This window comes from Paenirhizobium naphthalenivorans (assembly GCF_007992095.1).
Taxonomy (GTDB): domain Bacteria; phylum Pseudomonadota; class Alphaproteobacteria; order Rhizobiales; family Rhizobiaceae; genus Allorhizobium; species Allorhizobium naphthalenivorans.
In genome coordinates this window covers 1-55617 of record NZ_BJZP01000017.1, presented here as the reverse complement: position 1 = coordinate 55617, position 55617 = coordinate 1, and the positions used below count along the sequence as shown (strand labels likewise).

The following is a 55617-nucleotide window of genomic DNA, read 5'->3' as shown; positions in this document are numbered from 1 at the left end:
AGCACGTCTCGATCCTCGAGATTGAGGTCGAGATCCCTCTCGACGGCGCACGACTGGCCGCCTGATAACAAACGCAATCGCCCCTGCACGCGAGGCTGTGGGGGCGTTCAACGCACTGCGCTGGATCACGCTGCTGGATGGGCCGACTTGCGATCCGATTTGGCGATGCCCATGGCGCTTGGCCGTTTCCGGAAACGACTGTCCGTTACAGTTGAGGCATGGCACGTGTCGAACGTGCCATGGATCAGGGCTTCCGCCTCGGCCCTCGGCATCGGCTTGCCAAGCAGGAACCCCTGGACCTCGCCGAAGCCCTCGTCCCTGACCAATCGCAATTGCTCTTCCGTTTCGATTCCTTCCGCCAGTGTCGTGGCATTGAACCCCGACCCGATGCCGATCACGGCGCGGACGATGGCGAGGTTTCCCGGGTCGGTCTCCAGGCCGCTGACGAAGCTTCGGTCCAGCTTGATCTTGTCGAAGGCGAAGGCACGCAGATAGCTGAAAGACGAATAGCCCGTACCGAAATCATCGATCGCGATGCGAATGCCAAGCGCCTTCAAAGCCCGCAACAGTGGCAGGCTTTGCTCCACATCGGCGAGGAAGACGGATTCGGTGACCTCGATCTCCAGCCGCTTGGGATTGAGGCCAGTCTTGTTGAGCGCTGCGATGATGCTCGACAGCAACCCGCTGTGACGGAACTGGCAGACGGACAGGTTGACGGCGATCTTCAGTTGTGTCGGCCAGGTCGCCGCCGTGCGGCAGGCCTGCTGCAATACCCATTCGCCGATCGGCACAATCAGTCCTGTCTCTTCGGCGATCGGAATGAATTCCGCCGGAGCGATCGGGCCGCGGAGGGGATGATGCCAGCGGATCAGCGCCTCGAACCCCGCCAGGCCGTCGCCCCTGAGCTCGACGATGGGCTGGTAATATAGCTCGAACTGGCCTTTTTCCAGCGCGTCGCGCAACTCAACAGTCAATTGGCGGCGGCGCTCGGCTTCGCGACGCATGTCAGGATGATAAAAGCGAAAGGTCGAGCGCCCGCTCTCCTTGGCGGCGTAGAGCGCCAGATCGGCCTGGCGCATCAGCACGCTCTCGTCGGCAGCATGCTCCGGCGCCAAGGCGATACCGATGCTGCATGTGACATGTTCCTTCGAACCCTCCAGATCGAAGGGTATGGCCAATGCCTTCAGCAGGCGTTCGGCGAAATCCCCGATACCGGCATGGCTGGAGAGCCGAAGAACGACGGCGAATTCATCGCCGCCGAGGCGGGCGACCAGATCGCCGTTCTTGGTCAGTTGTGTCAGGCGCGCGGCCACTTGGCACAGCAACGCGTCGCCCGCCGCATGCCCCTTGCTGTCATTGACGTTCTTGAAATGATCGACGTCGACATAGAGCAGGGCAAGAGGGTGGTCGGCGGTTGCAATCGGTGTTTCCCGCTGGATGTGGTCAGTGAAGAAGGCGCGGTTCGGCAAGCCGGTCAAGGCATCATGCATCGCCATATGGGAGAGCCTCGACTCGACTGATCGTTCCTCGGTCACGTCCTGGCAAAGCCCAACGATGTATCGCGGCGCCGAGCCGTCAGGCGCAGGCAGGGCGCGCTTCATCGTCTTGAATATCCTCTGCTGCCCGTCGGGGCGAAGCATGGTTTCCTCGAAGCTGATTGTGGAACTCTGGCCAAGCGCCAGCACGTCCTGGTCGCGGAAGCGGGCGATCTGCGTTTGGTGGTAGAGGGCCTGGTCGTTTCGTCCGAGAACTTCCACCGGATCGAGGCCGATATTGAGAGCGCTCGCCTCGTTGAACAGGACATAGGCGCCGTCCGCCTGCATGTCCTTGACGAAGACCCCGATCGGCAGATTGTCGACGATGCTGTCGAGCAGCGACCGCGTGGCGATAACCTGTCTCTGCGCGGCGTTGACCTCTGTCCGGTCCTGCACGATGGCAAGGATCGCATCGCGCCCTTCAAAGCGCACAGCCCGCCCATAGGTGAGGACTTCAAGCGTCTCGCCATTCGCCTTGATATGCGTCCAGCGTTCGGCCCGTTCCATGTCGGTGCGACGCTGTACGGCCTCTAGCATGCGCTTGCGTTCCGGCGCGGGGCGGATGTCGAGGACTGTCATCCGGTCATAGTCCACGCGGCTGTAGCCATAGAGGTCGATCGCGGCATTATTGACGATCAAGAAGCGCAACGTCTCCGGATCGTAGACCCACATCGGTGAGGGATGGGTGACGAACAGCGACTGAAAATCGCTGTTCGCTGCTCCGATGGAACCGTTCGTCGGGTACGGGCCGGTCATGACAGTCTCTCGTGAAAAGGTGCGAAACAAAGGAATTATAGGAAAAATATAAATAAAAACAGAATCTTACGCTGTTCAAATTTACAGCGAAAGCCCAAAAAATGTGCAGCCAGGTGAATACATGGCAACGAAAGGTGCTGCTTGAGGTTGGCGTTTTTTGGATGAGGCCCCGGGAAGGGGCAGTCGCCACTGCCCGCCCGTTCTCACGGGGAGCACCGTGCTTTGGCGGCCATCAGTCCGCGCGATCTGCCCCGAGACCCCGGCTGCAAGGTAGGGCGGTATGGCGCATCACTGGTCCGATAGCGGTTTCTTCGGACCCGGACCCGGGCGCCTCCACCCGTCGCGCTCGCTCACAAGCCTCCGGATCGCTCCGGAGGCCTGCCCGTCTGTCCGGTTCCTGTCGGCGCGCCGCTGTATGGGCCGCGCCGTAGAGATTATCTCAGACCTTGCGTTTCTTCTGCCGGTAGACGTCGGCGACCACGGCCGTGACGATGATCATACCTTTGATGATCTCCTGGTAGTAGGCATCCACCCTGAGGAAGGTGAAGCCGGAGGTCATCACGCCAAGAATTATCGTGCCGATCACCGTGCCGGTAATCCTGCCGGCGCCTCCAGCCAGCGAGGTGCCGCCGATAACGGCTGCGGCGATCGCGTCGAGTTCATACATGACCCCCATGCCGGCCTGTGCGGTCTGGGCGCGCGCTGCGGTGACGACGCCGGCGAGGCCGGCCAGCATGCCGGCAATGGCATAGACCTTGATCAGGTGGGCTTCGACATTGATGCCCGAGACCCGTGCGGCCTGGACGTTCGCGCCGATTGCATAGGTGAACTTGCCATAGCGGGTGTAGCGCAGGGCGATGTGGAAAATCAGCGCGACAATGAGGAAGACGATAACCGGGGCGATTCCAGTGCCGATGAAGATGAAGTCGTCGCTCAGGCCCGAGACCGGCTGACCCTTGGTGTACCATTTCGAGATACCACGGGCTGTCACCATCATGCCGAGGGTTGCGATGAAGGGTGGGATCTTGGTGCGGGCGATCAGCTGGCCGTTGATGAAACCGGCAAGCAGGCCGACCAAGATGCCGACGGTGATCGGCACGAAGAAGGGCATGTCGGTGAGGCTCGGATAGAGCGCGCGCGGCCAGGTGGAGGCCTGGGCAAAGCTCGCCGAGAACATCGCCGTCATGCCGACGACCGAGCCGGACGAGAGGTCGATGCCGCCGGTGATGATGACCTGCGTTACGCCGACCGCGATAATGCCGATCACCGAGACTTGCAGGATCATGATCGTCAGACGCTGCGGATTCATCAGGAAGCTCTGTCCGATGAAGATCCAGCCCAGCAGTTCGAATATCAGTGCGATGCCGATCAGGACGAATAGGATATTCGCCTCCGGCGGAATGCGGCGGTGTTGCAGTTTTCCGGTCCTCAGGTCAACCTCACCCTTGGCCATGGTTTTGCTGTTCATTGTGTCCTCCCTCGCAGGTTCATGGCCGGCGCCAGCTCAGCGTGCCGCCAAGTCCATGACCTTGATCTGTGTGGCTTCCGCGCAGTCGAGGAAGCCCGTGACGCGGCCCTCGTGCATGACCATGATCCGGTCGCTCATGCCGAGCACCTCCGGCATTTCCGAGGAGATCATGATCACGGCGACGCCGTTCTTCGCCATCTCCGTCACCAGCCGGTGGATCTCCGCCTTGGCGCCGACATCAATACCGCGCGTCGGCTCGTCGAGGATCAGGATGCGCGGATTGGTCAGCATCCAGCGGCCGATCAGCACCTTCTGCTGGTTGCCGCCCGACAGGTTTTCGATACGCTCGTTCATATTAGGCGTCTTGACGCGCAGCTTGCGGCACATCTCCTCGCATTCGGCCGACAGTGCTGCCTGTTCAACGAAGCCGATCCTGACGAACTTGTCCTGAAGCACGGCGATCTGCATGTTTTCAAGCACGTTGAGGATCAGCAGGCAGCCGGTCTCCTTGCGGTCCTCGGTCAGGAAAGCCATGCGATGGCCGATCGCCTCGGTCGGGCTGTCGATGTCGACTGGTCTGCCATCGATCTCGATCGTCCCGGACGAGGCCGGCGTCACACCGAAGATCGTTTCCGCAACATTGGAGCGACCCGAACCCACGAGGCCGGCGACGCCGAGGATCTCGCCGGCGCGCACGTCGAAGGAAACGTCCTTGAAGATTCCGTCGAGCGTCAGGTTCTTGACCGACAGCACGGTGTCGCCGAGCGGTACGACCTCCTTTGGGAACATCTGGGTGATCTCGCGGCCGACCATCATGCGGATGATGTCGTCGCGCGTCACATCGGTCGATGCGTGGGTGCCGATATACTTGCCGTCACGGAAGACCGAGAATTCGTCGGCGATCTCGAATAGCTCGTTCATCTTGTGCGTGATGTAAACGATACCTATGCCCTGGTCGCGCAGGCCGCGGATGATATGGAAAAGATGTTCCACCTCGCGTTCGGTCAGCGCCGAGGTCGGCTCGTCCATGATCAGGACGTCGGATTCATAGGAAACCGCCTTGGCGATCTCGACCATCTGCCGGTTGGCGACGGAGAGTTCCCCTACCGTGGTCTGCGGATGGATGGCAATGTTCAGTCGATTGAAGAGTTCCGCCGTCTTGCGGTTCATCTCCTTGTGATCGACGAAACCTAAGCGGTTCAGCGGCTCTCGGCGGATCCAGATGTTCTCCGCTACCGTCATCGACGCCATCAGGTTGAGTTCCTGATGGATCATGGCGATGCCGTTTTCCAGTGCGTCGAGCGGTGATTCCAGCCGGATGTTGATGCCTTTCAGCTGCACTGTACCCTTGTCTGGATGGTAGATGCCGGCGAGGATCTTCATCAGCGTTGATTTCCCTGCGCCGTTTTCGCCCATCAGCGCATGTACGCTGCCGCGCTTCAGGCGGAAGGTCACGTCATCGAGGGCGACGACGCCGGGAAATTCCTTGCGCACGCCTTCGGCGGCCAGAAGGTATTCGGCATTGGGCACGACGCCGCTCTTGCGGACGGCGGCCATCGTTGTCGGGCTGACCATGGCAATTCTCCTCACGCGTCATACGGTTGGAATGCGGGCGTAAGCCCGCATTCCTCTAGTTCCGAAGTGGGATCAGTTCTTGCTCTGGTAGTCCTTGAGGTTCTCCGTCGTGACGAGTTCGAAGGGGATGTAGACCTTCTTTTCGACGCTCTCGCCCTTGGCGATCTTTAGCGCCGCGTCGAGAGCGCCCTTGCCCTGACCGGCGGCGTTCTGGAACACCGTAACGTCAAGGTCGCCCGCCTCCATGGCGGCGAGCGCGTCCTGGGTGGCGTCGACACCGGCCACGACATAGTCCTTCATGTCCTTGCCGGCAGCCTTCAACGCCTGCGCAGCGCCGATCGCCATCTCGTCATTATTGGCGATGACGGCGTTGAACTCGAGCCCGCTCGACAGCCAGTTGGTCACCAGGTCGGCGCCCTGGGTGCGCTGCCAGTTGGCGGTTTGCTCTTCGACGATCTCAATGCCCTTGCAGCCGTCGGTGGCCATCACGTCATGAACCGCCTTGGTGCGCATGCGGGCGCCCTGGTTGGACAGTTCGCCCATCATGACGACGGCCTTGCCCTTGCCGCCGAGCAACCGGCAGACTTCCTGGGCCTCGAGCGTGCCGGCGACGATTTCCTCCGAAGCGACGAAGGACTGTTTGTCGGGCAGTTCGTTGACATTGACCGGCTCGCGGTTGACATAAACCAGCGGAATACCCGCATCGGCGGCGATCTTCGACATGGCCACGGTCGCATCGGTGTCGACCGGGTTGACGACGATCGCGTCGACCCCGGCGGCGATGAAGTTCTGGATCTGGCTCTGCTGCTTGGCGACGTCGTTTTGCGCGTCCTCAATCTGCAGCGTCACGCCGTCCAGGGTCTTGGCATAGTCCTGCATGCCGTTGCGCAGGACGGTCAGGAAGTTGTCGTCGAACAGCGCCATCGACACGCCGACGGTTTCCGCATGGGCGGCCGTGCTCAAAAGAACGGACATGGCGGCGCCCAGAATGAGCTTCTTCATGATATTTCCTCCTCAGATGGTGTCCGGCTCACCTTCTCCTGCCGGAGGCCGGCCTTTGACCGACCTGCACTCGCTCCGCGCTCCCGACGCGTCAGATAAACGGAATAAATAGACCGCTAATCCTTAAATGCGGATAATTTATTCCATTTTTTGATGAGCCCGTCAACGGACAGATGACCGCATCACGCAGATTTCGGCTATATGGCGGGAAGAGCGGGAGAAAATGGCGGGAGGCGGTGGAGGTGAAATGGAATTTCCATTCCATTGATTGTGTGTCGCCTCCCGAAGGAATGGGGCGCCAGAGCGCTTACAGCATGGCAGGCGGAGAGGATGGCATCCGGTTTGCAATGCTGCTTTGCGCCCTAAGCGGTCGCCCGGATATGGTCGATGCTCGTCCTCAGCGCGGCACCCGGATCAGTGAGAGTATGAACGCTACGGGCAAAGGGTTCGAAGGACAGGTGGCCCGCATACCCGGCGGCGCGGAGCGCGCCGATCTGACCGATAGTGCCGAGCCGGTCCAAAGCGTCGACCAGCGTCCGGTGGCTGTCCTGCATGGCGGCGGGCGACACATCCGGATCGGTGACACCGGATATGTGCACCAGCCCGGTGTGGTCGGGGAAGATCTGGCTCTCGCCGGCCAGATGATGGTGGAAAGTGTCGTGCACCAGCTTGAAGACGTTGCCGCCGACGGATTCGATCGCATCCACTGCCTCCCGCTTGGAACGCAGCGAGCAAATCTCGAAGCCGAGCGGCTCCACCAGGCCAGTGATCCCTGCGTCCTCAAAAAGTGGTTTCAGTTCCGTGAGCGCCAGCCGCAGGCTCTCCTGCCGCACGCCATTTTCGCGGCCGGATCCGTCGTTCGTTGGTACGAGCACCAGCGCATTGGCGCCGCAATCACGGGCATAGGCAAGCAGCGAGCGCGCCTCCCGGGCACGTGCCTCGCTCCAGGCGTTGAAACGTTGTAGCGCATTGATCGAGATGATCTCGATGTCGCGCTCTTCGGTCAGTCTCCTGATTGTCGTGGCCGGTGTGCCGTCGAGAATGGCGTTGTCCGCCAGATCGTTGCGGATCTCGACGGCCTTGATGCCGAGCGAGAGTGCAAGGTCGAGAAAGTCTGCGACTGGCATGGCCGGCGCGGTCATGTAATTAAGTGCGAATTTCATCGGCTTTTGTTTCCTCCCGGCAGCGCCTGATCGTGCTGCCCTCGCACGCGTGAGCGTAGGCCGGTGTCGTCGCCGGGTCAAAGCGTCAGCGCTGGCTAACCAGCGCAGACGCGCAACGAACCAGCCCGACGCCGCCCGGTCGGCGCCTTTGCATCTGTGGCGGCGTTAGCCGCCCTTCGCCAGCCAGGTTTCAATGCCGTGGGCCACGCTCCTCCCGCTCGCCAGGCAGGCTGTCAGCAGGTAGCCTCCGGTCGGTGCCTCCCAATCCAGCATCTCGCCGGCGACGAAGGTGCCGGGCAAGGCCTTCAGCATCAGGTTTTCGTCGACGCTGTCGAAAGTGATTCCGCCGGCCGACGAAATCGCCTCGGCGATCGGCCGAGGGGCGACGACGGGCAGGGGCAGCGCCTTGATGGCTTCGGCAAGACGCGGGGCATCAAGCTGGCTGGCGTCCGAAACCTGCTCCCTCAACAGAGCCGCTTTCACGCCGTCGAGGCTAGCGCCTTTTCTCAAGCGGTTGGAAAAGCTCGCCTTGGCATCCTGCCGTTCGAGATCCCGCGTCAGCCTGTCGATGGTTCGGCCGGGTGCGAGGTCGAGAACGAGGTTGGCCGTACCGTCCTTTTGCAGCGCGTCCCGCAAGGCGCTGGCATGGGCGTAGATCAGACTGCCCTCAATGCCGTTGCGGCTGATGACGAACTCGCCTTGGGTGGTGCCAGCGGCGCTGGTTGCCGTCACCGACTTGACCGGCTCTCCGGCAAAACGTTCGGTGAAGGCTTCGGAGAAAGCGCAGTCGAAGCCGCAATTGGCGGGTCGGAACTGGGCGACATCGACGCCCTGCGCCTGAAGCCAGGGAACCCAGACCGCGTCCGACCCGAGCTTCGGCCAGCTCGCCCCGCCAAGTGCCAGCAGCACGGCGTCGGCCTGAACCGTCTCTTGCCCGTGCGGTGTGTCGATCCGGCAGGCATTGCCGTCGAAGCCGATCCAGCGGTGGCGGGTGAGGATTCTCACACCCTGCGCCTCCAGTCGTTTCAGCCAGGCGCGCAGCAGCGGCGAAGCCTTCATGGCCTTCGGAAAAACCCGTCCCGAGGTGCCGGTGAAGGTTTCGGTGCCAAGACCGTCGGCCCAGTCGCGCACGTCCTGCGGAGTGAAGCCGTCGAGCATCGGGCGGAGCCACCGGGCTGCCGCCCCAAAGCGTGCGACGAAGCGCTCATAGGGCTCGGAATGGGTGATGTTGAGCCCGGACTTGCCCGCCAGCAAAAACTTGCGGGCAACGGTCGGCATGGCCTCGTAGACTGTGACAGCATGGCCGGCATGTGACAGCTGTTCGGCGGCCATCAGGCCCGCCGGTCCTCCACCGATGATCGCTATGCGCCGTGCGGTCATATGCATCCTGCTCCCCGTCGTGCCGGTTCAGCTGAGCGTGAAGCCGGCTAGCCGCCCGCGCAGCGAGGCGATGGTCGCGCTGTCGGCATTGGCGAAGGCGAACCGCAGGTAATTCTCCTGCCCCTCGCCGAAATAGGCGCCCGGAATGCAGACGACGCCCGCCTGCTTTGCCAGTCTTTCCGCCACTTCCGCCGAAAGCGTGCCGGCGAACGGGTGGCGGATGAAGGCGAAATAGGCGCCGATGGAATCCATCTTCCAGTCCGGAAGCTCGGCCATGACGGCGCGCAAGGTATCGGCGCGTCTGGCGATCTCCGCGCGGTTGGCGTTGCGCCAGTCTTTCAGCGCCGGAATGGCGCGGGCAATCGCCGCTTGCGGTGCGCGCGGCGCGCAGATCTGCAAGTTGTCCATCACCTTGGCGATCTCGGCGACGGCCTTCGGACCGGCGGTCACTGCGCCCAGGCGATGGCCGGGGATGCAGAAGGACTTGGAGAAGGAATAGAGCAGGATCAGGTTGTCCTCCCAGCCCGGCACCGACAGCAGGTCATGCGGGCGCTCGCCTTCCGGCAGGAAGTCGCGATAGGTCTCGTCCAGCATCAGCCAGGCGCCGGCGTCACGGCAAGCCGCGAAGATCTCGCCGAGCAGGCCGGCCGGATAGACCGCGCCGGTCGGATTGTTCGGCGAAACCAGCCCGAGCGCCTTGACGCCCGTTGCGAGGATCTTGCGCACCGCTTCGATGTTGGGAACGAAGCCGTTCGCCGGATCGAGCCACAGCAGGCGGCGTTCGATGCCCATCATGGCGAGCGTGGTTTCCTGATTGAAGTAGTAGGGGTCGGTCAGGGCAACCGCATCGCCCGGCCCGGCAATCGCCATAGCGGCGGCCATGAAAGCCTGGTTGCAGCCGGATGTGATGTGGATGTTCGCAGCTTTGACCGTTGCGCCATAGATGTCCGTCATCTCGGTCGCATAGGCCGTCCGCAGGTCCGCTTCCCCCTCGATCGGTCCGTAGCCAGCATAGGCGCGGGATGAGGCTGCTTCGCCGAGCCAGGTCAGCATGTCTGGATGCGGAGGATAACCTGGAACGGCCTGGGATAGGTCGATCAGCGGGCCGCGGGCGCCGTCATAGGCCCGGGCCCAGGCGAAGACGGAAGGCACCGGTGGCGGGGAGAGGCGGTTGATCAGTGGGTTGAAAGCGGATGCGGGCATGGTCTTACTCGTCTGTTTCAGGAGGTCGTTTCGGCGTTTGCGCCGGGATGGGAAATGTCGGATTTAAGGGCTGGCTGGGTCTTGGCGGTCCTTGGCGTGCGGCTGCGGTTCGCTTGGCGGATCACCGGACTCGTTTGCGAACTACGCTCGTTTTCCAGCGTGGAGAACAGCCAGTCGATGAAGACGCGGACGATCGGTGCGGTGCGCAAATCGTTGCGGGTCGCGACATAAAAGGCGTTGGTCGCCGGCACCGACAGGTCGAAGGGGATGACCAGCTCGCCGGCGGCGATCAGGCTCGACGCGGTGATGCTGTCGCCAAGAGACACCCCCTGTCCATGACGGGCGGCCTCGGTCGACAGTCGCGCATCGCTCATGAAATGCTGCCGCCCGCGCGGCACGTCGAGTTGATCGGCGGCGGCCAGCCAGGTGTTCCATTCCCGGCCATCGTCGCCGTGCAGCAGTACATGGTCGCGCAGGTCGCGGATTGAGCGGAGCGGCCGGGAATTGAGGAGTGTGGGCGATACGACCGGGAATAGTTGCAGCGTGCTCCACAATCGCGTCCAGCAGTCGCGCCAGCCGCCGGGGCCGTAGAGAATGGCAATGTCGATGTCGGGCGAATGGATGAGGTCCGCGTCATTGCTTGAGGTCAGCGTCAGGCTGATCTCCGGATATTGCTCGGAGAAGCTGTTCATCCGCGGGATCAGCCACAGCGACAGCAGTGCCGGCACGCAGGATATACGCAGTGAGCCGCTGGTCGAGGGTCGGTTCATCAGCGCGGTGGCGGCCGCAATGCCGTCGAAGGCGGAGGACACTGCCGGCAGCAAAAGCGCGCCCTGTGGAGTCAGCTTCAACCGCTTGCCGCCGCGCTCGAACAGCGCCGCCTTCAGCGTTTCCTCGAGCGTCTTGATCTGGTGGCTCACCGCGCCATGGGTGACGTTCAGCTCACGCGCGGCGGCTGAAATCGAGCCGCGCCGGGCCGCAGCCTCGAAGGCGCGGAGCGGATTGAGCGGCGGCAAACGGTTCGACATCGGGTTTTTGCTTTGTGAATTTTTCTCACAACGATTGCTATAACATCGTGAATTGCATTTCCATAGGCTTTGCGGATTAATGCTCACATTAAAGGCAGGTCGAAGGTCTGCCGCATAAACAGTCGTTGCGCGATCGGAGTGCCTGTCGTGCTGATGCGAAAAGGGTGAAGTCATGACGTTCGACGAAAAGAAGCTTGCTGACCTGCGTGCCAAATTTGGTGGTGACAATGCCGGCGAGATTTTCGATCCGAAGTTCGCCAAGGTTGGCGAGAAGATTTTCCAGGGCGGCACGCGCGCAGCACCTTACGCTGGTGTGCCGACCTTCCTTTCGGCGCCGCACCGGCCGGTCGACCCGCAGAACCCGGATTTCGGCGATCTGCAGGTGGCGATCGTCGGCGTGCCGATGGACCTTGGCGTGTCCAACCGTCCGGGCTCGCGCTTTGGACCTCGCGCCTTGCGGGCCATCGACCGCATCGGCCCCTACAACCATGTGCTCGACTGCGCACCGATTTTCGACCTCAAGGTTGGCGACATCGGCGACGTGCCCTTTTCCAGCCGCTACCGCCTGGAACTCAGCCATGAGGACATCGAACGGTACATGACGAAGATCGTCGAAGCCGGCGTCCTGCCGCTTTCGGTGGGGGGTGACCATTCGATCAGCCAGTCGATTCTGAAGCCCATCGCCAAGAAACATGGTCCGGTTGGCCTCGTCCACATTGATGCGCACTGTGACACCGGTGGTCCGTTCGACCAGTCGAAGTTTCATCATGGTGGCCCCTTCCGTAATGCGGTTCTGGATGGTTCGCTCGACCCGAGCCGCACCATCCAGATCGGTATCCGTGGTCCTGCCGAATATCTGTGGGAGTTTTCCTATGAATCCGGCATGACGGTGATCCATGCCGAGGAGGTCACTGGCCTTGGTATGCCTGCCATCATCGAAAAGGCGAAGAAGATCATCGGCGACGGCCCGACCTATCTCTCCTTCGACATCGACAGCCTTGATCCGAGTATCGCGCCGGGCACCGGCACGCCGGAAGTCGGTGGTCTTTCGTCGCGTGAAGTGCTCGAGCTGATCCGCGGCCTCAAGGGCATGAACCTCGTCGGCGGCGATGTTGTGGAGGTCGCTCCGCAGTATGATGCGACCCACAACACGGCCCATGCCGGCGCGCAGGTTCTCTTCGAAATCCTCAGCCTGATGGTCTATAGTCCGGCGATCAAGGGTCGCTGAACGACTGGAATTTTGTCCGGGGCAGCGCTATCAGCGCCCCGGATCGGACTTCATGATAACCAACGAAGACAAGGGAACACGACCAATGAAGAAAATTCTGAATGCTTCCGTCAGCCGCCGCGGCGTGCTGGCCGGCTCGCTGGCAGGCGCCGGTATGCTCGCCATGCCGTCGATCCTTCGTGCCCAGGACAAGTCGCTGAAGGTTGGCGTCTACGGCGGCTACTTCAAGGATTCGTTCGACAAGAATATCTTCCCCGAATTCACCAAGGCGACTGGCATCGCTATCGAATCCATCGCCGAGCCGACCGGCGAAGCCTGGCTCGTGCAGCTTGAGCAGGCAGCCAAGGCCGGCCAGGCTCCGGCTGACGTTTCGATGGTGTCGCAGGTGTCGATGCTGAAGGGCCAGTCGACCGAGCTCTGGGCACCGCTCGACACGGCGAAGATCAAGAACGCCTCGAACCTGATCGACCGTTTCGTCAACAAGTATCCGGACGGCCGCATCGCCGGTATCGGCGCCGTTGCCTGGTACATCACGCTTGTCACCAACACTGACGTCTACAAGGAAGCGCCGACCTCGTGGGCAGCCCTTTGGGACCCGGCGAACGAAGACAAGCTTGGCCTGCTGGCGCTCGTCTCCAACTCCTTCCTGCTCGAAGTGACGGCCAAGACCTATTTTGGCGGCACCAATGCGCTCGACACGGAAGAGGGCATTCTGAAAGCTTTCGACAAGCTGGCTGAAGTCAAGCCGAACGTCCGTCTCTGGTATCGTGACGAAGCCCAGTTCGAACAGGCGCTGAAGTCGGGCGAAATCCCGATGGGGCAGTATTACCACGACGTCACCGGCCTTGCCGCCGCCGACGGCAACCCGGTTCGCTCGACCTTCCCGAAGGAAGGTGGCATCCAGGATTCCGGTTGCTGGGCGCTGTCGCGCGCCTCGGAGAAGACCGAAGAAGCCCATGTCTTTATCGACTACATGTGCCAGCCGTCGATCCAGGCGATCCTGTCGCGCAAGGTCGGCACCGCCCCGACGGTCAAACGCGATCTGCTCGACCTGACAGCCGAGGAATTCGCCGCCGTGTCTTCCGACATCGAGCCGATCACCCCGCGCTACGACCTCTACCAGACCAAGTCGGACTGGTTGAACCAGAAGTGGACCGAGCTGATCGTCGGCTGAGCCTGATGATTGCCCCCATCCCGTCCCTATCCGCACAAGTGTGAGGGGGACGGGAAGCGGGGCGGCCTATCGCCTTCTCCCCGCTGGCGGGGAGAAGTACCTGGCAGGGCGGACGAAGGGCAAGGGCCCAGCGTCCGCTTTGATGGGGGATGAAGAAAATTCCCCGCTTGAGCCCCAAAGACGACAGCACGACGATCACGCCTCTTGATGGGGGGACGCTGTCGGGGCAGACAGGGACGAAAATCCCATTACCCGTATTTCTGACGGAGACATGATGTCCGGACTCATTCTCAACGGTGTCACCAAACAGTTCGGCCCTTTTACGGCCGTCGACCAGGTGCAACTGACCGTGCCGCACGGCACCTTCGTCTGCATGCTCGGACCGTCCGGCTGCGGCAAGACCACGCTGTTGCGGATGATCGCGGGGCTTGACCTGCCGACGGGGGGCGAAATCGTGCTCGACGGCGAGGACATCACCCGGGTGCCCACCCACAAGCGCAATCTCGGCATGGTGTTCCAGTCGCTGGCGCTCTTCCCGCATCTGACCGTCGGCGAGAACATCGCCTATCCGCTCAGGATCCGTGGCATCGGTCGCGAGGAGCAGGTCAAGCGGGTCGAGGAGCTGCTAGTGATGATCCATCTTCCCGGCTATGCCGACCGTCCCGTCACCAAGCTTTCCGGCGGTCAGCGCCAGCGTGTGGCGATCGCCCGGGCGCTTGCCATTTCTCCGAAACTCTTCCTGCTCGACGAGCCGCTCTCGGCGCTCGACGCCAAGCTGCGCGAGGCGATGCAGGTCGAATTGCGCAAGCTGCAGCAGCAGCTCGGCATTACCACCATCGTCGTCACCCATGACCAGCGCGAGGCCATGACCATGGCCGATACCGTCGTCGTCATGAACGGCGGCAAGATCCGCCAGGCGGCGAGCCCGATTGAGATTTATCGTAAGCCGGCCGACCGCTTCGTCGCCGACTTCATCGGCTCGACCAATCTCCTGCCGCTCTCCGTCGAAGCCGGGCGCACCCTTGTGCTCGGGCAATCGGTCGAAGGCTTCACGTCATCGCTGGCGCAAGGGGCTGCCAGCCTGTCCGTCCGGCCAGAAGACATCCATCTGTCGGCGCCAGGGGAGGGGCGGCTTTCCGGCCGGGTCACCTTTATCCGTGACCTTGGCGGCACGATCGAAACCTTCATCGACGTCGCCGGTACGGAGGTCATCGCCGTCTCGACCCCGCGCGAACGCCCGGTGGTCAATGTCGGCCAGGAGGTCGGTGTGGTCATCGATCCGCTCACCGCCGTGGTGCTTGCCGCATGAGACGCGAACCGCCCCAGAAAGCGCTCGACTATGCGCCTCTCGCCTTTCCGGCGGGCATGTTGATCCTGTTCTTCGTTGTGCCCTTCGGCACGATGATCGCCGTCTCCTTTTTCCAGCGCAATCCTGCCGGCTTCTATTCACCGGCTTTCGTGCTCGACAATTACGCCCGCTTCCTCAGCCCGTTCTTCGCCGGTGTTCTCGGTTTTTCGCTGATGCTGGCGATTTCGGTTGCCGTTGTCTGCGTCGTGCTGGGAATACCCTTTACCTATCTGCTCGCACGCATGTCGCGCCGGGCGCAGGTGCTCTGGCTTGTTGTGCTTCTGTCCATCCTGTCGCTCTCCGAGGTCATCATCGGTTTCGCCTGGTCGACGCTCTTTTCCCGCACTGCCGGCATCACCAACCTGCTGGTGATGATCGGGCTGATGGACAAACCGGTGGCGCTGATGCCGAATTTCGGCGCGGTGCTGACGGGCATGGTTTATCAGGCGCTGCCCTATACCGTGCTGGTTCTTTATCCCGCTCTGGTACGGCTCGATCCGACGCTGACGGAAGCTGCCCGCACGCTCGGCGCCTCACCGACCCGTGCCTTCTTTACCGTTGTCGTTCCGGCGCTCCGCACCACAATCCTGGCGACGCTGATCATGGTCTTCATCTTCGCGCTCGGTTCTTACCTGCTGCCGCAGATCCTCGGCCGGCCGCAGCACTGGACGCTTTCCGTGCTGATCACCGATCAGGCGATCTACCAGTCTAACATGCCGTTCGCAGCCGCCATGGCGGTCTTCCTGGTGCTGGTCACGCTTGGCATGGTTGCGCTGACGCTGTTCGTCGGCCGGAAGGGAGAGATGGCATGAACACCGTGCTCACACGCATCTATTTTACCCTGATCGGCATCTTCCTCGCGGCGCCGATCGTGGTTGTCGCCGGCGTTTCGGTCAACGAGAAGCAGAGCCTGACCTTCCCGCCGCAGGGTTTCTCCCTGTCGTGGTACGGTGCGATTTTCACTGATCCGGGCTGGCGTTCGGCCTTTTTCGCCTCGGTCATGCTGGCGTTTGCCGCCGCGGCACTGGCTGTCGTCATCGCCCTGCCGCTGTCATGGTTCCTGTGGCGGCGCATCGCGCCCTGGGCGAATATCTTTCAGGTGCTCGGCATCGCCCCCTTCACTCTTCCGCCGGTCATCACGGCGCTTGGGCTTCTCACATTCTGGGCGGCCAGCGGTTTCTACGGCCAGCCCTGGACAGCGGTCATTGGACACGCGATTTTTTTCGTGACCCTGCCGCTGGTCACGCTGTCGCTCGGCTTTTCGGCGATCGACCGCTCGCTGGTCGAGGCGGCTGCCACCATGGGCGCCGACGACAGGACGATCTTCCGAACGGTCGTCCTGCCGCTGATCCGGCCCTATCTGGTCTCCGGTTTTGCCTTCGCGTTCGTCCTGTCGCTCAATGAATATATCGTCGCCTACATGACGGTCGGCTTCACCATGGAGACGCTGCCGATCAAGATCTTCAACGCGTTGCGCTACGGCTACACGCCGACCATGGCCTCGGTGTCGATCCTGTTCGTCGCGGTCGCGGCCCTCGTCTTCGGTCTGGTGGCCCGCTTCGGCGACCTGCCCAAGCTGCTCGGCGCCATGGCGACCGACGATCGTTGATCCAGGTTGTCCCCCGGCGCCGGAATTCGTTCCGGCGCCTTGTCACAGGTTAACGAAAATGCGGCGGAGAACCTTCTGCATTTACCATTCGTTCAGTTTTCCGTCCTAACTCTTGCATCGTTCCGGTACGGAACTCCGCACATGATGTGGCGGATGATGCAAAATGGGGATTGAGGCACATGACGTGCACAACAAGGTTCGCGACTATTGCGAACGCAAACGAGTTTCTGACAGCACGGCCTCCGTGGGGCTCCACAGCGCCGAAGGCGTCTGTCGATAGATCCACGACATTTTGGACCTTCGCCCGCCGCGAATTCCGACCGATCCGTCTTCGACATCCGGCCATTGGCGGACATGCGCGCGCCTTCACCGCGGCGCGCCCGTCCGCCACAGCGCATCCGCGCTTTTCAAGGTTCAGATAGTCACCGCCCTCGGTCCCAGCCCCCTGGGACCGACGCGATGCCTATCGCAGCCGTTCCGCCACCCCATGCCGGACGGCCCATGACCTCGATAGGCATCGTGGGAGGAGTACGGCACACCCCACCCCCCTAGAGTCGTACTCCTCCACAGTTTGCATGAAAAAACGGCCGACGGAACTGTTTCCGTCGGCCGTTGTGTGCTCAGGAAGTTATCTCTAGCCGCGCAGCATCTCGATGATCGCCGAGAAGTCGCGTCCACCATGACCCTGCTTGTCAAACAGGTCGAACAGTTGGGCCGCCTCCGCGCCGAGCGGTGTGGCCGCGCCGGCGGCGAGCGCCGCTTCTTGCGACAGCTTCAGGTCCTTTAGCATCAGTGCCGCGGCAAAACCCGGTTTGTAGCCGTTGTTGGCCGGAGAGGTCGGCACGGGTCCCGGAACCGGGCAGTAGGTGTTGATCGACCAGCACTGGCCGGATGAGGTCGAGGCGACGTCGAACAGCGCCTGATGGCTCAGCCCCAGTTTCTCGCCGAGCGCGAAGGCTTCGCAGACGCCGATCATCGAGATACCGAGAATCATATTGTTACAGATCTTCGCGGCCTGACCGGCGCCGTTGCCGCCGCAGTGGACGATCTTCTTGCCCATGGCTTCGAGCAGCGGCCTGCCCTTGGCAAAGGCGTTCTCAGCGCCGCCGGCCATGAAGGTAAGTGTTGCCGCAGCAGCCCCGCCGGTGCCGCCGGAAACCGGGGCGTCGAGCGACAGGCAGCCTGCGCCCTCTGCCAGTTGATGAGCCTTGCGGGCGCTCTCGACGTCGATTGTCGAGCAATCGATCAGCAGCGTGCCGGCCTTTACCATCGAGACGAGGTCGCCCCAGACAGACAGCACATGCGCGCCCTTCGGCAGCATGGTTACGACGGTCTCTGCGTCAGCAACCGCCTCGGCGGTCGAGGTGGCCGGGGTGACGCCGGACGCAGCGACCGACTTTAGGATCTCGGCCGAGAGGTCGAAGCCCTTCACGCTGTGTCCCGCCTTGACGAGGTTGGCGGCCATTGGTCCGCCCATGTTGCCGAGTCCGATGAATGCGATATTGGCCATGTGACGTCTCCTGTGTCTGCGTCAGCGGTTGTCCGCCAGGATCATTTCCGCCGCCTTTTCAGCGATCATGATGGTTGGCGAATTGGTATTGCCCGAGGTTATCGTCGGCATGATCGAGGCGTCGGCGATGCGCAGGCGTTTCAATGCCCGCATCCTGAGGCGTGGATCGACCACGCTCTGGTCGTCAGACCCCATGCGGCAGGTGCCGACCGGGTGGAAGATCGTTGTGCCGATGTCGCCAGCCGCGCGCACCAGATCCTCGTCGGTTTCGTAGGCCGGGCCGGGCTTGAACTCCTGCGGATTGAAGCAGGCGAACGACGGCTGCCGGGCGATCTTGCGGGTCAGTCTGATCGCCTTGACCGCGACGTCGCGGTCGGCCGGCGCGGTCAGATAGCGCGGTGCGATCTCCGGCTGGGCGGAGAAGTGGGGAGCGGTCGCATGGACTGTGCCACGACTTTCAGGCCGCAGGTTGCATACACTCGCGGTCACGGCCGGGAAGGGGTGGACCGGCTCGCCGAATTTCTCCAGTGTCACGGGTTGGACGTGATATTGCAGGTCCGGCGTCTCCTTGTCCGAGCCGGAGCGGGTGAATATGCCGAGCTGGCTCGGCGCCATGGCCATCGGACCGGAGCGCTTCAGCAAATATTCCAGGCCGATTGACGCCTTGCCGATCAGGCTCGAGGCCTTTTCGTTAAGGGTCGGGACGCCGGTCACCTTGAAGGCGAGGCGGAGCTGGAGGTGGTCCTGGAGATTTTCACCAACGTCGCGAACCTCTTTGACCACGTCGATACCGGCATTGTGCAACACGTCGCCGCGACCTACGCCGGAAAGTTCGAGGATATGCGGTGAGCCGATCGCGCCGGCGCAAAGAACGGTTTCGCGTTTCGCCGAGAAACGCTTGACCATGCCGTCGTGCTGCACCTCGACGCCGGTCACGGCGTCACCCTCGATCACCAGACGCTTGACATGGGCCTTGGTCAGCACTGTCAGATTGCCACGCTTGACGGCCGGGCGCAGGAAGGCTTTGGCGGTGTTCCAACGGATGCCGGAGCGCTGGTTGACGTCAAAATAGCCGGACCCTTCGTTGCTGCCGCGGTTGAAGTCGGCGGTCTCGGGAATGCCGGCTTCCTTGGCCGCCTGCTGGAAGGCTTCGAGTACCGCCCAACGGACGCGGGCCTTTTCCACCCGCCATTCACCACCGGAACCGTGCATGTCGTCAGCGCCTTTGTAGAAGTCCTCGGACTTGCGGAACAGCGGCAGGACGTCGTCCCAGCTCCAGCCTTCACAGCCCATCTGGCGCCACTGATCGTAATCATGGGCCTGGCCACGCATATAGATCATGCCGTTGATCGACGAACAGCCGCCCAGCACCTTGCCGCGAGGATAGCTCAGGGCGCGACCGTTGAGTCCGTCTTCCTTGGCGGTGGTGAAGCACCAGTCGGTGCGTGGATTGTTGATGCAGTAGAGATAGCCGACGGGGATGTGGACCCAGTGATAGTTGTCGCTGCCGCCGGCTTCGAGCAGCAGCACGCGGGTCTCCCGATCCGCAGCCAGGCGATTGGCCATGACGCAGCCGGCTGTACCGGCACCGATAACGATATAGTCGTAGCTTTCCATGTCTCACCCCGAGGGACGCCGTTCCCGGCCCAGGGGCCGAGAATTGTCAGTTATTAAATTCAGTCACTGTTTTGTCGTGGCAGTCGCCGACGTCTCAGACGCGGTGGTCGAAGCCGAGTTTGCGTCCGATCCACGATCCGTAGAATTCCCCCACTAGGCCGCGTCGGAAGAGCAGCACGCAGACCATGAACACGACGCCGGTTATGACTGTCACCGGGAAGTCGGAGGTCGCGAGGAAGTTCTGGAGCGCGACGACCAGACTGGCGCCGAAGATCGGGCCGATGATGGTGCCGATGCCGCCGAGCAGGGTCATCAGAACGACTTCCCCCGACATTTGCCAGGTGACGTCGGTCAGCGTGGCGAACTGGAAGACCAGCGCCTTGATGCCGCCGGCAAGACCGGCCAGCATCGCCGACATGACGAAAGCGCCGAGTTTGTAATGCACCACCGAGTAGCCAAGCGAAATGGCGCGGTTCTCGTTCTCGCGGATCGATTTCAGGATCATGCCGAAGGGCGAGTTGATGAAGCGCCAGATGACGGCCATGGCGATCAGAAAGGTCCCGAGGACGAAATAATACATGTTCAGCGAGACCGAGAGGTCGATGAAGCCGAAGAGATGGCCGCGTGGCACCGACTGGATTCCGTCCTCGCCATGGGTGAAGGGTGCCTGGAGACAGAAGAAGAAGAACATCTGCGCCAGCGCCAGCGTGATCATGGTGAAGTAGATGCCTTGGCGGCGAAGGGCGATCAGACCGATGAGCAGGCCGAGAACGGCGGCTCCTGCCATGCCGATCAACAGGCCGATCTCCGGCGGCACACCCCATTCCTTGACCGCATGGGCGGTGAAATATGCTGCCCCGCCGAAGAAGGCGGCGTGGCCGAAGGAGAGCAATCCGGTATAGCCGAGCAGCAGGTTGAAGGCGCTGGCGAAGAGGGCGAAGCACAGCAGCTTCATGACAAAGATCGGATAGATCAGGAAGGGTGCCGCGAGCAGCAGGACCAGCATGATGCCGAGCAGTCCGTAGCGCAGCAGCGAGGCCTGGGGATGGGTGGAAACGGTGTTTACGTCCGAAACGGCGGTTGCATGGTGGGACATGTCAGACATCCTTCCCGAAGAGACCTGCCGGACGCAGGAGCAGTACGATTGCCATGATGACGAAGACCACGATGTTGGAGGCTTCGGGATAGAAGACCTTGGTCAGTCCTTCCGCGATGCCGAGCATGTAGCCGGTGACGATCGCGCCCAGGATCGATCCCATGCCACCGACGACGACGACGGCGAAGACGACGATGATGATGTTCGTTCCCATCAGCGGCGAGACCTGGTAGATCGGCGCCGCCAGAACCCCGGCGAAGGCGGCGAGTGCGCTGCCCAGAGCGTAGGTCAGCGTCAGGAGCAGCGGCACGTTGATGCCGAAGGACTGGACGAGCACCGGGTTTTCCGTCGCTGCGCGCAGATAGGCGCCGAGCTTGGTCTTTTCGATCAGCAGCCAGGTCGCCAGGCAGGCGAGCATGGACAGCACAACGACCCAGCCGCGATAGATCGGCAGGAACATGAAGCCGAGATTGACGGCTCCCTGAAGCTGTGAAGGAGCCGGGTACGGTTGGCCGGAGGCACCGAAGAAATAGCGGAATGTGCCCTCGATCGTGAGCGCCAGGCCGAAGGTGAACAGCAGGCCGTAGAGATGGTCGAGCTTGTAGAGTCTGGACAGCATGGTCCGTTCGATGGCGGCGGAGAACAGGCCGACCAGGATCGGCGAGGCGACGAGCGCCACCCAGTAGCTGGCGCCGCCTTTGGTCAGCAGCAGCAGGGCGACGAAGGCGCCGAGCATGTACTGGGCGCCATGGGCGAAGTTGATCACGCGCAGCAGGCCGAAGATGACCGCGAGGCCGAGGCTGAGAAGCGCATAGAAGGAGCCGTTGATCAGGCCGATCAGCAGCTGGCCGAACAAGGCCTGAACGGGGATGCCGAAAATCATTGTCATCGTCTCAGACCCCCAGAACCTTGTTGAGCATTTCCATGCGCTCGGGCAGTTCGCCGACGGGGAATTGGGCCACCATCTCGCCATGGTCCATCAGGTAGAAGCGGTCGGCGATCTTGGAGGCGAAGCGGAAATTCTGTTCGACGAGGACAACAGTCATGCCGCGTTCCTTGAGCTTGACCAGAACCTCGCCGATGCGCTGGATGATGACCGGGGCAAGGCCTTCGGTGGGTTCATCAAGCAGCAGGCAGCGCGCGCCGGTGCGCAGGATGCGGGCCATGGCGAGCATCTGCTGCTCGCCGCCGGATAGCTTGGTGCCCGGGCTGTTGCGGCGCTCCTGGAGATTGGGGAAGAGTTCGTAGATTTCCTCGAGGCTCATCCCGCCCTTGGCGATCACTGGCGGCAGCAGGAGGTTTTCCTCGACCGAGAGAGTGGCGAAGATGCCGCGCTCTTCCGGCACGAAGCCGAGACCGGCACGAGCCGTCTTGTGCAGCGGGATTGACATCATGTCCTGGCCGGCGAAGGTGACTTCGCCCGAACGTTTGCGCAGGATGCCCATGATCGTTCTGAGAGTGGTGGTTTTGCCCATGCCGTTACGGCCGAGAATACAGATCATTTCGCCTTCATTGACGTAGAGATCGACGCCATGAAGAACGTGGCTTTCGCCATACCAGGCCTGAAGCCCGGCAACATTGAGAAGCGGTGCCATTAGTCCTCCGTGCCCATGTAGGCGGTGCGCACCCGCGGGTCCTGGCTGACGTCGGCGTAATCGCCTTCGGCGATGATTTCGCCGCGTTGCAGGACGGTGACGTGGTGGCAGATGTCGGCAACGACAGAGAGATTGTGTTCAACCATCAGAACGGCGCGGTGGCGGGCGACCTCGCGGATGATGTCGGCCACCATGCGCACGTCTTCCTGCCCCATGCCGGCCATCGGCTCGTCGAGCAACAAGACTTCCGGATCAAGCGCCAGGGTGGTGGCGATTTCCAGTACGCGCTTGCGTCCGTAGGACAGGTCGCCGGCCCGAGTGTCACGGTAAGGCGTCAGCCCCAGCTCGTTGATCAGGACGTCCGCCCGGCCGTTCAACCGGTCGAGCGAAGAAAGCGGCAACCAGAACTGGACCGCCAGTTCATTGGGGCGTTGAAGGGCGACGCGGACGTTTTCAAGCACGGTCAAGTGCGGAAAGACCGCCGAGATCTGGAACGATCGCACCATACCCATACGCGCGATCTTGTCGGGCCTGGTTCTGGTGATGTCGGTTCCGAGAAGGGTGATCTTTCCCCGGGTCGGTTGCAGGAACTTGGTCAGGAGGTTGAACACCGTCGTCTTGCCCGCGCCGTTCGGCCCGATCAGCGCATGGATACGGGCATGATGGACGTCGAGGTTGACGTTGTTCACGGCGGTGAAGCCGAAGAAATCCTTGCCAAGACCGCGGGCGGAAAGGACCACCCGCGGCTCGTCCTGCTGTTGCACAGGATCTTTGTTCATCTATTCGTCCGCACTCTTTTGTTGCTTACTTGACCAGGGGGCAGCCGGACTTGGCCGGATCCATGAATGCCTGGTCGCCCGGGATGGTCGCGAGGACGTTGTAGTAATCCCACGGGATGTCGCTTTCGCCAGGCTTCTTGACCTCCATGAGGTAGACGTCATGGATCATGCGGCCGTTGGCGGCGACCTTGCCGCCCTTGGCGAAGAGGTCGTTGACCGGGAGTTCGTGAAGCTTGGCGGCAACTGCTTCGGTTTCGTCGGTGCCGGCGGCCTCGACGGCCTTCAGGTAGGAGGTGACGGCGGAATAGGTGCCGGCATGAACCATGTTCGGCATGGCGCCGGTGCGCTCGAAGAAGCGCTTGCCGAAGGCACGGCTTTCGTCGTCGCGGTTCCAGTAGAAGGCTTCGGTCAGGGTCAGGCCCTGGGCGGCTTCAAGTCCGAGGCCGTGAACTTCGGCAAGGGTGAAGAGCAGGGCCGCGAGACGCTGGCCGCCAGCGACAATGCCGAATTCAGCCGCCTGCTTAATGGCGTTCTGGGTGTCCATGCCGGCATTGGCGAGGCCGACGACCTTGGCGCCGGAGGACTGGGCCTGCAGTAGGAACGACGAATAGTCGGTGGTCGCCAGCGGATGACGCACGGCGCCGAGTACCTTGCCGCCCTTGGCCTTGACGACGTCGCCGGTGTTTTCTTCAAGCGAATAGCCGAACGCGTAGTCCGCGGTCAGGAAGAACCAGCTGTCGCCGCCCTGGTCGACGATGGCGCCACCGGTGCCGACGGCGAGCGCATGGGTGTCATAGGCCCAATGGAAGCCGTAGGGGGTGCACTGCTTGCCGGTCAGGTCGGTGGAGGCAGCGCCGGTGTTGATGGTGATCTTCTTCTTTTCGTTCGACAGTGCCTGGACAGCGAGACCGACAGACGAGGTGGTCAGCTCCATGATGGTGTCGACCTGCTCGGTGTCATACCACTGGCGGGCGATGTTGGAGGCGATGTCCGCCTTGTTCTGGTGGTCGGCGGTGATGACTTCGACCGGGACGCCGAGCACCTTGCCACCGTAATCTTCGACCGCCATCTTCGCGGCCTCGTAGGAGAACTTTCCGCCGAAGTCGGCGTAGACGCCGGACTGGTCGTTCAGGATGCCGATCTTCACCTTACCGTCGGATGCGTCGGCAAGCGCGGCGGTGCTGCTTGCCAACAGAATGGCCATGGACGCAATGAGCTTGTTTCGCATTTTGATCTCCTCCCAGAGTGCAGGTCGCGAACCTGTTCAAAAATTGACGATCCGTCCTCCTCAGAACGGCATGTCAGTGGGCATGATCCCGGAAAGCATCGGTTGACGCAAGCGCAAGGCTTAACTAATTGCAAACAGGGTCTGTTCATTTTTGAACAGAGGGAGAGGCCGTGAGCAATATGAACTTCACCTGGGACGATCTGCAATTCTTCCTCGCCGTGGCGCGCACGGGACAGCTGTCGACCGCGGCGAGGCAGCTACGTTCCAGTCATGCGACGGTCTCTCGACGCATCGACCGGCTGGAGTTCGCCCTGAAGGTCAAGTTGTTCGAGCGCAACCCGCGGGGCTACGTGCTGACGACGATGGGCCAGCGTTTCGTCGAGACCGCGGAGAAGATCGAGCAGGAGACCGAGCGGCTTCAGGCCGATCTCGCCGGCGGTGCGGTCGGGCAGCGCGGTGTCGTCAGGCTGTCGGCTCCGGAGGGCTTTTCCAACTTCTTCTTCACGCACGCCTTGCCGGACTTCACGGCGCGGCATGCGAGCATCTCGCTCGAGCTGGTGACGATCCAGCAGATCATGGCGCTATCGCGCAAGGAGGCGGACGTCGCCGTCGTTCTCGATCCGCCGAAGGGCGGGCCGTATTTCACCGAGAAGCTCACCGATTATCACCTGAAGATCTACGCGACGGGTGACTATCTCGCCAGGCGAGGCGAGCCCAAGGCGCGCGACGAACTGCTCCAGCATGCTTTCATCGGCTATATTCAGGATATGATCTTCGCGCCGGGGCTGGACTATCTTGGCGACATCCATCCGCGAATCCGGCCGCATTTCCAAAGCTCGAGCATTTTCGCCCAGCTAACCGCGACGCGCAGCGGGCTGGGGCTTTGCGTCCTGCCGATCTTCATCGCCGAACGTTATCCGGAACTGCAGGTGGTGCTGGAGGACGAGATCGACCTCTGCCGCCATTACTGGATCGCCTGTCATCACGACCTGCGGCAGGTGGCGCGGGTGAGGACCGTGATCGAATTCCTGCGCGGCGTGGTCAGCGCCAATGCCGCAGCCTTTACCGGACGCCCTGAATTGGGGCGTCCGGCGAGCCAGACTGTGCGCTGACGTCTCAGGCGTTGCGCAGGCGACCCTCGATCAGGTCAAGCACGGTGCGGGCGGCTTCCAGCACGTTGGTGCCGGGGCCGAAGACGGCCGAGACGCCGTGCTGCATCAGGTAATCATAGTCCTGGCGCGGAATGACGCCGCCGACGACGACGATGACATCCTTGGCGCCCCTGGCCTTCAACGCTTCGACCAGTTGCGGAGCGAGCGTCTTGTGGCCGGCGGCCAGCGACGACATGCCGACGACCTGAACCTTTTCGGCGACCGCCAGATCGGCGGCCTCTTCAGGCGTCTGGAACAAGGGGCCCGCGACGACGTCGAAGCCGATGTCGCCAAAGGCCGAGGCGATCACCTTGGCGCCGCGGTCGTGGCCGTCCTGGCCGAGCTTGGCGACCATGATGCGCGGCTTGCCGGCCTTCTTCGCATATTCGTCGAGGCGGCCGGACAGCATCTGCATTTCCGGGTCGCCCTCATAGGCCTTGCCGTAGATGTCGTGCACGACCTTGGGCGTCGCGGCGTGGTCGCCATAGACGACCCGCATGGCGTCCGAAATCTCGCCGACGGTGGCGCGGGCGCGGGCGGCGTCGACGGCGGCTTCCAGGAGATTGCCCTCGCCGGAACGGGCGAATTCGGTGATGCGGGCCAGCGCCGTTTCGACCGCCTTCGGGTCGCGCTGGCGACGGGTCTGCTCGATCCGCTTGATCTGCGAGGCGCGAACGGCGGTGTTGTCGATGTCGAGGATGTCGATCGGCTCCTCGTTCTCCAGGCGGAACTTGTTGACGCCGACGATGACTTCATCACCCTTGTCGACGGCGGCCTGACGACGGGTCGCGGCTTCCTCGATCAGGCGCTTGGGCAGGCCGTCATCGACCGCCTTGGTCATGCCGCCGAGGCTTTCGACCTCCTCGATCAGCGCCCAGGCCTTTTCGGCCAGTTCGTTGGTCAGGCTTTCGACATAGTAGGAGCCGGCCAGCGGATCGACGACCTTGGTGACGCCGGTCTCGTTTTGCAGGATGAGCTGGGTGTTGCGGGCGATGCGGGCCGAGAATTCGGTCGGCAGGGCGATGGCCTCGTCGAGCGCGTTGGTGTGAAGCGACTGGGTGCCGCCCAGCGCCGCCGACAGCGCCTCATAGGCGGTGCGGATGACGTTGTTGTAGGGATCCTGTTCCTGGAGCGAGACGCCCGACGTCTGACAGTGGGTGCGCAGCATCAGGGAGGAGGCCTTCTTCGGCTCGAATTCCTGCATGATGCGGGTCCACAGCAGGCGTGCGGCGCGCAGCTTGGCGGCCTCCATGAAGAAATTCATACCGATGGCGAAGAAGAACGAGAGGCGACCGGCAAAGGCATCGACGTCGAGACCCTTGGCGAGCGCGGCGCGAACATATTCGCGACCATCGGCCAGCGTGAAGGCCAGCTCCTGCACCAGCGTCGCGCCGGCTTCCTGCATGTGGTAGCCGGAGATCGAGATCGAGTTGAACTTCGGCATCTCCTTGGCCGTATACTCGATGATGTCGGCGATGATGCGCATCGAGGGTTCCGGCGGGTAGATGTAGGTGTTGCGGACCATGAACTCCTTGAGAATGTCGTTCTGGATGGTGCCGCTGAGCTTGTCGCGGGAAACGCCCTGTTCCTCGCCGGTGACAATGAAATTGGCCAGGATCGGAATAACGGCGCCGTTCATCGTCATCGAGACGGAGATGTTCTCCAGTGGGATGCCGTCGAACAGGATCTTCATGTCCTCGACACTGTCGATCGCCACACCGGCCTTGCCGACGTCGCCGACGACGCGCGGGTGATCGCTATCGTAACCGCGGTGGGTAGCGAGGTCGAAGGCAACCGAAACGCCCTGCTGGCCGGCGGCGAGCGCCTTGCGGTAGAAGGCGTTGGATTCTTCCGCCGTGGAGAAGCCGGCATACTGGCGGATGGTCCAGGGCCGGCCGGCGTACATGGTGGCGCGCGGACCGCGGACGAAGGGCGCGAAGCCGGGCAGGGAACCGAGATAGTCGATGCCGGCGAGGTCATCGGCCGTGTAGAGCGGCTTGACGTCGATGCCCTCGGGCGTGTGCCAGGTGATGGTTTCGACCGGACGCTTCAGCTCCTTCTCGGCCAGAGCTTGCCAGTCCTTGATGGTTTTTTCGCTCGACATCCCAAATTTCTCCTGCGCCTTTAACCACGCGCGCGAGGGCCGTGGCTTTGAAAACTCCGAAGTCGGACGGGGCGCCGGAGCTGCCTCGATTGACTTTTATAAAACCGGCACCTTCCGGCGCCCCGTTCAGCGGTTTTTATCCGCAATTCGGTTCCTCTACACGGCCCTGGCACCGGCTTTCACCGGTGTCACTTCGGGTGGTCCGGACCGAACCTGCCGATCCTTGCCCCGGTTATTCTTCTTAGGCGTCCGATGTTTCACCGGACGCCGGCCGCTTGGGTGCCGCACAGGCACACCGCTTGTTCAGCGAGGGGAACCTGTCTGCAAACCCCCGATACGACTTTTGCGTCTCTTCCTCGCATCGGGCGCCGGCTGCTTCTCGCTGCGACGCCTCGCAGTGTATCCGAAAAAGCAACGACACCATCATGACATCGCGCAAGCCGCTGGGGACGATTGGCCCGTGCCGAGCCTGAAAACACTGGAAAAACGATCATTGTTTTCCCCGTTTTAACCCCCTCTGGCCATCCGGCCATCTGCCCCACAAGGAGGGAGAGGACACGCGGCTGGCTGGCCATATCGTATCTCCCCGCTGGCGGGGAGATACCTGATCGTTCTTCTTCCCGTCGGGGAGAAGAGGCCGTGAAGCTTATTCAAATTCCATGATCAGGCCGTCGACAGCCAGGCTTTCGCCGGCCTTGACCGCGATCTTCTTGACCACGCTGCGCTTCTCGGCCTTGAGGATGTTCTCCATCTTCATGGCCTCGACGGTGGCAAGCGACTGGCCGGCTTCGACCTGGTCGCCTTCCTGGACCGCGATCGAGGTGATGACGCCCGGCATCGGGCAGAGCAGCATCTTCGACGTGTCGGGCGGCAGCTTGACCGGCATCAGGTGGGCAAGCTCGGCCACGCGCGGCGAGCGGACGCGAACGGTCACATCCATGCCGCGCCAGCGCAGCCGGATCGCCGGGCCGGCGAGGTTGATCTTGACGCCGACATCCTCGCCATCGACGTGGAAAATCGTGTGGGTCCGGCCCGGGAGCCAGCCGCCGGTGACAGCGCATTTTCCACCATCGGCAAAGGCGATGGTCGTGCCGTCGACACTGGTCGAGATCGTCACCGGGAACTCGTGGCCGGCGAGCGTCACCACCCAGTCCTTGCCGACCTTACGCGGATGGTTGCCGATGGTGCCGGAAATGGCCACCGCACGATCCTGAAGCGTCTGGTTGATGAGGGTGGCAATCGCCGCAAGCTTGCGGGCCGCCGCCTCGTCGGGCACGACCCCGGTGAAGCCGTCCTTGAACTCCTCGGCGATATAAGCGGTGGTGATCTTGCCGGAGCGGAAGCGCTCCTGCTGCATCACGGCCGAGAGGAAGGGCAGGTTGTGGCCAATGCCTTCGACCTCGAAGTTGTCGAGCGCCTTGCTCATGGCGTCGATCGCCGACAGGCGATCGGGCGCCCAGGTGCAGAGCTTGGCGATCATCGGGTCGTAATACATCGAGATCTCACCGCCGTCATAGACGCCGGTGTCGTTGCGCACGATGGTGCCGTCGTCCTGAACGCCCTCCACCGGCGGATGATAACGGGTCAGTCGACCGATCGACGGCAGGAAGTTGCGATAGGGATCTTCGGCATAGAGGCGGCTCTCGATCGCCCAGCCATTGAGCTTGACGTCGCTTTGGCCGAAGGCGAGCTTTTCGCCGGAGGCGACACGGATCATCTGCTCGACGAGATCGAGGCCGGTGATCAGTTCGGTGACCGGGTGTTCGACCTGCAGGCGGGTGTTCATCTCGAGGAAGTAGAACTTGTTCTGCTTGCCATCGACGATGAACTCGACAGTGCCGGCGGAATGGTAACCAACGGCCTTGGCCAGCGCCACGGCCTGTTCGCCCATGGCCTTGCGGGTCGCCTCGTCGAGGAAGGGCGAGGGGGCCTCCTCGATGACCTTCTGGTTACGGCGCTGGATCGAGCATTCACGCTCGCCAAGATAGAGCACGTTGCCGTGCTTGTCGCCGAGCACCTGGATTTCGATGTGCCGCGGCTCGGTGACGAACTTCTCGATGAAGATACGGTCATCGCCAAACGAGTTCTTCGCCTCGTTCTTCGACGACTGGAAGCCTTCGCGGGCCTCCTCGGCGTTCCAGGCGATACGCATGCCCTTGCCGCCGCCGCCGGCCGATGCCTTGATCATCACCGGGTAGCCGATCTGGTCGGAGATCTTCACCGCCTCGTCAGCGTCGGCGATCAGGCCCATATGGCCGGGAACGGTCGACACGCCGGCTTCGGCCGCGAGTTTCTTCGAGGTGATCTTGTCGCCCATGGCCTGGATGGCGTTGACCGGCGGGCCGACGAAGGTGACACCTTCCTTGGCAAGCGCATCGGCGAAAACGGCGTTTTCCGACAGGAAGCCGTAGCCCGGATGGACCGCGTCGGCGCCGGTCTGGCGGATCGCCTCGAGGATCTTCTCGATGACGATGTAGGACTGGTTGGATGGCGCCGGGCCGATGTGGACGGCCTCGTCGGCCATCTTCACATGCAGGGCATCCCGGTCGGCGTCGGAATAGACGGCGACGGTCTTGATGCCCATCTTCTTGGCGGTCTTGATGACCCGGCAGGCGATTTCACCACGGTTGGCGATCAGGAGTTTGGAGATCATGGCTTCAGACTTCCATTATGTCTTCGAAGGCCTGCGGGAAGTTCTTCCGCGCCAGACTTTCATTGATTTGTAGCATCGCCTGATAGGAGGCGGGGTCGAAGGCCTTTTCGGCCGGAATGATTTCGCGTCCGAACAGCCGGCAAAGCCGCCCGCCATCCAGATTGCCGCGCTCGAAGGGCTCCGCTCCGAAATAGTGCCAGGCGGCGTGCAGGAAGGCGGCATCCGCCAGAGCCTCGGTCTGGTCGCGACTCGGATGGCGCGGCCATGCCGTTATCTTCGTCACCTTCGGGTTTGCCCGCCGAATGGTGAACTGCCACTGGGTTCCCGTCAGTCCGGACGGGAAGCCACGATGCTTGGTCATTTCGGGGATTTTGGCCATCAAATGTCTTTCCCCCTCACAACGGTATCGTGTCGTGCTTCTTCCAGTGGGTGCCGACCTGCTTGTTGCGCAAGGAGGCGAAAGCGCGGGCGATGCGGCGTCGCGAGGAATGCGGCATGATCACCTCATCGATGAAGCCGCGTTCGGCGGCCTTGAACGGGTTGGCGAAATTGACCTCGTATTCCTTGGTGCGGGCGGCGATCTTCTCGGCATCGCCGAGTTCCGAGCGATAGAGGATCTCGGTGGCGCCCTTGGCACCCATGACGGCGATTTCGGCGGTCGGCCAGGCATAGTTGATGTCGGCGCCGATATGCTTGGAGGCCATGACGTCATAGGCGCCGCCATAGGCCTTGCGGGTGATGAGCGTGACCATCGGCACGGTGGCCTGGCTATAGGCGAACAGCAGTTTGGCGCCGTGCTTGATGACACCACCGTATTCCTGCGCCGTGCCGGGCAGGAAGCCGGGGACGTCGACCAGCGTCAGGATCGGGATGTTGAAGGCATCGCAGAAACGGACGAAACGGGCGGCCTTGCGCGAGCTGTCGATGTCGAGGCAGCCGGCGAGCACCATTGGCTGGTTGGCGACGACGCCGACCGTCTGGCCTTCCATGCGGATGAAGCCGGTGATGATGTTCTTGGCGAAGGCTTCCTGGATCTCGAAGAAATCGCCCTCGTCAGCCAGAGCGTAGATCAGCTCCTTCATGTCGTAGGGCTTGTTCGACGAATCCGGGATCAGCGTGTCGAGGCGGGCCTCGATACGGGCCGGGTCGTCGTGGAAGGGGCGAACCGGCGGCTTTTCGCGATTGTTGAGCGGCAGGAAGTCGAACAGCAGGCGAACCTGTTCCAGCGCCTCGATGTCGTTCTCGTAGGCGCCGTCGGCGACCGAGGACTTCTTGGTGTGGGTGCCGGCGCCGCCGAGTTCTTCGGCCGTGACGATCTCATTGGTGACGGTTTTGACCACGTCCGGACCGGTGACGAACATGTAGGATGAATCGCGCACCATGAAGATGAAGTCGGTCATGGCCGGCGAGTAGACCGCGCCGCCGGCGCAAGGGCCCATGATGACGGAGATCTGCGGTACGACGCCGGAGGCATCGACATTGCGCTTGAAGACGTCGGCATAGCCGGCGAGCGAGGCGACGCCTTCCTGAATGCGGGCGCCGCCCGAGTCATTGAGGCCGATGACCGGCGCGCCGTTTTTCAGCGCCATATCCATGATCTTGCAGATCTTCTGGGCATGGGTCTCGGACAAGGAGCCGCCGAGCACGGTAAAGTCCTGGGAGAAGACATAGACCTGGCGGCCATTGATCGTGCCCCAGCCGGTGACGACGCCATCGCCGGCGACCTTCTGCTCGGCCATGCCGAAGTCGGTGCAGCGATGGGTCACATACATGTCGTATTCTTCAAACGAACCCTCATCGAGCAGAACCTCGATGCGCTCGCGGGCCGTCAGCTTGCCCTTGGTATGCTGGGCGTTGATGCGGCGCTGACCGCCGCCAAGGTGGGCCTCGGCGCGGCGCGCTTCGAGCTGATCCAAAATATCTAGCATGCTTCCTCCCGACATATGTAAGGCGCGGATGATTGTTTGTGCCCTTAAACGCAAGGGCTTGCAAAGAAAATGATTGAACAGGTGCAATTGTGGATTTATGAATTTGCAAACAGAAAAATGCGAATTTGCAAATGGCCATCGGTAAGCTTTTCATTGGGCGCAAGGTGCGCGAACTCCGGCAGGCGGGCAATGCCACGCAGGCCCAGTTTGCCGACAAGATCGGCATTTCCACCAGCTATCTGAACCAGATCGAGAACAACCAGCGGCCGGTGTCGGCGGCGGTGCTGCTGGCGCTGGCGGAAAAGTTCGGCATCGACATCACTGAACTTTCGTCGGGGCAGAACGACCGGCTGCTCTCGGCGCTTTCCGAGGCGCTGAGCGATCCGCTGTTCGAGACCTATTCGCCGAGCCTGCAGGAGTTGAAGCTCGTCACCCAGAACGCGCCGGGGCTGGCGCATGCGTTGATCACCTGTCACCAGGCCTATCGCCGCAACAGCGAGCAATTGGTGAGCTATGACGACCGGTTTGGTGCGGCACCCTCGAACGAGACGACCTCCTATGACGAGGTGCGTGATTTCTTCCACTTCGTCGACAATTATATTCACGACATCGACATACTGGCGGAAAGTCTGGCCGGACAGCTGAAGCTCGGGGAGGGGGAGAATTACGCGGCGCTCGCCGGCTTCCTCGAGAACCGCCACGGGGTGCGCGTGGTGCGCGGCGATGCGGGCGAGGAAGCGATCCGTCGCTTCGACCCGGCAAGCCGCATCCTGACGCTGTCGCGCTATGCCTCGGCGCCGACCCGCGATTTCCAGGTCGCCACGCAGATCGCCCAGCTTCATGCCGGCGACACGATCGAGCAGGTGCTCAAGCAGGCCAGCTTCCGCACCGAGGAGGCGGTGGAGGTCTGCCGCATCGGCCTGCACAATTATTTCGCCGGCGCGCTGATCCTGCCCTATCGCAGCTTCCATCAGGCGGCCCGCGAGCTGCGTCATGACATCGAGTTGCTTGCCGCGCGCTTTGGCGCCTCGCTCGAGCAGGTCTGTCACCGGCTGTCGACATTGCAGCGGCCGGGGCTGAAGGGTGTGCCGATCTTCTTTGCCCGCATCGACCGGGCCGGCAATATCACCAAACGCCATAGCGCGGCGCGACTGCAATTCGCCCGGTTCGGCGCGGCCTGCCCCTTGTGGAACGCGCATCAGGCCTTCGAGGCGCCTGGCCGGATCATTCGCCAGCTGGCCGAGACGCCGGACGGGGTTCGCTATCTCTGTCTGGCCATGCAGGTCAACAAGGGCACGCTGGGCTTCCGCGCCGCCCAGCCGCGCTACGCGCTGGCGCTCGGCTGCGAGATCTCCTACGCCGACGCCTTCGTCTACGCCGACGATCTCGACCTTTCCAACCGCGCCGCCTTCGATCCGATCGGCATTTCCTGCCGGATCTGCGAGCGGGTCAAATGCACCAGCCGCGCGGTGCCGCCCTTGAAGCGCAAGCTGGTGGTCGACCACAGCGTGCGCAACGCCATGCCCTATGAGATCGAGTGAGAGACCTGGCGTTTAGCTGAACAGTGGTTGCGGATGCGGCTTGAAGAACGGTTCGACAATCTGCGGGCCGACCGCGTCGAGGCTTGCGGGCGACCATCGCGGATTGCGGTCCTTGTCGATGATGGCGGCGCGGATGCCCTCATAGAAGTCGGGCGTGTGCAGGATCTGCGCGGTGGCGGCGAATTCCCGCTCGAGGCAGGTTTCGAGATCGGGCGACCGGCGCGCGGCCCTGAGCAGCGCCAGTGTCACCTTCAGGCTGGTGGGCGATTTCGCCAGCATGGCGGAGCGCACTCGGGTGGCGAAGGCACTCTCCTCTGCGGCGAGGGCCGCGGCGATCTGCTCGACCGTGTCGAAGCCGAAGCAGCGATCGATCAGGGCGCGGTTTTCGACAAACTCGCCGACCGGGGCCGGCTTTGCCGCCGCTTCAACGAGCGCGGACACTTCGGCCGGCCCGGCATTTGCCGGCAGGGTCGTCAGGCTTTCGGCGAGGGTGGCCAGAGCACTTGCGGGCACGAACCGGTCGGCGAAACCGGCTTCGATCGCATCGGCCGCGCCGATCGCCTCACCGGTCAGGCCCATCAGGGTGCCGAGTTCGCCCGGCGCCCTGGCCAAAAGCCAGGTGGCGCCGATGTCGGGGAAGAAGCCGATGCCGGTTTCGGGCATGGCGAGCTTCGTCGTGTCGGTGACGATGCGATGGCTGCCATGGCTTGAGACGCCGACGCCGCCGCCCATGGTGATGCCTTCCATGAAGACCACATAGGGTTTCGAGTAGGTGGCGATGCGGGCGTTCATCCGGTATTCGGCCCGCAGGAAATCCGCCGCGCGGCCGTCACCGGCCTTGCCGCTCTCGTAGAAGGTGCGGATGTCGCCACCGGCGCAAAGCCCGCGTTCGCCTTCGCCGGTCATCAGGACGGCGGCGATCGCCGGGTCCTTTTCAAACCGGTCCAGCGCTTCGCCGATCGCCTGCACCATGGGGAGCGACAGGCTGTTGAGCACGCGCGGGCGGTTGAGCAGGATCACGCCGAGGCTGCCCTGCCGGCCCGAAAGCACGTCCTCGCCGGTGAGTTCCGTCGTTGTCAGATAGCGCATCTCGTCTCCCTGTTCGTTACTTGCCGATCACCGCGCGGGCGACGATGACCCGCATGATCTCATTGGTGCCTTCGAGGATCTGGTGGACGCGCAGGTCCCGGACGATCTTCTCGATGCCGTATTCGGCGAGATAGCCATAGCCGCCATGCAGCTGCAAGGCGCGATTGGCGACGTCGAAGCAGCGGTCGGTGACGAGGCGTTTTGCCATGGCGCAGAGGGTGGTGGCATCCGGCGCCCTGTCATCGAGGGCGCTGGCCGCGCGCCAGAGGAAGGTGCGGGCCGCCTCAAGATCGGTCGCCATGTCGGCGAGTTCGAACTGGAGCGCCTGGAATTCGGCGATCGGCCTGCCGAAGGCCTTGCGGTCCCTCATGTAGGCGACCGCCTTGTCGAAGGCGGATCGGGCGCCGCCGAGTGAGGCGGCGGCGATGTTCAGCCGTCCGCCGTCGAGGCCGGACATGGCGATGCGGAAGCCGTCGCCTTCGGCGCCGAGGCGGTTTGCGGCCGGCACGCGCACGCCGTCCATCATCACGGCGCGGGTCGGCTGGGCGTTCCAGCCCATTTTCTTTTCGTTGGCGCCGAAGGACAGTCCCTTGGCGTCGCCCGGCACGAGAAAGGCGGAAATGCCCTTCGGGCCGTCCTCGCCGGTGCGGGCCATGACCAGGTAAAGCGCGCTGGCGCCGGCGCCGGAGATGAACTGCTTCTGGCCGGTCAGCACATAGTCGTCGCCGTCGCGCACCGCGCGGGTCTTCAGGGCGGCCGCGTCCGAGCCGCAGCCGGGTTCGGTCAGGCAATAGCTGGCGAGCGCGTCCATGGTGGCGAGCGCCGGCAGATGGGCTTCGCGCTGCTCGGGTGTGCCATAGCGGTCGATCATCGTCGCGCACATGTTGTGGATCGAGATATAGGCGGCGACCGTCGGGCAACCGGTGGCCAGCGCCTCGATGATCAGCGCGGTGTCGAGCCGCCCAAGGCCGGAGCCGCCAACATCATCGGCGACGCAGATGGCGCCAAGGCCAAGGCTGCCGGCCTTTTTCAGCGTGTCGACGGGAAAATGCTTGGTCTGGTCCCAGTCGAGGGCGAAGGGCGCAAGCTCCTCGGCGGCGAAATCGGCCGCCATGTCGACAAAGGCCTGCTGCTGGTCGCTCAGGGTGAAATCCATGGCTCTCCTCCACGAGATGGGGCTCCGCCTCCTTGCGGGCGCCTCTTCATTGCCGATCGGCTTAACACAGGTTTCGCCCGGCAATCATCCCTGCCGAAAGTCGGGGTTGCGAAAAGGGAGTATGCGATCTTTTGGCGGGGCGGGTCCCCTTCGGCGCGGCTTTGGCTGGGGCGGTGTCGTTGCGGTCAAGGGAATTGGGGGGGCGGAAGTTTGGCCAAGGAGGCCAAGGCCTCGATTTTGCTACCGTGAACAGACATTGGTTTTGAGATTGCCAATGGGCATGAAGGACCGAGAAGCGGCTGACGCTTGGCCGCTTCGCGCCATAAGCGGTCATTGCGCGGCTAACGGCGGGATTGTATTGCTGCCGAAGCTAAAACAATGGAGACAGTCAGTGCGATACAGCTACTTGTGGAGAGCGGGTTCAGTCCTCATGCACACACTGCTATGGGTAGCGCTGGCTACATGGTCTTACATGACAGCAGGTCGCTATACTTTTGCAAGCTGCTGGTCGATCATTATGTTCTATATTCCTCCGCTAGGCTTTCTCTGGCTGGCAGTAGGATTTTCTAGTTTCGCATTCCTCATCGCTTCGATCACTCGCCCGCAACTTCGAACAAGTGCGTGGTTTTTGGCCGCGTGTCATGGCCTAGTGCTTGCCATCGGATTGCAGGCATCTTCATTGGCAGCTTATGCGGCAGCAGGTCAGGTAGACTGCCTTTGACGGCATTTGGGTGTGCTGACCACCATTGGTGGTCCGAGCATAGCTTCGCGAAACCAGTGGCACCTGACGGTCTTATAGACTGGCTTTGCCAAGTGTGACCGCTTTGGGCCGAAAGCAGCCGAATGACTCCCGGATTGCATCGTGTGTGGACGGCTGCGAGTTTGCCGGAGCTTTCAGACTGTTTTGCACATCGCTGGTCGGAGCGGCCTTGCTGAAGCACAATAAACTGGAGGTTTCGACGTTTCATAGCCAGTGCTTACGAAACATCGACGCGAAAAGTAGCAGGGCGGCGAAAGCAGCCACGGCTGAGGCCACCCGGATGACTGCTTGGAAGTCGTAGGCTTGCGCTATAAAGCCGGTCGCGGGGCCAGCTAGGATGCCGCTGACGCTCAGAACATTCCAGTAGAGCGCGGTGGCCTGGGCCGGGCGGTCACCGGCGAAGGATTGCATGAAACTGATGCCGATGCTGGCATAGAGGCCATAATAAAGTCCCTCTAATGCCGCGCCTGCCAGCATCTGTGGATAGGTCTGCACATACGACAGAAGCAGGATCGTGACGGCGGCCAAGAGCGCCACCACGACAAGTGGCCCCTTCAGGCCGAAGCGGGATATAATCAACGGTGTCGTGAAGATCGCAAAGATTTCCACGAAGGTCTTCATGCTGAAGGCCGTGCCTGGCGCATAGCCGGGCAGCCCGACTTCCCGCACATAAAACAGTGGCAGCGCGCTGAATGTCAGCGAGTGTGCCGAGGACAGGCAGAAGACGAAGGCTGCCGCCAGCCACAGGCCACTAGGCTGTTGCGCAGAGGTCTTCACCGATCCTGCTTTCGGGCTAAGCGTCATGTCGCGCGGGATGATCGTCCACCACATCAGCGCCCAGCATAGTGCAAGTCCTAATGCCAGCTTGAAGACGGCTGCTTCACCGAAGCGCTCCGAGAACAGGAACGCCACCGCCGGGCCTATCATCCAGGCCGTTGACGTAGTGGCGCGCATGAAGGCGTTGGACCGGCCACGTGCGATCTCGCGGCGTTCCGCGACGACCGTCCCGAGACTGAACATGGTGGACACGGCACTACCGCTCAGACCGAAGCCGATCACGCCGAAGGTCAGAACTGTCCAGAAGGACGGCGAAATCGACAGGGCTGTGGTGGCCAAAAGGTAACCCGCCAGTGCTACACCGATCAGCGAAAAGGGGGCAACTCCCGCATCCAGCCATCGCCCGAAGGTGCGGTTGCAAGTTATGCCAAGAACGGTAACGGCGCCAGCATAGAGGCTGATGGTCCACGGCGCGCGTCCCAGGCCCTCCACAATGTAGAAAGTCATGAAGGACACGATCATCGAACTGCACATGGTGCCCGTAAACAGCACGAGTAGGAAGGAGGAAAGTGAAAGCGGCCGGCTGCTGACCGTTTTAGTCATAGGGATACCTGTCGAGATGATGCCGTGGATCGTTTCGTAACGCGACATTCAGGTCGATAAGCATGGAGTATGACAGCCGTGTAACGGGCTCATGGTTATGCGAGTACGGCAGCTTCGGGCCCCCGTAGGCGCCCCCGGCAAGCGGCGTTGGCGCAAAGTTCCGCTGTCAGCCCACCACGTTGCGCGGCGTGCCGGCGATGAAAAGCTCGATGTTTTCGATCAGCTGGTCGGCGAGGGCCTGGACGGCTTCGCGGCTGGCCCAGGCGACATGAGGGGTGAGGATGACGTTCGGACGGGCGGCGATGCGCATCATCGGGCTATCCGTGGCCGGCGGTTCGCCGTCAGTGACATCGAAGCCGGCGGCGGCGATCTGATCCTTTTCCAGCGCCTGTTCGAGCGCCAATTCGTCGACCAATCCGCCGCGACCAGTGTTGATGAGGATCGGCTTTTTTTCCATCAGGGCGAATTCGCGCGTGCCGATGATGCCGCGGGTCTCGGCGTTGAGCGGGCAGTGGAGCGTGATGACGTCGGCGCGGCGCAGCACCTCGTCGAAGGGCGTCTGGCCGGGCTTGATGTCGCTCGTCCCCTTGCGGCCGGCGATCAGCAGTCTCATGCCGAAGGCTTCGGCGATGCGGCCGACGGCCTGGCCGAGCGTGCCGTTGCCGATGATGCCAAGGGTCGAGCCGCCGAGGTCGGCGATCGGGTGGTCGAAGAAGCAGACCTGCGCCACCTCCTGCCAGCGCCCCTGAAGAACCGACTGGCGGTAGGACACCAGCGAACGGCGCAGCGCCAGCATCAGGGCGAAGGTGTGTTCCGGCACGGTGTGTCTGGCGTAGTCGCGGATGTTGGAGACCCTGATGCCCTGTTTCGCGGCGCAATCGAGGTCGATGATGTCGGTGCCGGTTGCCGCCACCGCGATCAGCTTCAGCTTTCTGGCGCCGGCAAGGCTCTCGCGTCGCAGCGGCGCCTTGTTGGAGATGACGATATCGGCATCCGCGATGCGATCGGCGACCTCATCCGGCGCGGTGCGGCCATGAACGATCAGTTCGTGCGGGAAGGCGGGCGGGCGCACAACGGTTTCGGGCGACAGCGTGTCGCGGTCGAGAAAGACGATCTTTTTCATCGGGTACGCAGGTCTCCCTAGGCTTGGCGGCGGCATTAAAAGGAGCGGCGGCCGCGAAGGCAAGGGCGAATGTCGAATGAATGGCCGGTCGCCATTCGGGCGGGCATCGCGGCTTTGACGCCGGTGTCGGCAAGCGGAGGGGCGGCGTGGCTGGAGTGGGCGCGAAAAAGCCCGGAACTTGCGTTCCGGGCCTTGGTATCTCTGGATTTACGCCTTAGTGCCGGCTGACCCAATTGTCGATTTCGCGCTCGGCTTCTTCCTGGGTCTTGCCGTAGGCCTCCTGGATCTTGCCGGCGAGCTGCTTGCGGTTGCCGGCGATCACGTCCATGTCGTCACCGCTGATCTTGCCCCACTGTTCCTGGGCCTTGCCCTTGAACTGCTGCCAATTGCCTTCGATCTGATTCCAGTTCATGTCGATCTCCTTGCTTTGTGATGGGGAAGAGCTTTGTCTTCGGTGAGTTAACGTCGTCGGGTGGCAGATGTTCCGAGGTTCTTTTTCGCCGCGGTTGCAGATTCACGGACGATACGCGCGCGTTCACGATTTCCTGATGGCGGACGCGAGACGGATCGCCCCCGCCTTGCGCGGTCCGGGTGCAAGGCGTACAAAATTGCGGAACCGATCGGCGGTTGAGACGTTTTCAGCACGACAGAGTTCATGAAGGAGATTTGAGATGGCCACGGCATCCATGGCGGACAAGGCGAAGGCAAAGGCTGATACCCTGATCGACGAGGCCGAGATCGCCAGCAGCGCGAGCGCCGGCGACGTGCAGGCGGAACTGGAAAACCTGCGCCGCGACATTGCCGCGCTGACGCAGACCCTTGCCTCGTTCGGCAGCGGAAAGATCAAGGAAGCCGGGATGAGGGCAAGCGAGATCGGCGCGGAGGCGGCGGATGCTTCCGTTCAATATGCCGAAAACGCCCGCAGCAGCTTTCTTTCGGCCGAGCAGGATCTCGAGGCGCATATTCGCAACAAGCCGCTTCAGGCGATTGCGATCGCGGCCGGCGTCGGCTTTCTGGCCGCGCTGTTGAGCCGGCGCTGATCATGCGGGGAATGCTCGAGCAAATCGTCACCCTGGCGCTCGGCAATGTCGTGACGACGGCCGTCGAGGTCAAGCGCAAGACCATCGGCGGGGTCATCGCGACGCTGTTCTTCCTGACCGCCTATGTGGCGCTGGTCATGGCGCTCGCCTTCTATGTGGCGGCGCAGGCGGGACCGGTGGCGGCGGCGCTGGTTGTTGCCGCTGCGGCGATGGCGGCGGCGCTTGTGGTGTTGGCCGTGGTCGCCGTGCTGAACCGGCGAACCGAGCAACGGATGCTGGAGCGTCAGGCTGCGCTCGCCGCGCAACAACCGGATCCGGTGACCGCCGGGCTGATGAGCGAGCTGCCGGGCATGATGAAGGCGAGCCCGATCGTCACCACGATCATGGTCGCGAGCTTTGTCTACGTGCTGACGAGAAGCCGGGGTTTCGGGCGCGGGCCGCGCGTCTGAGGGCGTCGGGAAAGCGTTGCGGAACCGGCGGCCGAAAGGCGGATGGGCACAGGCGGCGGCAAGCGCCTTTACGGTGAAGGGCAGGGGCGGAGGTGCTCCTTGGCTTCAGTCTTTTTCGCCTCGTTCGGCCTTGTCGAGCCGCTCGAGAAGATCGAGAAACGCCGGCGGCGTCCCCTCTTCGACGATACTGTCGTAATAGCCGCGTAGCCTGGCGGCGATCGCCGCATTGGCGTCCGGCTTACTCCTGACGGCAGAGTCGGATTGCGGCTGTGCGGCCTTTACGGATTGCTTGCCCGGTGTTTTCATGAAGCCCGTTTGTCCCATAGAGCGCCGCGCGTCTTTCCAGACGCGCCAAGGACGCTCTAACACTTTGAAATAGCGCATTGTTCCTGATGGAAAATGATTCCGTTTTTCCGGCCGATGCGCTAGGCGAGATTGAGATTATTTGGTTAATCGGGTCAACGGAAAAAAGTTCCCCAATGGAGGAACTTTTTTTCGGGAGACGCGTTTCTCGCTCAGTCCGCACCATACTCTATCAATTGGAGAAACCGCATGTCTCTTACCGTCCGCGTTGCCGCCCACCTTCCCTACCTTCGGCGATACGCACGGGCCGTTACCGGCTCCCAGACTTCCGGAGACGCCTATGTCGCCGCAGTCCTCGAAGCCCTGATCGCGGATATATCGATTTTCCCAAAGGGCGCCAATGATCGCGTTTCTCTCTACAAGCTGTTCGTCACGCTGTTCGATTCGACCCAAGTGAAAGTTCCGGAGGTTACCTCTCCATTTGCCTGGGAAAAGCGGGCTGCGGCCAATCTTTCCAATGTGCCGGCACGCCCGCGCCATGCCTTTCTGCTGATCACCGTTGAGGGCTTCTCGCCGGCCGAGGCCGCCGAGGTTCTCGGTGTCGACGAGGCCGGGTTCAATACGCTTTTCAACGAGGCGTCCACCGAGATTTCCCGTCAGGTGGCGACGGATATCATGATCATCGAGGATGAGCCGCTGATCGCGCTCGACATAGAGCAGATGGTCGAAGATCTGGGCCACCGGGTCACCGGCATCGCGCGCACCCATGCCGAGGCAGTCGAACTCTACAATCGTACCAATCCGAAAATGGTGCTGGCCGATATCCAACTGGCCGACGGCAGTTCGGGCATCGATGCGGTCAACGACATTCTCAAGGTCGACACCGTTCCTGTCATTTTCATCACCGCCTTCCCGGAGCGGCTGCTGACCGGCGAACGGCCGGAGCCTGCCTTCCTCGTCACCAAGCCGTTCAACCCCGACATGGTCAAGGCGTTGATCAGCCAGGCGCTGTTCTTCAACGAGCGGGTGGCCGAGCAGGCCTGAGAGGCATCAGAGCGGTGCCAGGCCTATGCGCGCCTTTACCAGTGGGTACAGGAGGCAAGCTCGATGCTGATTGCCGGAGACGCGGCGGAGTGAGACATTGGTACATCGGTTGACATGGTTCGAACCTGAGCGCGGCGGCGACGCCTTGCGCGAGTTCTTCATCACCGCGCTGATCGATATGAATGCTTGCCTCATCTTGCAGGACCGCGAGGGCCACTATGTCTGCATCACCACCTTGCCGGGGCACTGGACATTGAAGCCCGGCGTCCTGCCGGGCGACACGGCGATTTTCGGCGCTGGAATCGGTGCCCGGTTGGCCGAACTGAAAGCGGGGCTGTCAAAGCCCGGCGATCGCGCCGAGTTGGAGATCGCGGCAGGAGACGACACATACTTCGAGTTCCGCTGTCGTCTGGTGGAGATGGGCAATCATGAGGTCTACATGATGACCGTGGTGATCGACCGGACCGAGGACCGGCGTCGCGAGCGGCTGCTCAGGGCGCTGTTGCGCGAGGTCAGCCATCGTTCGAAGAACCTGCTTGCGATCATCCAGAGCATAGCGTCCCAGACGGCCCGCTATTCCGGGACGCTCGAGACCTTCCTGTCCAAGTTTCGCGGACGCCTTCACGCTCTGTCTCAGTCGCAGGACCTGATCACCGATTCCAGCTGGCGGGGGGCCTATTTCCGAGACCTCCTCAAACAGCAGGTCGACCGCTACGTCCAGGAGAATGGTGATCTCGTCAGGGTTTCCGGGGAGGACATTCTGTTGACGCCGAATGCCTCCCTGCATGTCGGTCTCGCCCTGCACGAGCTGGTGGTCAATGCGGTGAGCCACGGCGACTTCCTCGCCCGGCGCCGCCCGATCGAGGTCAGCTGCGAGAGGATCGAGACAGGCTTTGGGCCGCAGATCCGCATGACCTGGGTCGAGCCTTTGGGACCGCTCGGCGACGAGGCGCTTGTGGCGGCCAGGACGGCGCGGTTCGGCAGCACCGTCCTGGAAAGGGTTGTGCCCTCTTCGGTCAACGGCCGGGCCATCCACCGGCTGGAAAGCGATGAGGTTCGTTACGAGCTGACTTTCTCACAGGACAACGAGGAATAGGCCGGCTGCGGGCGGAACGTCTCGCGTCACCGCGTTTTTTTACAGGGGCCGGCACTGCCGTTTGGTGTGGTCGTGTCTTGGGGGATTCGGCAGCCGAAGCCTTCCGAACCCTGTTCATATGCTTCTTTGTCACGGGAATGTCGAATGCGTCTTTTTCACTGCTCCAATTGCGCCAATGTCGTGCATTTCGACAATGGCGCCTGCGTCAACTGCGGTTCGCGGCTTGCCTATCGGCCCGGCCGGTTTGACATGGTGGCGCTCGAGGCGGACGGTGACGTCTGGCGCAATCCTGGCGATCGGGAGCAAATTCTGACGCCTTGCGCCAATGCAGAGACCGCCGCGTGCAACTGGCTGGTCGAGGACGGGCATTCCTCCGGCTTCTGTCTGGCCTGCCGGCACAATCTGACCATTCCCAATCTGGCGTTGCCGGAGAATGTCGAGAACTGGCAGCGGATCGAGCTTGCCAAGCGTTATCTGTTTTATTCCCTCCTGCGTTTCGGATTGCCGCTTGTGACCCGCGCCGAAGATCCGCAGCGCGGCCTTGGCTTCAAGTTTCTCTCCGACGACCAATCAACCGGCACGCCGGTACTGACCGGTCACTTCGGTGGACTGATCACGCTTAACGTCGCGGAGGCTTCGGACACGGAGCGAGAGGCACGGCGTGTTTCGCTCGGCGAGCCGTTCCGCTCGCTGATTGGCCACTTCCGTCACGAAGTCGGCCATTACTATTGGGATCGCCTGGTGCGGGATCGTGATGGCTTTGCGGCGTTCCGCGCGCTGTTCGGCGACGAACGCGAGGATTATGGGGTGGCGCTCAGGCGGCACTATGCGCAGGGGCCGGCACCGGGTTGGGAACAGTCCTATGTCAGTGCCTACGCGGCGAGCCATCCCTGGGAGGACTTCGCCGAGACCTGGGCCCACTATTTCCATATCGTCGATGCGCTTGATACCGCCGATGCCTTCGGTCTGCGCACCCACCCGGAAACGGATACGCCGGAATTGACGCTGAGCACGACGTTCGACAGTTATTGCGCGGTCGATGCCCGCGTGTTGACCGATGCCTGGGTGCCGCTCACCATTGCGATCAACAGTATCAACCGCAGCATGGGTCAGCGCGATCTCTACCCGTTCGTGCTGTCGGTGCCGGTGCTCGACAAGCTGCAATATATCCACGACATCATCCACACCGCATCTAAGGCATAAATCAAGCTGAAACCGCCGCTACCCAAGGCGTTCAGACGGTGGCGCGGAACCAATATCGGCGGACGACGTTAACCTTTGGAACAAGGAGAACGTCGATGAATACGCTTGCTGCCCTTATGGTTCTGGTGGCGTGCCATCCCCAGACGACGACTTGCCTCGAGGAGCCCGTTGCCGTTATTTCCTATGATACAAGCGCCGGCTGTCGTGCGGCGCTTCCACGCGAGATGGAAAAGGCGCGCCGTATGGCCGGTCTGATCTATGGTGATTGCGTGCCGGTCGATCCGGAACTGCTGGCCGGCCGAGAGATCCGCCGGGCGATCGACCCGGCAAAGCTGTTGGCCCTCGATACGGGCGCGCAAGGCAAGGTCAGCGCCAAAGCCTTTGTGCCGGAAATGCCGGTTGAGAAAAATCCGATGCGTGGTCCGCGGCTGCCGCAGCGCTATGAGGAGACGAGATGATGCCTGAAAAATTGCGAGATGATGATCGCGGCATTGATCGCCAAACCCGCGAGATGGCGCATGAGGGGAAGCTCGACACAGACCCTGGCTCGATGGTGCCGCCGCGCTGGCGGGCCTCGACGGTCATCGTCGTCCTGATCATTCTCATGACGCTTCTGATCATGCTCGGCTTTATCCTGTCGCGGTCTGCCTGATCCCACCCAGCACGCTGATCCGTTTGCCCGGTCTACCGAGCAGGCGTTTTTTTGCGCTGGGCGTTCTTTTCATCAGTCATATGAAAGAAGCCGGCGAGGCCGGCTTCTTTCACGTCTCGAAACATCCCGATCAGGCGCGGCGGAAGAGTTGTGTGACGAGCGAGATGACAAACAGGACGATGAAGACCAGGAACAGGATCTTGGCGATACCAGCAGATGCGCCGGCAATGCCACCGAAACCGAGTACACCGGCGATCAGGGCGACGACGAGAAAGACGAGTGCATAGTACAGCATGGCGGTTCTCCTTTTTCCGATGGCAGGAGAACGGAGATATGGCTAGTTTGTTCCATGATGATGCGAAAGGGAAACGGTGGGCTATGCTGAGCGACAGCCTGACCGGAATTTCGGTCTCCTCATGGAACTTTAAGGAGGACCGGGCGTTTTCAGCCAACAAGAGACCTAACTCCGTTGGAAGAGCATGACCCATTCCCAAAAAGACCCCGCAGGCGAGGACAGACAAGACAAGGCCGGCGTCAGCGCGGGTATTACCTCGCAATTGCGCCGGCTTTATCAGTCTGTCCAGGATGAAGCCATTCCCGATCGCTTCCTCAGCTTGCTGGAAAAACTCGATCAGGCCGAGAAGCGGGCCGAGCAGACCACCCGCCCCAAGGATTCCGCACAATGACCGTTGAAGCAAAGCCTGTGGATTATTCGTTCAAGCGCGACCTGCTCGCCGCCCTGCCGAACCTGCGCGCCTTTGCTGTTTCTCTCTCGGGGCGTCATCATGTGGCCGATGACCTTGTGCAGGACACCATCATGAAGGCCTGGGCCAAGCAGGATCATTTCGAGCCGGGAACCAATATGAAGGCTTGGCTTTTCACCATCCTGCGCAACGAGTTCTATTCGCAGATGCGCAAGCGCGGCCGTGAGGTGTCGGACAGTGACGGCATTTTCACCGCGTCGCTGTCAACGCATCCGCCACAATACGGCTCGCTCGACCTGCAGGACTTCAAGAGGGCGCTGGATCAGTTGCCGAGTGACCAGCGTGAGGCGATCATTCTGGTCGGGGCTTCCGGCTTCGCCTACGAGGAGGCGGCCGAGATTTGCGGCTGTGCCGTCGGCACGATCAAGAGCCGCATCAACCGGGCGCGCAATAAACTCCAGGACATTCTCGGCGTCAGCGGTGAGGGAGACTATGGGCCGGATGCCCACAGTTCCGCCGTTACCAAGCGCGCCTTTGCCCTTTAGGCTTCAGACCGCAGGGCCGGACACGGCCCCGCGACAGGTCAAAGACGCTCTTCCGGCCGTCCAGCGGGGACGGACTTCGTATAGCATTTCAAACGCGCCGGGCGCTGTTTGGAGTTCACTCCGCCAGCAGTCCGTCGAAGACCTCGATCATGGCGTCGGCGATGGCCTTGCCGAGTTCGGCGGCGGTCGAGGTCAGTGCCTCCTCGTCCATATCGCGGGCAGCGAGCGCGAAGGCCGCGCCTTCGGTCGTGACGATTTCCTGGGCGCGCTGGATGGCCCAGAGGGCAAATTCGCTGCGATTGCTGATTTCGGTGGTCTCGGTGGTTTCCAACCTGGGTCTCCTCGGTCCTGAATTCTACTGCTTATAGCGGAAGCGCAGCGGCGCAACAGAGGGGATGGAGGCAATTAATACGTGTTTTGCATCGCATATACACGTTTTGAGGATTAATATTTACATATAATAGTACTATTGATAGCGTCGATCCCATGCCGGACCTGCGGAGGGCGGGAGCGGCTTTTTTGGGAGGAAATCATGTCCATTCTATCCAGACTCGCGCTCGTCGCGAGCGTGTCCGTGCTGTTGTCTTCGACTGCTATGGCCGCTGACCTGACGGTCGGTTTCTCGCAGATCGGCTCCGAATCCGGCTGGCGTGCGGCCGAAACGTCGGTCACCAAAATGGAGGCCGAGAAACGCGGCATCCAACTCAAGTTCGCCGATGCGCAGCAGAAGCAGGAGAATCAGATCAAGGCGATCCGCGGCTTCATCGCCCAGGGCGTCGACGCCATTCTCGTTGCACCCGTCGTCGCCACCGGTTGGGAGGCCGTGCTTGGCGAAGCCAAGGATGCCAAGATCCCGGTCATCCTGCTTGATCGCGGCGTCGATGCGCCGCAGGATCTCTATCTGACCTCGGTCGCGTCGGACCAGGTCGAGGAAGGCCGCGTCGCCGGGCGCTGGCTGGTCGACGCTGTGAAGGACAAGGACTGCAAGGTGGTCGAGCTTCAGGGCACCGTCGGCTCCACGCCGGCGATCAACCGCAAGAAGGGCTTCGAGGAAGCCATCGGAGGCAAGGCGAATATCTCCATCGTGCGCAGCCAGACCGGAGACTTCACCCGCGCCAAGGGCAAGGAAGTCATGGAAGGCTTCATCAAGGCGGAAAATGGCGGCAAGGATATTTGCGCCGTCTATGCCCACAATGATGACATGGCGGTCGGCGCCATTCAGGCGATCAAGGATGCCGGCCTGAAGCCGGGCTCCGATCTTCTCGTCGTTTCGATCGACGGCGTTCCGGATATCTTCTCCGCCATGGCCGCCGGCGAGGCGAACGCGACGGTCGAGCTGACGCCGAACATGGCGGGTCCGGCGTTTGACGCGCTCGAGGCCTATCTCAAGGACGGCAAGGCGCCGGAGAAGTTCATCATCACCGAGTCGAAGCTTTATACGCCGGCCGACAATCCCCAAGGCGAGTACGAAACCCGCAAGGGTCTCGGTTACTGATCGCACGCCGTGCAAGGGCCGCCGGCATGCCGGCGGCCCTTGCTTTGCGCGGCCGGACGTCGAAATATCGCCCGGGACGGGGAGGGGAAACACATGGACCATGGAGGCTCAGGCACGGAATTCGTGCTGGAGGCGCGAGGCGTCAGCAAGATATTCGGACAGCACCGTGCGCTGGACGGCGTCAACTTCGGGCTTCGGTCCGGTGAAGTGCATGCGCTGCTCGGCGAAAACGGGGCCGGAAAGTCGACGCTCATCAAGATCCTGACCGGGGCCCACCAGCCGGACGCCGGCGCGGTGGTTCTCGATGGGGTGTCGGTGCATTTCCGAGATCCGCTTGAGGCACAGTCATACGGCATCGGCACCGTCTATCAGGAGGTCAATCTTCTGCCGAACCGGTCGGTGGCGGAAAACCTGTTTCTCGGGCACCAGCCGACGCGTTTCGGCTTTGTCCGCAAATCTCTGATCGCCAGGAATGCCCGCGCCCTGCTGTCGCGCTACGGTCTCGACATCGACGTGGAAGCTGAGCTGGGCAGCTATTCGGTCGCCGTGCAGCAGATCGTCGCCATCTGCCGCGCCGTCGAGCTTTCCGGCAAGGTTCTGGTGCTCGACGAGCCGACCGCCAGCCTCGACAAGCATGAGGTGGACCGGCTTTTCGACGTGATCGCCAAGCTCAAGGCGGACGGTCTGGCGATCGTTTTCATCACCCATTTCCTCGACCAGGTCTTCGCCATCGCCGACCGGGTGACGATCCTCAGAAACGGCAAGCTGATCGGCACCGAGCCGCTGGCCGGGCTGACGCGCACGGACGTGGTGCGCATGATGCTCGGCAAGGACGTGAGCTTCGTCCCCGCGGTGACCGGCATCGAGGAACGCGCGGCTGGTCCCGCCATGGTCGAATTCGATGGTTGCGGCAAGGCCGGCAAGGTCAAGCCCTTCTCGGTGAGCCTTCACAAGGGCGAGGTGGTCGGCGTCGCCGGCCTCCTGGGCTCGGGGCGAACGGAGATGGCGCGCGTCATGTTCGGCATCGACCAGACGGACTGCGGCGAGATCCGCATCGACAACAGACGCGTCGAGCTGAAAAGCCCCGCCCAGGCGATCGCCCATGGTTTCGGCTTCTGCCCCGAAGACCGCAAGGCGGAAGGCATTTTCGGCGATCTTTCGGTGCGCGAGAACATCATCATCGCCCTTCAGGGCAAGCTCGGCTGGTTCCGCGCGCTCAATCGTGACGAGCAGATGGAGATCGCCGGAAAGTTCGCCGAGGATCTCGATATTCGTGCCCATTCGCACGACATGCCCGTCAAGTTGCTGTCGGGCGGCAATCAGCAGAAGGTCATCCTCGCGCGCTGGCTGGCGACGGATCCGACGTTCCTGATCCTCGACGAGCCGACCCGCGGCATCGATGTCGGCGCCCATGCCGAGATCGTGCGCACCATCAGCCGGCTGCGCGAGGACGGACTGGCATTGCTGGTCATCTCGTCCGAGCTGGACGAGGTCGTCGCCTATTCCTCGCGCGTCGTTGTCATGCGTGACCGGGAAATGGTCGCTGAACTGCGCGGCGACCAGATCACGCCGTCTGTCATCGTTCAGGCGATCGCGGCCCAACCCGAGGGAGAAACGGCATGAGGTCCATGCGTCTGACGCGGGCGCTCAATCCGCAAACCATCGCGCTCATCGGCGTGCTGACGATCAACTGGCTGCTGTTTCCAGGCTTCTTCGACATCAGCTGGCAGGACGGCAGGCTGTTCGGCAGCGTGATCGACGTTCTCAACCGCGGCGTTCCGGTGGCTATTCTCGCCATCGGCATGACCGCCGTGATCGCCACCAAGGGCGTGGACCTGTCGGTCGGCGCCGTCATGGCGATCGCCGGCGCGGTCGCGGCGACCATGGTGACCGCAGGCTATCCGGCCCATCTCGCGGTTCCGACAGCGCTTGGCGCGGCCCTGCTGTGCGGTCTGTGGAACGGTATCCTCGTCACCTTTTTCGCCATCCAGCCGATCGTCGCGACCCTGGTTTTGATGGTCGCCGGGCGCGGCATCGCCCAGCTGATCACCGAGGGCTCGATCGTCACCTTCGCCGATCCGGTTCTGATCTTCATTGGTACCGGCTCGTTCCTCGGCATGCCCATGCCGGTGATCATCGCCGCCGGCCTGCTATGCGTAAGCGTGGTCGCCGTGCGCTCGACCGCACTTGGCCTGTTCATCGAAGCGGTGGGCGTCAACCGCGCCGCAGCCAGCCTTGCCGGCATTCACAGTCGTCTCCTGCTGGTGTCGATCTATACCTTCTCCGGTCTTTGTGCCGGGATCGCCGGCATCATCGTCGCCGGAGACATTCGCGGCGCGGACGCCAACAACGCTGGCCTGTGGCTCGAGCTGGACGCCATTCTCGCGGTGGTGATCGGCGGGACGTCTCTGCTCGGGGGGCGCTTTTCGATCGCCATGTCGGTGACGGGCGCGATCATCATTCAGGCGATGAACACCGGCATTCTGGTCTCGGGCTTCCCGCCGGAGTTCAACCTTGTGGTCAAGGCCGGCGTCATCATCCTCATCCTTCTCATGCAGTCGCCGCTGGCCGGACGGCTCATCGAGGCGCGGCGCAACAGCCGCCTGCTGTCCGGAAAAACCTCATGAACCGTAGTCTCAGACCCCTTGTCGCCACCGCCGTGATCTTCGCGCTCGCCTACGCCGCAAGCGCTCTGCAATATCCCGGCATGTTCTCCACCCGCGTGCTCGGGAACTTTCTGACCGACAACGCCTTTCTGGGAATTGCTGCCGTCGGCATGACCTTCGTCATCCTGTCAGGGGGGATCGATCTTTCCGTCGGCGCCGTCATCGGGTTCACCGGCGTGGTGATCGCGGTGCTCGTCTCCTGGTACGGACTCCACCCGCTTGCGGCCTTTGCCGTGGTGCTGGTGATCTGTGCCGGCTTCGGCGCGGCCATGGGGGCGGCGGTTCACTATCTGCAGGTGCCATCCTTCATCGTCACGCTTGCCGGCATGTTCCTGGCGCGGGGCGTCGCCTCCGTCATCAGCCAGGATTCGATCCCGGTCACCCATCCGTTTTACGCGGCGGTTTCACAGTCCTATCTGTTGATGCCCGGCGGCGGCCGGATCAGCGTGATCGGCGGGCTGATGATCATCGTCTTCATCGTCGGCGCGCTGCTGGCCCACCGGACCCGCTTCGGCTCCTATGTCTATGCACTGGGCGGCAATACCACCTCCGCGCAGCTGATGGGCGTGCCGGTGGCGCGTACCACGATCCTCATCTATACGCTGTCGGCAGTGCTGTCGGGCCTCGCGGGGATCGTCTTTTCGCTGTATACGTCGGCCGGCTATCCGCTGGCGGCGGTCGGCGTGGAGCTGGATGCTATCGGCGCGGTGGTGATCGGCGGCACGTTGCTCACCGGCGGCTATGGTTTCGTTTTCGGGACCTTCATCGGCGTCATGTTGCAGGGGCTGGTGCAGACCTACATCATCTTCGACGGTACGCTCTCCAGCTGGTGGACGAAGATCGTCATCGGCGGACTGCTGTTCGTCTTCATCGTGTTGCAAAGGCTGGTGTTCTCAGCTTCTTCGGTGCGCGCAAGAGGTTTTTGGAAGTTGAAACATGAGTGAACCGGGTAGCCTGATCCGCGCGCGTTCCGGGCGGTCGGCTGCAGCCAATTTCCATTCCTTCATCATCAACGAGATCGGGGCCGGCATCGTCTCCGGTCGCTTTCCCGTGGGTTCCATCCTGCCGCGCGATGCGGAGCTGATGGATATGTACGGCGTCTCCCGCACCGTGTTGCGCGAGGCGCTGAAGACGCTGGAGGCGAAGGGGCTGGTCGAGGCCAGGCCGAAAGTCGGCACCCGCGTGTCGCCGAAGAGCCGCTGGGCGCTGTTCGACCATCAGGTGCTGCTCTGGCATTTCGAGGCAGGGCCGGAGCCGCTCTTCGTCGGCAAACTCTTCGACGTGCGCCGGCTGCTGGAATGCGAGACGGTGCGGCTCGCGGCGAAACTGCGGACGGCCGATCACATCCGCATGCTCTATTACTGGCTGCAACAGATGAGCGTGTCGCGCGGCATGGCGGACTCCTTTGCCTTGGCCACGCTGGAGCTGCATCGTGTGCTTGCCGAGGCTTCGCAAAATCCGCTGCTGCGGGCGGCGCTCGGCGTTACCGAATTCACCCTTGCCGCAGCCATGCCCGAGGCGGAGCGGCAAGACGGCGAGGGATTCTACGAGACGGCTGTCGTCAACCGCCGCAATCTGGTGCAGGCGGTCGAGGCCGGAGATGTCGCGGCGGCGGAGGCTTGTCTGCTGGCGGCGATAGGGGCCGACCTTGACAGCGCGCAGACGCGGATCCGCGCTGCATCGTCACCGGATATCCGTTGACGTCCGGGCGGTGCGTGTTCCGGCCGTTGCGCCGGTTCTGAAGTGCTGCGTCTGAGGTGTTCGACTGGCGGTCAGGCCACCGCCTGGAGCGAGGCGGCCCTGCCCAGTTGCAGCTTGCGGCAGCGCAGGGCTTCGTGCATCAGCACTTCGTCGGCAAAGGCCCGGGCATTGTCTCGGGCCTTGTCGATATTGCTCGCGCGGCCGGTGGCCAGCGTATGAAGCGAGCCGCCGCAGTCAAAGACGTCGCGGAAGGCCGAGCGCTCGATGATCGGCGTATTGAGCACATGCACGCGCCGCTCGGCCAGTAGCGCCTTGACGGTCTGGAGCGCGCGCGTCGTGACCATCGAGTTGACGCGGGTCAGGACGACCGAGAAGGGAATGTGGATGTTGCCCCTGTCGGCGAGATACTGCATGAGCTCGATGACATGCGCGCCGCCCTGGGCGTCCATCGAGCAGCCCTGGATCGGGATCAGCACGTGGTCCGAATGGCCGATCGCCTTGGCGAGCAGCGGGGTGCGGGCGCCCGGAAGATCGATCAGCACATAATCAGCCTCGCGACGGCCTTCCTGGATGTGTTTCTCAAGCGAGGCTTGCGTGACATAGGGAATGACCTTGATGCCGGTCTTGCCGGCGGAATTGTCGCGCCAGCGGCTGATCCAGTATTGCGGGTCGGCATCGAGAATGGTGACCTTGAAGCCCATTTGCTCGAGTTCTGTTGCCAGCAGCAGAACCGCGGTGGTTTTTCCCGCGCCGCCCTTGGTATTGGCAAAGGTGATGACCGGCATTGTCGCTACTCCGCGTATCAGGACGAATCGCAGCCCATGAGGTCGGGCGCTTTCTTACTGCGGATGTTCAACCGTTTATGGTTAATGAAACTTGAACGGTGACTGCGAATTGTCGGTGTTTGGCGGCTTAGCGTCTGCGATCCGCGGCCAGGATCTCCTGGGCGATCTGCCCGAGCGGCACGATCCTGTCGACACCGCCGCGGGCCACCGCCTCCTTGGGCATTCCGTAGACGACGGAGGTCGCCTCGTCCTGGGCAAGCGTATAAGCGCCGGAATCGTGCATTTCGGCCATGCCGCGCGCGCCATCGTCGCCCATTCCGGTCATGATCACACCCATGGCGTTTGCCCCCGCCGCGCGCGCTGCCGAGCGGAAAAGCACGTCGACGGAAGGTCGGTGGCGCGAGACCAGCGGACCCGACCGCACCGAGACGTGATAACGGGCCCCCTGTCGCTCCAGCAGCATGTGGTGGTCGCCGGGTGCGATGAGGACGTGGCCGCGCAACACGGGATCGCCGTCGACCGCTTCCTTGACCTCGACCTCGCACAACGAATTCAGCCGTTTGGCAAAGGCGGCTGTGAACCTTTCCGGCATGTGCTGGACGATGACGATGCCGGGCGCATTGGCCGGAAGTTGTTCGAGAAAGTCGCGCAATGCCTCGGTCCCGCCCGTGGACGCACCGACGCAGACCACCATTTCTGTGGTCTTGGCCATGGCTCTTCCGCTTGGTGGCGGCAAGACAGCGTCGGCCGTCAGCTTGGCCGCAGGACCGCTCAGGGCGGCGCCGCGTCTTGCGCGGCTGCCGAGACGGGCCTGGGCCGCGGCCTTTACCACCTCGCAGATGCGCATCCCGGTTTCCGCCAGGTGATCGGCGGCACCGATCTTCGGCTTGAGAATGACGTCGACGGCGCCGGCCTCCAGAGCCTGGAGCAGGGTTTCCGACCCCTGTTCGGTCAGCGACGAGCACATGACCACCGGAATGGGGCGTTGCGCCATCAGCTTGCGCAGGAAGGTGATGCCGTCCATGCGCGGCATTTCGACGTCGAGGGTGATGACGTCCGGGATGTCATCCTGGATCTTTCGGGCCGCCATGAAGGGATCGGTCGCTGTGCCGATCACCTCTATGTCCGGGTCTGCCTCGAGGACACGGCTTAACGTCTGCCGGACGCTGGCGGAATCGTCGATGATGAGCACCCGTGTCTTTTTAGCCATCAGATCACGTCAGACCTTTTCGAAGACCGTATTGGCCACCTGACGGATCGGCAGGTCCAGGCCGGAGACCGTTTCGGAATGGCCGATGAACAGATAGCCGCCCGGCACCAGGCAGTCGATCAAGCGTGACAAGACGCGTTGCTGTGTGGGTTTGTCGAAATAAATCAGCACATTGCGGCAGAAGATAATGTGCATCGGCTCACCGACGCTATAGCTCGGATCCATCAGATTGAGGCGGGCGAAGCCAACCCTTGAGCGCAGGTCAGGATGGATGCGTACTTCTCGGCGATGCGCGTCGCGTGGCCGCATGACATAACGCTGGAGATACTCCGGCGGAACGGGGGCGACCATGTCGCCGCTGTAAATGCCCCGGTGGGCCGTCTGGAGCACATCGGTGCTCAGGTCGGTCGCCAGGATCGAATAATTCTGCTGCTGGCCGCCACTTGTGAAGTCATCGAGGACCATGGCGATGGTGTAGGGCTCTGCGCCGGTCGAACAGGCCGAACTCCAGATGCGGAACCGGCGCGTATCCCTTGCGGCGAGCCGCGGCAGCGCCTGTTCCCGCAGATAGGTGAAATGATTCGGCTCGCGGAAGAAATCCGTCTTGTTGGTGGTGACGGCATCGATCAGGAAGACTTTCTCCGTCTCGAGGCCGTCATGCTTGAACAGATAGTCGCAATAGTTGTCGAAACTCGAAATCCCGGTCGCCCTCAGCCGGCGCCTCAGCCGTCCCTCCAGCATGGTCAGCTTGGTCGGCGGCATCTTGATCCCGCTGTAGTCATAGATGAAGCGCGATAGTTGGTCGAAGTTGCGCTTGCTAATGTGGTCTTCGGTGCAGGCGATAGTGGCGACAGCGGACATTCAGTGGGCTCCGGGCAGGTCAGGCGGCATAGCGCGAGGAGAGCAGGGCGGTGTCGCCGCTCGACAGAAGTCGTGCAAGGTCGATGATCACCACGAAGCCCTCGTCACGACGGACGACGCCGGCGATGTAGTCGGAACTCCAGCGGATACCGATTTCCGGCGCGGGCTCGATCTGGCTACGGCGGAAGGGAATGACCTCGAATACCCGGTCGGCGACCATGCCGAGCGACAGGGTCCGCTCCTCCAGCGGAATGTCGAGCACCAGAACGCGGGTGTTCGCTGTGGGCTCGGTCTTCGTCAGGCCGAGCTTGAGCCTAAGGTCGATGGTGGGGACGCCCTGGCCGCGCACGTCGCGCAGGCCAAGGAGATATTCGGGACCGTTGGGAATGCGAAACAGGTCCTCGTAATCGAGGATTTCCCGGACGACCTCGACAGGAACTGCGAAAATTTCCTTGCCGAGGGCGAACGTAACGTATTGAGATTCTTCTTTATTTACGGTCATCGTCAAGCACTTTCCTTAAACTCGGCGTCGGTTGCATCCGGGCCGCCTATGCTGAGATCAAGCGCGAGCCCCCTGGCACGGGCCTGTTGCGCGGCGACGGTTGTGTTTGCCGGCAACGCTTTTGCAGCCGGTTTTCCGGGGGCCTTGGTCGCTGTTGCCGTGTTCATTGCCAGGCTGCGCGT

The 55617-nt window shown here is 62.4% G+C and carries 52 protein-coding genes and 2 pseudogenes (1 of these 54 only partly in view); 22 read left to right on the top strand and 32 right to left on the bottom strand.

Features of this window, described 5'->3' with window-relative positions; all coding sequences use genetic code 11:
• On the top strand, positions 1-65 hold the final stretch of the coding sequence (gene minE, locus RNA01_RS15830; RefSeq protein ID WP_147181189.1) for a cell division topological specificity factor MinE. It extends 196 nt beyond the left edge of the window; only the last 65 of its 261 coding nucleotides appear in the window; its start codon lies off the left edge, out of view; its stop codon occupies positions 63-65.
• Positions 66-236: 171 nt separating this feature from the next.
• On the opposite strand, the pseudogene RNA01_RS15825 reads toward minE, so the two are convergent.
• The 8 genes and pseudogenes from RNA01_RS15825 to gcvA form a co-directional block, all read right to left on the bottom strand.
• Positions 237-2291: pseudogene (locus RNA01_RS15825) on the bottom strand (putative bifunctional diguanylate cyclase/phosphodiesterase); the annotation flags it as partial.
• A 439-nt stretch (positions 2292-2730) separates the two neighbouring features.
• Entirely contained in the window at positions 2731-3744 is a 1014-nt protein-coding gene (locus RNA01_RS15820; RefSeq protein ID WP_147181223.1) for an ABC transporter permease, read from the bottom strand.
• A gap of 51 nt (positions 3745-3795) precedes the next feature.
• Complete coding sequence (locus RNA01_RS15815; protein ID WP_147181187.1) at positions 3796-5334, bottom strand: sugar ABC transporter ATP-binding protein; 1539 nt, start codon at positions 5332-5334, stop codon at positions 3796-3798.
• A gap of 72 nt (positions 5335-5406) precedes the next feature.
• The gene (locus RNA01_RS15810) at positions 5407-6336 is read right to left on the bottom strand and encodes a sugar ABC transporter substrate-binding protein (protein ID WP_147181186.1); all 930 of its coding nucleotides are present in this window, start codon (positions 6334-6336) and stop codon (positions 5407-5409) included.
• 362 nt (positions 6337-6698) lie between these two features.
• On the bottom strand, positions 6699-7499 hold the full coding sequence (locus RNA01_RS15805) for a TIM barrel protein (protein ID WP_147181185.1): 801 nt from the start codon (positions 7497-7499) through the stop codon (positions 6699-6701).
• 165 nt (positions 7500-7664) lie between these two features.
• Positions 7665-8879: a TIGR03862 family flavoprotein gene (locus RNA01_RS15800; protein WP_147181184.1), complete on the bottom strand. Its 1215-nt coding sequence runs from the start codon at positions 8877-8879 to the stop codon at positions 7665-7667.
• Positions 8880-8906: 27 nt separating this feature from the next.
• Positions 8907-10082: an aminotransferase gene (locus RNA01_RS15795; RefSeq protein WP_147181183.1), complete on the bottom strand. Its 1176-nt coding sequence runs from the start codon at positions 10080-10082 to the stop codon at positions 8907-8909.
• Positions 10083-10099: 17 nt separating this feature from the next.
• A complete protein-coding gene (gene gcvA, locus RNA01_RS15790) occupies positions 10100-11110 on the bottom strand; it encodes a transcriptional regulator GcvA (RefSeq protein ID WP_147181182.1) in 1011 nt (336 codons plus the stop codon).
• Positions 11111-11282: 172 nt separating this feature from the next.
• On the opposite strand from gcvA, the gene speB reads away from it, so the two are divergent.
• The 5 genes from speB (at position 11283) to RNA01_RS15765 (ending at position 16469) form a co-directional block, all read left to right on the top strand.
• Positions 11283-12338, top strand: a complete 1056-nt coding sequence (speB, locus tag RNA01_RS15785; protein WP_147181181.1) for an agmatinase — start codon at positions 11283-11285, stop codon at positions 12336-12338.
• Between the two features lie 85 nt (positions 12339-12423).
• Positions 12424-13512 (top strand): ABC transporter substrate-binding protein, encoded by a 1089-nt coding sequence (locus tag RNA01_RS15780; protein WP_147181180.1) that lies wholly within the window; start codon positions 12424-12426, stop codon positions 13510-13512.
• Positions 13513-13786: 274 nt separating this feature from the next.
• Positions 13787-14821 (top strand): ABC transporter ATP-binding protein, encoded by a 1035-nt coding sequence (locus tag RNA01_RS15775; protein ID WP_147181179.1) that lies wholly within the window; start codon positions 13787-13789, stop codon positions 14819-14821.
• Positions 14818-15672 (top strand): ABC transporter permease, encoded by an 855-nt coding sequence (locus tag RNA01_RS15770; RefSeq protein WP_147181178.1) that lies wholly within the window; start codon positions 14818-14820, stop codon positions 15670-15672. Before RNA01_RS15775 ends, RNA01_RS15770 begins: the two co-directional genes overlap by 4 nt.
• Entirely contained in the window at positions 15669-16469 is an 801-nt protein-coding gene (locus tag RNA01_RS15765; protein WP_147181177.1) for an ABC transporter permease, read from the top strand. Before RNA01_RS15770 ends, RNA01_RS15765 begins: the two co-directional genes overlap by 4 nt.
• A gap of 634 nt (positions 16470-17103) precedes the next feature.
• Here RNA01_RS15765 and mmsB read toward each other — a convergent pair.
• The 7 genes from mmsB to RNA01_RS15730 form a co-directional block, all read right to left on the bottom strand.
• Positions 17104-17979 (bottom strand): 3-hydroxyisobutyrate dehydrogenase, encoded by an 876-nt coding sequence (mmsB, locus tag RNA01_RS15760; RefSeq protein ID WP_147181176.1) that lies wholly within the window; start codon positions 17977-17979, stop codon positions 17104-17106.
• Between the two features lie 21 nt (positions 17980-18000).
• A complete protein-coding gene (locus tag RNA01_RS15755) occupies positions 18001-19596 on the bottom strand; it encodes a GMC family oxidoreductase (RefSeq protein WP_147181175.1) in 1596 nt (531 codons plus the stop codon).
• Positions 19597-19690: 94 nt separating this feature from the next.
• The gene (locus tag RNA01_RS15750; RefSeq protein WP_235916679.1) at positions 19691-20602 is read right to left on the bottom strand and encodes a branched-chain amino acid ABC transporter permease; all 912 of its coding nucleotides are present in this window, start codon (positions 20600-20602) and stop codon (positions 19691-19693) included.
• A 91-nt stretch (positions 20603-20693) separates the two neighbouring features.
• Positions 20694-21581: a branched-chain amino acid ABC transporter permease gene (locus tag RNA01_RS15745; protein ID WP_147181173.1), complete on the bottom strand. Its 888-nt coding sequence runs from the start codon at positions 21579-21581 to the stop codon at positions 20694-20696.
• A gap of 4 nt (positions 21582-21585) precedes the next feature.
• The gene (locus RNA01_RS15740) at positions 21586-22287 is read right to left on the bottom strand and encodes an ABC transporter ATP-binding protein (RefSeq protein WP_147181172.1); all 702 of its coding nucleotides are present in this window, start codon (positions 22285-22287) and stop codon (positions 21586-21588) included.
• Positions 22287-23066 (bottom strand): ABC transporter ATP-binding protein, encoded by a 780-nt coding sequence (locus RNA01_RS15735; RefSeq protein WP_147181171.1) that lies wholly within the window; start codon positions 23064-23066, stop codon positions 22287-22289. Before RNA01_RS15735 ends, RNA01_RS15740 begins: the two co-directional genes overlap by 1 nt.
• A 25-nt stretch (positions 23067-23091) precedes the next feature.
• Entirely contained in the window at positions 23092-24294 is a 1203-nt protein-coding gene (locus RNA01_RS15730) for an ABC transporter substrate-binding protein (protein ID WP_147181170.1), read from the bottom strand.
• A 179-nt stretch (positions 24295-24473) separates the two neighbouring features.
• Here RNA01_RS15730 and RNA01_RS15725 point away from each other — a divergent pair, with 179 nt between their 5' ends.
• Complete coding sequence (locus RNA01_RS15725) at positions 24474-25406, top strand: LysR family transcriptional regulator (protein ID WP_147181222.1); 933 nt, start codon at positions 24474-24476, stop codon at positions 25404-25406.
• A 4-nt stretch (positions 25407-25410) separates the two neighbouring features.
• On the opposite strand, the gene scpA is transcribed toward RNA01_RS15725, so the two are convergent.
• The 4 genes from scpA to RNA01_RS15705 form a co-directional block, all read right to left on the bottom strand.
• Positions 25411-27549 (bottom strand): methylmalonyl-CoA mutase, encoded by a 2139-nt coding sequence (gene scpA / locus RNA01_RS15720; RefSeq protein ID WP_147181169.1) that lies wholly within the window; start codon positions 27547-27549, stop codon positions 25411-25413.
• A 646-nt stretch (positions 27550-28195) separates the two neighbouring features.
• The gene (locus RNA01_RS15715; RefSeq protein ID WP_147181168.1) at positions 28196-30202 is read right to left on the bottom strand and encodes an acetyl-CoA carboxylase biotin carboxylase subunit; all 2007 of its coding nucleotides are present in this window, start codon (positions 30200-30202) and stop codon (positions 28196-28198) included.
• 4 nt (positions 30203-30206) lie between these two features.
• Entirely contained in the window at positions 30207-30581 is a 375-nt protein-coding gene (locus tag RNA01_RS15710) for a hypothetical protein (protein ID WP_147181167.1), read from the bottom strand.
• A 16-nt stretch (positions 30582-30597) separates the two neighbouring features.
• On the bottom strand, positions 30598-32130 hold the full coding sequence (locus RNA01_RS15705) for an acyl-CoA carboxylase subunit beta (RefSeq protein ID WP_147181166.1): 1533 nt from the start codon (positions 32128-32130) through the stop codon (positions 30598-30600).
• Positions 32131-32261: 131 nt separating this feature from the next.
• Here RNA01_RS15705 and RNA01_RS15700 point away from each other — a divergent pair, with 131 nt between their 5' ends.
• Positions 32262-33671 carry a helix-turn-helix domain-containing protein gene (locus RNA01_RS15700; RefSeq protein WP_147181165.1) on the top strand — a complete coding sequence of 470 codons (1410 nt, stop codon included), beginning with the start codon at positions 32262-32264 and terminating at the stop codon, positions 33669-33671.
• A gap of 12 nt (positions 33672-33683) precedes the next feature.
• On the opposite strand, the gene RNA01_RS15695 is transcribed toward RNA01_RS15700, so the two are convergent.
• The 5 genes from RNA01_RS15695 to RNA01_RS15675 all read right to left on the bottom strand — a co-directional run bounded on the left by RNA01_RS15695 (position 33684) and on the right by RNA01_RS15675 (position 39591).
• Positions 33684-34760: an enoyl-CoA hydratase/isomerase family protein gene (locus RNA01_RS15695; RefSeq protein WP_147181164.1), complete on the bottom strand. Its 1077-nt coding sequence runs from the start codon at positions 34758-34760 to the stop codon at positions 33684-33686.
• Between the two features lie 16 nt (positions 34761-34776).
• A complete protein-coding gene (locus RNA01_RS15690; RefSeq protein ID WP_147181163.1) occupies positions 34777-35916 on the bottom strand; it encodes an acyl-CoA dehydrogenase family protein in 1140 nt (379 codons plus the stop codon).
• A gap of 964 nt (positions 35917-36880) precedes the next feature.
• Complete coding sequence (locus RNA01_RS15685) at positions 36881-38056, bottom strand: MFS transporter (protein WP_147181162.1); 1176 nt, start codon at positions 38054-38056, stop codon at positions 36881-36883.
• A gap of 166 nt (positions 38057-38222) precedes the next feature.
• Positions 38223-39179 (bottom strand): D-2-hydroxyacid dehydrogenase, encoded by a 957-nt coding sequence (locus RNA01_RS15680; RefSeq protein ID WP_147181161.1) that lies wholly within the window; start codon positions 39177-39179, stop codon positions 38223-38225.
• A 214-nt stretch (positions 39180-39393) separates the two neighbouring features.
• Complete coding sequence (locus RNA01_RS15675) at positions 39394-39591, bottom strand: CsbD family protein (RefSeq protein WP_147181160.1); 198 nt, start codon at positions 39589-39591, stop codon at positions 39394-39396.
• Positions 39592-39850: 259 nt separating this feature from the next.
• Here RNA01_RS15675 and RNA01_RS15670 point away from each other — a divergent pair, with 259 nt between their 5' ends.
• Together RNA01_RS15670 and RNA01_RS15665 are read left to right on the top strand one after the other, a co-directional pair.
• The gene (locus RNA01_RS15670; RefSeq protein ID WP_147181159.1) at positions 39851-40219 is read left to right on the top strand and encodes an ElaB/YgaM/YqjD family protein; all 369 of its coding nucleotides are present in this window, start codon (positions 39851-39853) and stop codon (positions 40217-40219) included.
• Positions 40220-40221: 2 nt separating this feature from the next.
• Positions 40222-40668, top strand: a complete 447-nt coding sequence (locus tag RNA01_RS15665) for a hypothetical protein (RefSeq protein WP_147181158.1) — start codon at positions 40222-40224, stop codon at positions 40666-40668.
• Positions 40669-40773: 105 nt separating this feature from the next.
• On the opposite strand, the gene RNA01_RS15660 is transcribed toward RNA01_RS15665, so the two are convergent.
• A complete protein-coding gene (locus RNA01_RS15660; RefSeq protein WP_147181157.1) occupies positions 40774-40974 on the bottom strand; it encodes a NepR family anti-sigma factor in 201 nt (66 codons plus the stop codon).
• Positions 40975-41220: 246 nt separating this feature from the next.
• On the opposite strand from RNA01_RS15660, the gene RNA01_RS15655 reads away from it, so the two are divergent.
• From RNA01_RS15655 to RNA01_RS15635, 5 genes are all read left to right on the top strand, one after another.
• Positions 41221-42015, top strand: a complete 795-nt coding sequence (locus RNA01_RS15655) for a response regulator (RefSeq protein WP_147181156.1) — start codon at positions 41221-41223, stop codon at positions 42013-42015.
• 97 nt (positions 42016-42112) lie between these two features.
• Complete coding sequence (locus tag RNA01_RS15650) at positions 42113-43111, top strand: sensor histidine kinase (protein WP_147181155.1); 999 nt, start codon at positions 42113-42115, stop codon at positions 43109-43111.
• A gap of 144 nt (positions 43112-43255) precedes the next feature.
• Positions 43256-44314, top strand: coding sequence for a zinc-binding metallopeptidase family protein (locus RNA01_RS15645; RefSeq protein WP_147181154.1), 1059 nt, complete (start codon positions 43256-43258; stop codon positions 44312-44314).
• Between the two features lie 95 nt (positions 44315-44409).
• Complete coding sequence (locus tag RNA01_RS15640; RefSeq protein WP_174824562.1) at positions 44410-44772, top strand: hypothetical protein; 363 nt, start codon at positions 44410-44412, stop codon at positions 44770-44772.
• Entirely contained in the window at positions 44772-44966 is a 195-nt protein-coding gene (locus RNA01_RS15635; protein WP_147181153.1) for a hypothetical protein, read from the top strand. The genes RNA01_RS15640 and RNA01_RS15635 overlap by 1 nt, the downstream gene beginning before the upstream one ends.
• 130 nt (positions 44967-45096) lie before the next feature.
• Here the strand turns inward: RNA01_RS15635 and RNA01_RS15630 are convergent, their stop codons facing one another.
• Positions 45097-45261 carry a DUF1328 domain-containing protein gene (locus tag RNA01_RS15630; RefSeq protein WP_147181152.1) on the bottom strand — a complete coding sequence of 55 codons (165 nt, stop codon included), beginning with the start codon at positions 45259-45261 and terminating at the stop codon, positions 45097-45099.
• Between the two features lie 184 nt (positions 45262-45445).
• On the opposite strand from RNA01_RS15630, the gene RNA01_RS15625 reads away from it, so the two are divergent.
• Both RNA01_RS15625 and RNA01_RS15620 read left to right on the top strand, forming a co-directional pair.
• Positions 45446-45652, top strand: a complete 207-nt coding sequence (locus tag RNA01_RS15625) for a NepR family anti-sigma factor (protein ID WP_147181151.1) — start codon at positions 45446-45448, stop codon at positions 45650-45652.
• Entirely contained in the window at positions 45649-46215 is a 567-nt protein-coding gene (locus RNA01_RS15620; RefSeq protein WP_147181150.1) for an RNA polymerase sigma factor, read from the top strand. The genes RNA01_RS15625 and RNA01_RS15620 overlap by 4 nt, the downstream gene beginning before the upstream one ends.
• Positions 46216-46330: 115 nt before the next feature.
• On the opposite strand, the gene RNA01_RS15615 is transcribed toward RNA01_RS15620, so the two are convergent.
• On the bottom strand, positions 46331-46546 hold the full coding sequence (locus RNA01_RS15615; RefSeq protein WP_147181149.1) for a hypothetical protein: 216 nt from the start codon (positions 46544-46546) through the stop codon (positions 46331-46333).
• Between the two features lie 201 nt (positions 46547-46747).
• Here RNA01_RS15615 and ytfQ point away from each other — a divergent pair, with 201 nt between their 5' ends.
• The 5 genes from ytfQ to RNA01_RS15590 all read left to right on the top strand — a co-directional run bounded on the left by ytfQ (position 46748) and on the right by RNA01_RS15590 (position 52077).
• A complete protein-coding gene (ytfQ, locus tag RNA01_RS15610) occupies positions 46748-47710 on the top strand; it encodes a galactofuranose ABC transporter, galactofuranose-binding protein YtfQ (RefSeq protein ID WP_170253477.1) in 963 nt (320 codons plus the stop codon).
• 93 nt (positions 47711-47803) lie between these two features.
• A complete protein-coding gene (locus RNA01_RS15605) occupies positions 47804-49333 on the top strand; it encodes a sugar ABC transporter ATP-binding protein (RefSeq protein WP_147181148.1) in 1530 nt (509 codons plus the stop codon).
• Positions 49330-50337, top strand: coding sequence for an ABC transporter permease (locus RNA01_RS15600; RefSeq protein ID WP_147181147.1), 1008 nt, complete (start codon positions 49330-49332; stop codon positions 50335-50337). The genes RNA01_RS15605 and RNA01_RS15600 overlap by 4 nt, the downstream gene beginning before the upstream one ends.
• Positions 50334-51320: a galactofuranose ABC transporter, permease protein YjfF gene (gene yjfF / locus RNA01_RS15595; protein WP_147181146.1), complete on the top strand. Its 987-nt coding sequence runs from the start codon at positions 50334-50336 to the stop codon at positions 51318-51320. Before RNA01_RS15600 ends, yjfF begins: the two co-directional genes overlap by 4 nt.
• Positions 51313-52077, top strand: a complete 765-nt coding sequence (locus RNA01_RS15590) for a FadR/GntR family transcriptional regulator (protein ID WP_147181145.1) — start codon at positions 51313-51315, stop codon at positions 52075-52077. The genes yjfF and RNA01_RS15590 overlap by 8 nt, the downstream gene beginning before the upstream one ends.
• A gap of 71 nt (positions 52078-52148) precedes the next feature.
• On the opposite strand, the gene RNA01_RS15585 is transcribed toward RNA01_RS15590, so the two are convergent.
• From RNA01_RS15585 to RNA01_RS23895, 5 genes and pseudogenes are all read right to left on the bottom strand, one after another.
• On the bottom strand, positions 52149-52862 hold the full coding sequence (locus RNA01_RS15585) for an AAA family ATPase (RefSeq protein ID WP_147181144.1): 714 nt from the start codon (positions 52860-52862) through the stop codon (positions 52149-52151).
• Positions 52863-52989: 127 nt separating this feature from the next.
• Complete coding sequence (locus RNA01_RS15580; protein ID WP_147181143.1) at positions 52990-54072, bottom strand: protein-glutamate methylesterase/protein-glutamine glutaminase; 1083 nt, start codon at positions 54070-54072, stop codon at positions 52990-52992.
• A 9-nt stretch (positions 54073-54081) separates the two neighbouring features.
• Complete coding sequence (locus tag RNA01_RS15575) at positions 54082-54933, bottom strand: CheR family methyltransferase (protein ID WP_147181142.1); 852 nt, start codon at positions 54931-54933, stop codon at positions 54082-54084.
• 19 nt (positions 54934-54952) lie between these two features.
• Positions 54953-55435 (bottom strand): chemotaxis protein CheW, encoded by a 483-nt coding sequence (locus RNA01_RS15570; protein ID WP_147181141.1) that lies wholly within the window; start codon positions 55433-55435, stop codon positions 54953-54955.
• Between the two features lie 2 nt (positions 55436-55437).
• Positions 55438-55617: pseudogene (locus RNA01_RS23895) on the bottom strand (methyl-accepting chemotaxis protein); the annotation flags it as partial.

Excerpts from the sequence above, each read along its gene's own strand:
- RNA01_RS15820 (WP_147181223.1), bottom strand. The coding sequence starts at position 3,744 with ATGGCCAAGGGTGAGGTTGACCTGAGGACCGGAAAACTGCAACACCGC.
- RNA01_RS15815 (WP_147181187.1), bottom strand. The coding sequence starts at position 5,334 with ATGGTCAGCCCGACAACGATGGCCGCCGTCCGCAAGAGCGGCGTCGTG.
- RNA01_RS15810 (WP_147181186.1), bottom strand. The coding sequence starts at position 6,336 with ATGAAGAAGCTCATTCTGGGCGCCGCCATGTCCGTTCTTTTGAGCACG.
- RNA01_RS15805 (WP_147181185.1), bottom strand. The coding sequence starts at position 7,499 with ATGAAATTCGCACTTAATTACATGACCGCGCCGGCCATGCCAGTCGCA.
- RNA01_RS15800 (WP_147181184.1), bottom strand. The coding sequence starts at position 8,879 with ATGACCGCACGGCGCATAGCGATCATCGGTGGAGGACCGGCGGGCCTG.
- RNA01_RS15795 (WP_147181183.1), bottom strand. The coding sequence starts at position 10,082 with ATGCCCGCATCCGCTTTCAACCCACTGATCAACCGCCTCTCCCCGCCA.
- gcvA (WP_147181182.1), bottom strand. The coding sequence starts at position 11,110 with ATGTCGAACCGTTTGCCGCCGCTCAATCCGCTCCGCGCCTTCGAGGCT.
- speB (WP_147181181.1), top strand. The coding sequence starts at position 11,283 with ATGACGTTCGACGAAAAGAAGCTTGCTGACCTGCGTGCCAAATTTGGT.
- RNA01_RS15780 (WP_147181180.1), top strand. The coding sequence starts at position 12,424 with ATGAAGAAAATTCTGAATGCTTCCGTCAGCCGCCGCGGCGTGCTGGCC.
- RNA01_RS15775 (WP_147181179.1), top strand. The coding sequence starts at position 13,787 with ATGTCCGGACTCATTCTCAACGGTGTCACCAAACAGTTCGGCCCTTTT.
- RNA01_RS15770 (WP_147181178.1), top strand. The coding sequence starts at position 14,818 with ATGAGACGCGAACCGCCCCAGAAAGCGCTCGACTATGCGCCTCTCGCC.
- RNA01_RS15765 (WP_147181177.1), top strand. The coding sequence starts at position 15,669 with ATGAACACCGTGCTCACACGCATCTATTTTACCCTGATCGGCATCTTC.
- mmsB (WP_147181176.1), bottom strand. The coding sequence starts at position 17,979 with ATGGCCAATATCGCATTCATCGGACTCGGCAACATGGGCGGACCAATG.
- RNA01_RS15755 (WP_147181175.1), bottom strand. The coding sequence starts at position 19,596 with ATGGAAAGCTACGACTATATCGTTATCGGTGCCGGTACAGCCGGCTGC.
- RNA01_RS15750 (WP_235916679.1), bottom strand. The coding sequence starts at position 20,602 with ATGCTGGTCCTGCTGCTCGCGGCACCCTTCCTGATCTATCCGATCTTT.
- RNA01_RS15745 (WP_147181173.1), bottom strand. The coding sequence starts at position 21,581 with ATGACAATGATTTTCGGCATCCCCGTTCAGGCCTTGTTCGGCCAGCTG.
- RNA01_RS15740 (WP_147181172.1), bottom strand. The coding sequence starts at position 22,287 with ATGGCACCGCTTCTCAATGTTGCCGGGCTTCAGGCCTGGTATGGCGAA.
- RNA01_RS15735 (WP_147181171.1), bottom strand. The coding sequence starts at position 23,066 with ATGAACAAAGATCCTGTGCAACAGCAGGACGAGCCGCGGGTGGTCCTT.
- RNA01_RS15730 (WP_147181170.1), bottom strand. The coding sequence starts at position 24,294 with ATGCGAAACAAGCTCATTGCGTCCATGGCCATTCTGTTGGCAAGCAGC.
- RNA01_RS15725 (WP_147181222.1), top strand. The coding sequence starts at position 24,474 with ATGAACTTCACCTGGGACGATCTGCAATTCTTCCTCGCCGTGGCGCGC.
- scpA (WP_147181169.1), bottom strand. The coding sequence starts at position 27,549 with ATGTCGAGCGAAAAAACCATCAAGGACTGGCAAGCTCTGGCCGAGAAG.
- RNA01_RS15715 (WP_147181168.1), bottom strand. The coding sequence starts at position 30,202 with ATGATCTCCAAACTCCTGATCGCCAACCGTGGTGAAATCGCCTGCCGG.
- RNA01_RS15710 (WP_147181167.1), bottom strand. The coding sequence starts at position 30,581 with ATGGCCAAAATCCCCGAAATGACCAAGCATCGTGGCTTCCCGTCCGGA.
- RNA01_RS15705 (WP_147181166.1), bottom strand. The coding sequence starts at position 32,130 with ATGCTAGATATTTTGGATCAGCTCGAAGCGCGCCGCGCCGAGGCCCAC.
- RNA01_RS15700 (WP_147181165.1), top strand. The coding sequence starts at position 32,262 with ATGGCCATCGGTAAGCTTTTCATTGGGCGCAAGGTGCGCGAACTCCGG.
- RNA01_RS15695 (WP_147181164.1), bottom strand. The coding sequence starts at position 34,760 with ATGCGCTATCTGACAACGACGGAACTCACCGGCGAGGACGTGCTTTCG.
- RNA01_RS15690 (WP_147181163.1), bottom strand. The coding sequence starts at position 35,916 with ATGGATTTCACCCTGAGCGACCAGCAGCAGGCCTTTGTCGACATGGCG.
- RNA01_RS15685 (WP_147181162.1), bottom strand. The coding sequence starts at position 38,056 with ATGACTAAAACGGTCAGCAGCCGGCCGCTTTCACTTTCCTCCTTCCTA.
- RNA01_RS15680 (WP_147181161.1), bottom strand. The coding sequence starts at position 39,179 with ATGAAAAAGATCGTCTTTCTCGACCGCGACACGCTGTCGCCCGAAACC.
- RNA01_RS15675 (WP_147181160.1), bottom strand. The coding sequence starts at position 39,591 with ATGAACTGGAATCAGATCGAAGGCAATTGGCAGCAGTTCAAGGGCAAG.
- RNA01_RS15670 (WP_147181159.1), top strand. The coding sequence starts at position 39,851 with ATGGCCACGGCATCCATGGCGGACAAGGCGAAGGCAAAGGCTGATACC.
- RNA01_RS15665 (WP_147181158.1), top strand. The coding sequence starts at position 40,222 with ATGCGGGGAATGCTCGAGCAAATCGTCACCCTGGCGCTCGGCAATGTC.
- RNA01_RS15660 (WP_147181157.1), bottom strand. The coding sequence starts at position 40,974 with ATGAAAACACCGGGCAAGCAATCCGTAAAGGCCGCACAGCCGCAATCC.
- RNA01_RS15655 (WP_147181156.1), top strand. The coding sequence starts at position 41,221 with ATGTCTCTTACCGTCCGCGTTGCCGCCCACCTTCCCTACCTTCGGCGA.
- RNA01_RS15645 (WP_147181154.1), top strand. The coding sequence starts at position 43,256 with ATGCGTCTTTTTCACTGCTCCAATTGCGCCAATGTCGTGCATTTCGAC.
- RNA01_RS15640 (WP_174824562.1), top strand. The coding sequence starts at position 44,410 with ATGAATACGCTTGCTGCCCTTATGGTTCTGGTGGCGTGCCATCCCCAG.
- RNA01_RS15635 (WP_147181153.1), top strand. The coding sequence starts at position 44,772 with ATGCCTGAAAAATTGCGAGATGATGATCGCGGCATTGATCGCCAAACC.
- RNA01_RS15630 (WP_147181152.1), bottom strand. The coding sequence starts at position 45,261 with ATGCTGTACTATGCACTCGTCTTTCTCGTCGTCGCCCTGATCGCCGGT.
- RNA01_RS15625 (WP_147181151.1), top strand. The coding sequence starts at position 45,446 with ATGACCCATTCCCAAAAAGACCCCGCAGGCGAGGACAGACAAGACAAG.
- RNA01_RS15620 (WP_147181150.1), top strand. The coding sequence starts at position 45,649 with ATGACCGTTGAAGCAAAGCCTGTGGATTATTCGTTCAAGCGCGACCTG.
- ytfQ (WP_170253477.1), top strand. The coding sequence starts at position 46,748 with ATGTCCATTCTATCCAGACTCGCGCTCGTCGCGAGCGTGTCCGTGCTG.
- RNA01_RS15605 (WP_147181148.1), top strand. The coding sequence starts at position 47,804 with ATGGACCATGGAGGCTCAGGCACGGAATTCGTGCTGGAGGCGCGAGGC.
- RNA01_RS15600 (WP_147181147.1), top strand. The coding sequence starts at position 49,330 with ATGAGGTCCATGCGTCTGACGCGGGCGCTCAATCCGCAAACCATCGCG.
- yjfF (WP_147181146.1), top strand. The coding sequence starts at position 50,334 with ATGAACCGTAGTCTCAGACCCCTTGTCGCCACCGCCGTGATCTTCGCG.
- RNA01_RS15590 (WP_147181145.1), top strand. The coding sequence starts at position 51,313 with ATGAGTGAACCGGGTAGCCTGATCCGCGCGCGTTCCGGGCGGTCGGCT.
- RNA01_RS15585 (WP_147181144.1), bottom strand. The coding sequence starts at position 52,862 with ATGCCGGTCATCACCTTTGCCAATACCAAGGGCGGCGCGGGAAAAACC.
- RNA01_RS15580 (WP_147181143.1), bottom strand. The coding sequence starts at position 54,072 with ATGGCTAAAAAGACACGGGTGCTCATCATCGACGATTCCGCCAGCGTC.
- RNA01_RS15575 (WP_147181142.1), bottom strand. The coding sequence starts at position 54,933 with ATGTCCGCTGTCGCCACTATCGCCTGCACCGAAGACCACATTAGCAAG.
- RNA01_RS15570 (WP_147181141.1), bottom strand. The coding sequence starts at position 55,435 with ATGACCGTAAATAAAGAAGAATCTCAATACGTTACGTTCGCCCTCGGC.